The sequence below is a fragment of the Saccharothrix xinjiangensis genome, assembly GCF_039527585.1.
GTDB lineage: Bacteria > Actinomycetota > Actinomycetes > Mycobacteriales > Pseudonocardiaceae > Actinosynnema > Actinosynnema xinjiangensis.
This window is the reverse complement of sequence record NZ_BAAAKE010000015.1, coordinates 1-57,671: the sequence shown is the minus strand read 5'-3', so window position 1 is coordinate 57,671 and position 57,671 is coordinate 1. Positions and strand designations below refer to the sequence as shown.

The 57,671-nt window shown below is 73.0% G+C and carries 47 protein-coding genes and 1 pseudogene (1 of these 48 running past the window's edge); 14 read left to right on the top strand and 34 right to left on the bottom strand.

The window, feature by feature from the left end:
* A protein-coding gene (locus ABD223_RS26385) for a TIR domain-containing protein (RefSeq protein ID WP_344039208.1) crosses the window boundary here: on the top strand, nt 1–866 show its end. 2,014 nt of this gene lie to the left of the window's left edge; only the last 866 of its 2,880 coding nucleotides appear in the window; its start codon lies beyond the left edge, outside the window; the stop codon is at nt 864–866.
* On the opposite strand, the gene ABD223_RS26380 is transcribed toward ABD223_RS26385, so the two are convergent.
* The 3 genes and pseudogenes from ABD223_RS26380 to ABD223_RS26370 form a co-directional block, all read right to left on the bottom strand.
* The gene (locus ABD223_RS26380) at nt 863–1,663 is read right to left on the bottom strand and encodes an alpha/beta fold hydrolase (protein ID WP_344039207.1); all 801 of its coding nucleotides are present in this window, start codon (nt 1,661–1,663) and stop codon (nt 863–865) included. The genes ABD223_RS26385 and ABD223_RS26380 overlap by 4 nt on opposite strands.
* A gap of 62 nt (nt 1,664–1,725) precedes the next feature.
* On the bottom strand, nt 1,726–1,977 hold the full coding sequence (locus tag ABD223_RS26375) for a hypothetical protein (protein ID WP_344039206.1): 252 nt from the start codon (nt 1,975–1,977) through the stop codon (nt 1,726–1,728).
* Between the two features lie 107 nt (nt 1,978–2,084).
* Nucleotides 2,085–2,426, bottom strand: a pseudogene (locus tag ABD223_RS26370) (transposase); the annotation flags it as partial.
* A gap of 415 nt (nt 2,427–2,841) precedes the next feature.
* On the opposite strand from ABD223_RS26370, the gene ABD223_RS26365 reads away from it, so the two are divergent.
* From ABD223_RS26365 to ABD223_RS26355, 3 genes are read left to right on the top strand one after another with little or no spacing between them, the layout of a single operon-like run.
* Nucleotides 2,842–3,687, top strand: coding sequence for a metallophosphoesterase family protein (locus tag ABD223_RS26365; RefSeq protein WP_344039205.1), 846 nt, complete (start codon nt 2,842–2,844; stop codon nt 3,685–3,687).
* The gene (locus ABD223_RS26360) at nt 3,684–4,343 is read left to right on the top strand and encodes a 4'-phosphopantetheinyl transferase family protein (RefSeq protein WP_344039204.1); all 660 of its coding nucleotides are present in this window, start codon (nt 3,684–3,686) and stop codon (nt 4,341–4,343) included. The genes ABD223_RS26365 and ABD223_RS26360 overlap by 4 nt, the downstream gene beginning before the upstream one ends.
* 22 nt (nt 4,344–4,365) lie before the next feature.
* Nucleotides 4,366–5,844, top strand: a complete 1,479-nt coding sequence (locus ABD223_RS26355; protein WP_344039203.1) for a glutamate-cysteine ligase family protein — start codon at nt 4,366–4,368, stop codon at nt 5,842–5,844.
* Between the two features lie 63 nt (nt 5,845–5,907).
* On the opposite strand, the gene ABD223_RS26350 is transcribed toward ABD223_RS26355, so the two are convergent.
* The 3 genes from ABD223_RS26350 to ABD223_RS26340 all read right to left on the bottom strand — a co-directional run bounded on the left by ABD223_RS26350 (nt 5,908) and on the right by ABD223_RS26340 (nt 8,491).
* Complete coding sequence (locus tag ABD223_RS26350) at nt 5,908–7,374, bottom strand: cellulase family glycosylhydrolase (protein ID WP_344039202.1); 1,467 nt, start codon at nt 7,372–7,374, stop codon at nt 5,908–5,910.
* A 156-nt stretch (nt 7,375–7,530) separates the two neighbouring features.
* The gene (locus tag ABD223_RS26345; RefSeq protein ID WP_344039200.1) at nt 7,531–7,938 is read right to left on the bottom strand and encodes a hypothetical protein; all 408 of its coding nucleotides are present in this window, start codon (nt 7,936–7,938) and stop codon (nt 7,531–7,533) included.
* Between the two features lie 4 nt (nt 7,939–7,942).
* Nucleotides 7,943–8,491 (bottom strand): TetR/AcrR family transcriptional regulator, encoded by a 549-nt coding sequence (locus ABD223_RS26340; protein WP_344039199.1) that lies wholly within the window; start codon nt 8,489–8,491, stop codon nt 7,943–7,945.
* 46 nt (nt 8,492–8,537) lie between these two features.
* Here ABD223_RS26340 and ABD223_RS26335 point away from each other — a divergent pair, with 46 nt between their 5' ends.
* Nucleotides 8,538–10,151, top strand: a complete 1,614-nt coding sequence (locus tag ABD223_RS26335; protein WP_344039198.1) for an AMP-dependent synthetase/ligase — start codon at nt 8,538–8,540, stop codon at nt 10,149–10,151.
* Here ABD223_RS26335 and ABD223_RS26330 read toward each other — a convergent pair.
* From ABD223_RS26330 to ABD223_RS26295, 8 genes are all read right to left on the bottom strand, one after another.
* Nucleotides 10,115–10,849, bottom strand: coding sequence for a DUF998 domain-containing protein (locus ABD223_RS26330; RefSeq protein ID WP_344039197.1), 735 nt, complete (start codon nt 10,847–10,849; stop codon nt 10,115–10,117). The genes ABD223_RS26335 and ABD223_RS26330 overlap by 37 nt on opposite strands.
* Before the next feature lie 40 nt (nt 10,850–10,889).
* The gene (locus ABD223_RS26325; protein WP_344039196.1) at nt 10,890–11,477 is read right to left on the bottom strand and encodes a DUF305 domain-containing protein; all 588 of its coding nucleotides are present in this window, start codon (nt 11,475–11,477) and stop codon (nt 10,890–10,892) included.
* Nucleotides 11,478–11,511: 34 nt separating this feature from the next.
* The gene (locus ABD223_RS26320; protein WP_344039195.1) at nt 11,512–12,525 is read right to left on the bottom strand and encodes a LacI family DNA-binding transcriptional regulator; all 1,014 of its coding nucleotides are present in this window, start codon (nt 12,523–12,525) and stop codon (nt 11,512–11,514) included.
* Between the two features lie 56 nt (nt 12,526–12,581).
* Nucleotides 12,582–14,279 (bottom strand): discoidin domain-containing protein, encoded by a 1,698-nt coding sequence (locus ABD223_RS26315; RefSeq protein ID WP_344039194.1) that lies wholly within the window; start codon nt 14,277–14,279, stop codon nt 12,582–12,584.
* Nucleotides 14,276–15,169, bottom strand: a complete 894-nt coding sequence (locus tag ABD223_RS26310; RefSeq protein WP_344039193.1) for a DUF1996 domain-containing protein — start codon at nt 15,167–15,169, stop codon at nt 14,276–14,278. The genes ABD223_RS26315 and ABD223_RS26310 overlap by 4 nt, the downstream gene beginning before the upstream one ends.
* A gap of 400 nt (nt 15,170–15,569) precedes the next feature.
* Nucleotides 15,570–16,145: an isopentenyl-diphosphate Delta-isomerase gene (gene idi / locus ABD223_RS26305; protein WP_344039192.1), complete on the bottom strand. Its 576-nt coding sequence runs from the start codon at nt 16,143–16,145 to the stop codon at nt 15,570–15,572.
* A gap of 105 nt (nt 16,146–16,250) precedes the next feature.
* A complete protein-coding gene (locus tag ABD223_RS26300) occupies nt 16,251–17,324 on the bottom strand; it encodes a 3-dehydroquinate synthase II family protein (RefSeq protein ID WP_344039191.1) in 1,074 nt (357 codons plus the stop codon).
* A gap of 37 nt (nt 17,325–17,361) precedes the next feature.
* Nucleotides 17,362–18,159, bottom strand: coding sequence for a 2-amino-3,7-dideoxy-D-threo-hept-6-ulosonate synthase (locus tag ABD223_RS26295; RefSeq protein WP_344039190.1), 798 nt, complete (start codon nt 18,157–18,159; stop codon nt 17,362–17,364).
* 212 nt (nt 18,160–18,371) lie between these two features.
* Between ABD223_RS26295 and ABD223_RS26290 the strand changes: the two genes are divergently transcribed.
* Entirely contained in the window at nt 18,372–19,325 is a 954-nt protein-coding gene (locus ABD223_RS26290; protein ID WP_344039353.1) for a LysR family transcriptional regulator, read from the top strand.
* A gap of 108 nt (nt 19,326–19,433) precedes the next feature.
* Here ABD223_RS26290 and ABD223_RS26285 read toward each other — a convergent pair whose 3' ends face one another.
* Nucleotides 19,434–19,847: a hypothetical protein gene (locus ABD223_RS26285; RefSeq protein ID WP_344039188.1), complete on the bottom strand. Its 414-nt coding sequence runs from the start codon at nt 19,845–19,847 to the stop codon at nt 19,434–19,436.
* On the bottom strand, nt 19,844–21,328 hold the full coding sequence (locus ABD223_RS26280) for a hypothetical protein (RefSeq protein WP_344039187.1): 1,485 nt from the start codon (nt 21,326–21,328) through the stop codon (nt 19,844–19,846). Before ABD223_RS26280 ends, ABD223_RS26285 begins: the two co-directional genes overlap by 4 nt.
* 76 nt (nt 21,329–21,404) lie before the next feature.
* Here ABD223_RS26280 and ABD223_RS26275 point away from each other — a divergent pair, with 76 nt between their 5' ends.
* The 3 genes from ABD223_RS26275 (at nt 21,405) to ABD223_RS26265 (ending at nt 26,333) form a co-directional block, all read left to right on the top strand.
* A complete protein-coding gene (locus ABD223_RS26275; protein WP_344039186.1) occupies nt 21,405–22,814 on the top strand; it encodes an SDR family NAD(P)-dependent oxidoreductase in 1,410 nt (469 codons plus the stop codon).
* 262 nt (nt 22,815–23,076) lie between these two features.
* Entirely contained in the window at nt 23,077–24,075 is a 999-nt protein-coding gene (locus tag ABD223_RS26270) for a hypothetical protein (RefSeq protein WP_344039185.1), read from the top strand.
* Nucleotides 24,072–26,333, top strand: coding sequence for a hypothetical protein (locus ABD223_RS26265; protein WP_344039184.1), 2,262 nt, complete (start codon nt 24,072–24,074; stop codon nt 26,331–26,333). The genes ABD223_RS26270 and ABD223_RS26265 overlap by 4 nt, the downstream gene beginning before the upstream one ends.
* Before the next feature lie 99 nt (nt 26,334–26,432).
* Here the strand turns inward: ABD223_RS26265 and ABD223_RS26260 are convergent, their stop codons facing one another.
* The 3 genes from ABD223_RS26260 to fxsA form a co-directional block, all read right to left on the bottom strand.
* On the bottom strand, nt 26,433–27,395 hold the full coding sequence (locus tag ABD223_RS26260; protein WP_344039183.1) for a hypothetical protein: 963 nt from the start codon (nt 27,393–27,395) through the stop codon (nt 26,433–26,435).
* Nucleotides 27,396–27,414: 19 nt separating this feature from the next.
* Complete coding sequence (fxsT, locus tag ABD223_RS26255; protein WP_344039182.1) at nt 27,415–31,146, bottom strand: FxSxx-COOH system tetratricopeptide repeat protein; 3,732 nt, start codon at nt 31,144–31,146, stop codon at nt 27,415–27,417.
* A gap of 143 nt (nt 31,147–31,289) precedes the next feature.
* Entirely contained in the window at nt 31,290–31,457 is a 168-nt protein-coding gene (gene fxsA, locus ABD223_RS26250; protein WP_344039181.1) for an FxSxx-COOH cyclophane-containing RiPP peptide, read from the bottom strand.
* Between the two features lie 189 nt (nt 31,458–31,646).
* Between fxsA and ABD223_RS26245 the strand changes: the two genes are divergently transcribed.
* The 3 genes from ABD223_RS26245 (at nt 31,647) to ABD223_RS26235 (ending at nt 37,709) form a co-directional block, all read left to right on the top strand.
* A complete protein-coding gene (locus tag ABD223_RS26245) occupies nt 31,647–32,768 on the top strand; it encodes an FxsB family cyclophane-forming radical SAM/SPASM peptide maturase (RefSeq protein WP_344039180.1) in 1,122 nt (373 codons plus the stop codon).
* Nucleotides 32,765–33,988, top strand: a complete 1,224-nt coding sequence (locus ABD223_RS26240) for an aKG-HExxH-type peptide beta-hydroxylase (RefSeq protein WP_344039179.1) — start codon at nt 32,765–32,767, stop codon at nt 33,986–33,988. Before ABD223_RS26245 ends, ABD223_RS26240 begins: the two co-directional genes overlap by 4 nt.
* A 274-nt stretch (nt 33,989–34,262) precedes the next feature.
* Entirely contained in the window at nt 34,263–37,709 is a 3,447-nt protein-coding gene (locus ABD223_RS26235) for a TM0106 family RecB-like putative nuclease (RefSeq protein ID WP_344039178.1), read from the top strand.
* Between the two features lie 19 nt (nt 37,710–37,728).
* On the opposite strand, the gene ABD223_RS26230 is transcribed toward ABD223_RS26235, so the two are convergent.
* The 5 genes from ABD223_RS26230 to ABD223_RS26210 form a co-directional block, all read right to left on the bottom strand.
* Nucleotides 37,729–37,971: a hypothetical protein gene (locus ABD223_RS26230; protein ID WP_344039177.1), complete on the bottom strand. Its 243-nt coding sequence runs from the start codon at nt 37,969–37,971 to the stop codon at nt 37,729–37,731.
* A gap of 1,813 nt (nt 37,972–39,784) precedes the next feature.
* A complete protein-coding gene (locus tag ABD223_RS26225) occupies nt 39,785–41,254 on the bottom strand; it encodes an HD domain-containing protein (RefSeq protein ID WP_344039176.1) in 1,470 nt (489 codons plus the stop codon).
* A complete protein-coding gene (locus ABD223_RS26220; RefSeq protein ID WP_344039175.1) occupies nt 41,188–42,141 on the bottom strand; it encodes an ABC transporter substrate-binding protein in 954 nt (317 codons plus the stop codon). Before ABD223_RS26220 ends, ABD223_RS26225 begins: the two co-directional genes overlap by 67 nt.
* 12 nt (nt 42,142–42,153) lie before the next feature.
* Complete coding sequence (locus tag ABD223_RS26215) at nt 42,154–42,918, bottom strand: amino acid ABC transporter ATP-binding protein (RefSeq protein ID WP_344039174.1); 765 nt, start codon at nt 42,916–42,918, stop codon at nt 42,154–42,156.
* On the bottom strand, nt 42,906–43,802 hold the full coding sequence (locus ABD223_RS26210; protein WP_344039173.1) for an amino acid ABC transporter permease: 897 nt from the start codon (nt 43,800–43,802) through the stop codon (nt 42,906–42,908). Before ABD223_RS26210 ends, ABD223_RS26215 begins: the two co-directional genes overlap by 13 nt.
* Nucleotides 43,803–44,470: 668 nt before the next feature.
* Here ABD223_RS26210 and ABD223_RS26205 point away from each other — a divergent pair.
* A complete protein-coding gene (locus ABD223_RS26205) occupies nt 44,471–45,136 on the top strand; it encodes an LPXTG cell wall anchor domain-containing protein (RefSeq protein ID WP_344039172.1) in 666 nt (221 codons plus the stop codon).
* Nucleotides 45,137–45,250: 114 nt separating this feature from the next.
* Here ABD223_RS26205 and ABD223_RS26200 read toward each other — a convergent pair whose 3' ends face one another.
* The 6 genes from ABD223_RS26200 to ABD223_RS26175 all read right to left on the bottom strand — a co-directional run bounded on the left by ABD223_RS26200 (nt 45,251) and on the right by ABD223_RS26175 (nt 51,535).
* Entirely contained in the window at nt 45,251–46,240 is a 990-nt protein-coding gene (locus tag ABD223_RS26200; RefSeq protein ID WP_344039171.1) for a zinc-dependent alcohol dehydrogenase family protein, read from the bottom strand.
* Nucleotides 46,237–47,037, bottom strand: coding sequence for a carbohydrate ABC transporter permease (locus ABD223_RS26195; RefSeq protein WP_344039170.1), 801 nt, complete (start codon nt 47,035–47,037; stop codon nt 46,237–46,239). The genes ABD223_RS26200 and ABD223_RS26195 overlap by 4 nt, the downstream gene beginning before the upstream one ends.
* Nucleotides 47,034–47,918: a carbohydrate ABC transporter permease gene (locus ABD223_RS26190; protein WP_344039169.1), complete on the bottom strand. Its 885-nt coding sequence runs from the start codon at nt 47,916–47,918 to the stop codon at nt 47,034–47,036. Before ABD223_RS26190 ends, ABD223_RS26195 begins: the two co-directional genes overlap by 4 nt.
* Nucleotides 47,919–47,964: 46 nt before the next feature.
* Nucleotides 47,965–49,308, bottom strand: coding sequence for an ABC transporter substrate-binding protein (locus ABD223_RS26185; RefSeq protein WP_344039168.1), 1,344 nt, complete (start codon nt 49,306–49,308; stop codon nt 47,965–47,967).
* A 76-nt stretch (nt 49,309–49,384) separates the two neighbouring features.
* Nucleotides 49,385–50,146, bottom strand: a complete 762-nt coding sequence (locus ABD223_RS26180; RefSeq protein ID WP_344039167.1) for a DeoR/GlpR family DNA-binding transcription regulator — start codon at nt 50,144–50,146, stop codon at nt 49,385–49,387.
* 318 nt (nt 50,147–50,464) lie between these two features.
* The gene (locus ABD223_RS26175; RefSeq protein WP_344039166.1) at nt 50,465–51,535 is read right to left on the bottom strand and encodes an alkene reductase; all 1,071 of its coding nucleotides are present in this window, start codon (nt 51,533–51,535) and stop codon (nt 50,465–50,467) included.
* 112 nt (nt 51,536–51,647) lie between these two features.
* Here ABD223_RS26175 and ABD223_RS26170 point away from each other — a divergent pair, with 112 nt between their 5' ends.
* On the top strand, nt 51,648–52,166 hold the full coding sequence (locus ABD223_RS26170; protein WP_344039165.1) for a MarR family winged helix-turn-helix transcriptional regulator: 519 nt from the start codon (nt 51,648–51,650) through the stop codon (nt 52,164–52,166).
* Nucleotides 52,167–52,413: 247 nt separating this feature from the next.
* Here the strand turns inward: ABD223_RS26170 and ABD223_RS26165 are convergent, their stop codons facing one another.
* The 4 genes from ABD223_RS26165 to ABD223_RS26150 form a co-directional block, all read right to left on the bottom strand.
* Entirely contained in the window at nt 52,414–53,937 is a 1,524-nt protein-coding gene (locus ABD223_RS26165; protein ID WP_344039164.1) for a glycoside hydrolase family 13 protein, read from the bottom strand.
* A gap of 126 nt (nt 53,938–54,063) precedes the next feature.
* The gene (locus ABD223_RS26160) at nt 54,064–54,903 is read right to left on the bottom strand and encodes a carbohydrate ABC transporter permease (protein WP_344039163.1); all 840 of its coding nucleotides are present in this window, start codon (nt 54,901–54,903) and stop codon (nt 54,064–54,066) included.
* Nucleotides 54,900–55,769 carry a carbohydrate ABC transporter permease gene (locus tag ABD223_RS26155; RefSeq protein WP_344039162.1) on the bottom strand — a complete coding sequence of 290 codons (870 nt, stop codon included), beginning with the start codon at nt 55,767–55,769 and terminating at the stop codon, nt 54,900–54,902. The genes ABD223_RS26160 and ABD223_RS26155 overlap by 4 nt, the downstream gene beginning before the upstream one ends.
* Nucleotides 55,769–57,136, bottom strand: a complete 1,368-nt coding sequence (locus ABD223_RS26150; protein WP_344039161.1) for an ABC transporter substrate-binding protein — start codon at nt 57,134–57,136, stop codon at nt 55,769–55,771. The genes ABD223_RS26155 and ABD223_RS26150 overlap by 1 nt, the downstream gene beginning before the upstream one ends.
* Between the last annotated feature and the right edge of the window lie 535 nt (nt 57,137–57,671).

Sequence of the window (57,671 nt, the reverse complement as noted above, 5' to 3'; positions counted from 1 at the left end):
AGGCCGAGATCTCCCGCACCGCGGCGGGGAGCCTGCTCACCGCCCAGATGCTGTGCTGGCAGATCGCGCTGACGGCCGGTGTCCGCCACACCGAGCCGAGCCGCCGGGTGATCCACACCGAACTGGGGCACGCGCGGTCCAAGGTGACCGAGCGGTTGGAGCCCAAGTACCACGACGTGGTGCTCGACTTCATCACCAGGGACCGGGCGGACGAGGCCGTGTGCGTCGACCTGCTGCTGGAGCTGGCCAAGACCCAGGACGGCATCCTCAAGCTCGACGGGCGGCGCACCGAGCTGTTCGAGGACCACCACGACGACCACCTGTTCCACGACCCGCGTTCGCGGCGGCTGGTGGTCGACGACCCGCAGTTCCTGTTCTACCTGCGGCAGCTGCGCCGCGACGAGCTGCTGGACCTGGCCGGCAAGCGGCTGCCGGCACCGCGCGACCAGGTTTTCGTCTGCTACAGCCACCGGGACGCCCACTGGCTCCAGCGGCTCCAGGTGCACCTCAAGCCGCTGGAACTGGACCTGTGGTCGGACCGCCGGATCGAACTGGGCGACCGGTGGCAGCGGGAGATCACCAAGGCGCTCGCCCGCGCCAAGGCGGCGCTGGTGCTGGTCAGCGCCGACTCGCTGGCCTCGGACTACATCAACTCGGTCGAGCTGCCCGCCCTGCTGGCCGCCGCCGAGACCGGCGGGTGCCGGGTCGTCCCGGTCCTGGTCGGGCCGAGCACGTTCCACCGCACCCCGGCGCTGAGCCGGTTCCAGGGCGTGCCCGCGACCACCACGTTGACCGAGCTGCCGGCGCACGACGCCGAGCGCGTGCTGGCCGAGCTGGCGGGCGACCTCGCCGAGTTGTTCGCTTAACGCTCGGCGTCCGCCCGCGCCCACAACGCCTCCAGCGCCGCGTTCACCTCGTCCGCCCGCTGCACGTGCGGGTAGTAGCCGGGCACGGTGAGCAGCTCCGCGCCCACCCGCCGGGCGATCTCGCGGCCGGCGGCGATCAGGGGCTCACCGGCCAGCCGCCGGTACTGCTCGGGCGCGCCGGCCCAGTCGCCCAGCACCACCAGGACCGGCCACCCGGCGGCGGCCAGCGGCCCCAGGGGCACGTCGGCGTCCCAGCACGGCCGTTCGCCCATGGTGGTGCGGGCCGCGCGCAAGCGCTCCGGCGTGGGTTCGGGCGCGGCCAGGCCCACGGCGCCGGTGGACAGGCGCAGGTAGTCCTCGGGGCTCAGGTCGGGCGCGGCGGCGGTGGCCGCGCGGGCGCGGGCCAGGGCTTCGGCGACCACCGGGTGGTCCTCGGCGGGGCGCAGCGCGCCGGGCTGGACCAGGCACAGCGAGCGGACCAGGTCGGGGCGGGCGGCGGCGGCGAGCATCGCGGCCACCGCGCCGTAGGAGTGCCCGACGAGGTGGGCGCCGTCGCCCAGCAGGGGGATGACGTCCTCCGCGTCCACGGCGTAGTCGCTGCGGTGGGGGCCGTCGAGGTCCGGGCTCTCGCCGTAGCCGCGGCGGTCCACCAGGAGCAGCCGCCTGCCGGCCGCCAGGGGCCGCTGGTTGCCGAAGCCGTAGTCCTCGTCGTCGCCCCAGCTGAGCACGCCGTGCAGGAACACGGCGGGCGGTGCGTCGGCGGGGCCTTCCACGACGGTCGCGCGCACGGGGGTCATGCGCCCAGTCAAGCGGATCCCGGGCCGCGACGGGCGCGAACCCGACAGGTCCCGGGCCGACCTCAGGCCGCGATGAGGCCCGAACCCAGCGCCACCGCGCCCGCCTCGGTGAGGCACGCCGCGGCCCACTGCCCCGGCTCCACCGGCACGACCGGCTGGATCAGGCCCGCGTGCACCAGCGCACGGGCGGTGACCGGGTCGCAGAACGGCAGGGCGTCGACCCGCACGTCGGGCTCGGCGTTCCCGGTCAGCTCGACCCGGTTGGCGGCGGTCGCGCGCAGCAGGGCGACCTCGCGCCCGGACAACTCCGGCATCTTCGACACCTCCGTGGGGAACGACGGCCGCGCGGGCGTCCGCGGTTCACACCTGGGACGCCCCCGTCCCGGCCGCCGTTCCCCTTCGCCTCGTCTTACCCCGCGGCTCTCGCGCCGCGCCGTTCCGCCGCGTCCAGGACCAGCCTGAGCCACTCGGCCTCGTCCACCGCGCCGTCCGCCGCCACCCGCCGCAGCCGCATCCACAGGCCCGCCTCGGTCCACTCCTGGAACCGCCGGTGCACGGTGGGCACGGTCACGCCGAACGTGGCCGGCAGGTGCCGCCACGCGCAGCCGCTGGTCAGCACGAACACGATCGCGGTGAAGATCGCCCGGTCCGACACCCGGCCCCGGCCGCCGCCCTGCCTGCGCACCTTCGCCGGCGGGATGAGCGGTTCGACCGCCGCCCACAGCGACGGCGGCACCAGGCGCACGGCCAACTGCTCGATCACGTCGGCGTGCGGGGGTCGGGGCGGCGCTTCAGGCGCCCGGCGCACCCACGGCTCCTGCCTCTGGGCGTCGCCGCGCTGGCGGGCGCGCAGCAACGTGGCCAGGGCGGCGTCGTCGGCGCGCCGCGGCGCGACCGCCGGGTACGCGTGTTGTTGCACCTGCCGGGCGATCTCCGCCCCGACCGTTCGGCCGAACGGCTGCACGGGTCGTACGTGGTTGGTCATCGGGTCCTCCGCCCAGGACGTCGTGATGCCAATCACGCTAGGAACAGCGGCGCCCCCTGGTAAGACGACGCGCGACGAACGGGAGCGGTGCAGCGTCACGCGGCCACCCGGGCGCCGCCGAACGGCCCGCGGCGAGCGACGAGCGGATGAGCGGTCACTCCCCGAGCCGCCGCGCCGGCGATACCCTCGACAGGTGACCACCCCGCCACGCCTGCTCGCCACCAGCGACCTGCACGTCACCTACCAGCAGAACCGGCAGTTCGTCGACGCGATCCACCCGCGCTCACCGGACGACTGGCTCATCGTCGCCGGCGACGTGGCGGAGAGGTTCGACGACGTGGAGTGGGCGCTGGGCCTCCTGCGCGCCCGGTTCGCCCGGGTGATCTGGTCGCCGGGCAACCACGAACTGTGGACGACGAAGGACGACGCGGTGCAGGCGCGCGGCGAGGTGCGCTACAAGCAGCTGGTCGAGCTGTGCCGCAGCATCGACGTGCTCACGCCCGAGGACGAGTTCGCGGTGTTCGAGGGCGCGGGCGGGCCGGTCGCGGTGGCGCCGCTGTTCACGCTCTACGACTACACCTTCCGGCCCGCCGGGACGACGGACAAGGCGTCGGCGCTGGCCGCGGCCCAGGAGGCCGGTGTCGTCTGCACCGACGAGTACTTCCTGCACCCGGACCCGTACCCGAGCCGGGAGGCGTGGTGCGCGGCGCGGGTCGCGGAGACCGAGCGGCGGCTGGGCGCCGTCGACCCGTCGCTGCGGACGGTGCTGATCAACCACTGGCCGCTCGTCCGGGACCCCACGTTCGTGCTGCGCTACCCCGAGTTCGCCCTGTGGTGCGGCACGGAGCGCACCGCGGACTGGCACCTGCGGTTCCGGGCGGCCGTCGCGGTCTACGGCCACCTGCACATCCCGCGCACCATCCGCAAGGACGGCGTGCGCTTCGACGAGGTGTCGCTGGGCTACCCGAGGGAGTGGCAACCCCGGGGCTGGACCGCGGCGCCGCTGCTGGACGTGCTGCGCGAGGGGGACTCCCGGTGATCACGGACCTGCTGCCGCCGCCGATCTCGGCGTTCGACGTCTTCGGCGACCCCGACGGGGTGGTGCTGTTCCCCGAGGAGGAGGAGCACGTGGCCAAGGCGGTGGACAAGCGCCGCCGCGAGTTCGCCACCGGTCGGCACTGCGCGCGCGCCGCGTTGGGGGCCCTCGGCTTCCCGCCCTCGCCGCTGCTGCCCGGCCCCAAGCGCGAGCCCACGTGGCCCGCGGGCGTGGTCGGCAGCATCACGCACTGCAACGGCTACCGGGCGGCGGCCGTCGCCCGGGCCGACCAGGTGCGCGCGATCGGGATCGACGCCGAGCCGAACGAGCCGACGCCGGACGGGGTGCTGGGCGCCATCGCGCTGCCCGCCGAGCTGGCGCAGGTGGACCGGCTGCGGGGGTCCGGCGACAAGGTCGCGTGGGACCGGCTGCTGTTCAGCGCGAAGGAGACGGTCTACAAGGCGTGGTTCCCGCTGACGCGGCGGTGGCTGGGTTTCGAGGACGCGGAGCTGACCATCAACCCGGACGACGGCACGTTCATCGCCCGGATCCTGGTGGAGACCCCGGTCGTGGACGGTGTCGCCGTAACGGGTTTCACCGGGCGCTGGCTGGCCCGCGAGGGGTTTGTGGTCACCGCGATCGCGGTACCCGCGCGCTGATCCACCGGCTTGGAGGCGGGCAATGGGCGACGACGTCGGGCGGCACGAGTTCACCCGCGAGGACCGAACGCGCTACCGGACGAAGGTGCGCCGCTGCCTCGACGTGTTCGCCCGGATGCTGGGCGAGTCCCGGTTCGAGTTCAACCGGCCCATGACCGGGCTGGAGATCGAGCTGAACCTCGTGGACGACGCCGGTGACCCGGCGATGCGCAACGCCGCGGCGCTGGAGGCCATCGCCGACCCCGACTTCGTCACCGAGCTCGGCCAGTGGAACCTGGAGATCAACGTCGCGCCGCGGCAGCTGACCGGGGGCGGGATCACCGAGTTCGAGTCGGTGGTGCGGGACTCGCTCAACGAGGCCGACCGCAAGGCGCGCGACGTGGACGCGCACATGGTGATGATCGGCATCCTGCCGACGCTCCAGGCCAAGCACATGGCCGTGGAGGCGCTGTCGGGCAACCCCCGGTACGCGCTGCTCAACGAGCAGGTGCTGGCGGCGCGCGGCGAGGACCTCCAGATCTCCGTCGAGGGCGTCGAGCGGTTGCAGATGACGGCCGACTCGATCGTGCCCGAGGCGGCGTGCACGTCCACCCAGTTCCACCTCCAGGTGTCGCCGGACTCGTTCGCGTCGTACTGGAACGCGGCGCAGGCGATCGCCGGCGTGCAGGTGGCGGTGGGCGCGAACTCGCCGTTCCTGCTCGGCAAGGAACTGTGGCGGGAGACGCGGATCGCGTTGTTCCAGCAGGCCACCGACACGCGCAGCGACGAGCTGAAGGAGCAGGGCGTCCGGCCGCGGGTGTGGTTCGGCGAGCGGTGGATCACGTCCATCTTCGACCTGTTCGAGGAGAACGTGCGCTACTTCCCGGCGCTGCTGCCGATCTGCGACCCCGAGGACCCGGTGCAGGTGCTGGAGCGGGGCGACACGCCGTCGCTGGCCGAGCTGCGGCTGCACAACGGCACGATCTACCGCTGGAACCGCCCGGTGTACGACGTGGTGCGGGACAAGCCGCACCTGCGGGTCGAGAACCGGACCCTGCCCGCCGGGCCGACGGTCGTGGACACCCTGGCGAACGGCGCGTTCTACTACGGCCTGGTCAAGGCGCTGGCCGAGGAGGAGCGGCCGCTGTGGTCGCAGATGTCGTTCAGCGCGGCGGAGGAGAACTTCACCGCCGGTGCGCGCAACGGCATCGACGCGCAGGTCTACTGGCCGGGGCTGGGCACGGTGCCGGTGGTCGAGCTGGTGCTGCGCCGGCTGCTGCCGATGGCGCACGAGGGCCTGGTGCGGCTGAAGGTGGAGGCCGCCGACCGCGACCGCCTGCTGGGGATCATCGAGCAGCGGTGCCTGAGCGGGGTGAACGGCGCGACGTGGCAGGCGCGGGCGTTCCACCGGCACTACGACCACACGGCGCTGGACCGGCCGGAGGCGCTGCGGCGGATGCTGCGGACCTACCGGGACCTGATGCACTCGAACGAACCGGTGCACACCTGGCCGGTGAACTGAGCGGGGGGAGCGGCGGGGACGGGTCCCCGCCGCTCCCCCGTCCGGAGGTCGGCTGGTCGGAGGTCAGCTCGTCGGGAAGTCGTCCGGCGTGCGCATCCGCTCGCGGATCCACTGGCCCGCGGGCTTCAGCACCGACGTGCCGGCGAACGAGTTGCCGGCGCACGTGCCCTCCTTGAACACCGCGCCCGACCGGAAGTCGTCGGAGAAGTTCCAGTTCGTCCAGCCGATCTTGTTGGCCGCCAGGAAGTCCAGGTACTTCTGGCTGTACGCGAAGTCGTTGGCCCCGTCGCCGGTGTAGGTCTGGGTGCCGAACTCGGTCACGAAGATCGGCAGCCGGGCCGCCGCGCGGGTCAGGGCGTTGAAGTACTCGTCCTGGTGCGACGCCGCGTAGAAGTGGAACGTGTACATGAAGTTCGTGGCGTTGATCGGGTTGTTGACGATGTCCTGCTCGGACCGGCCGTCGGAGATGCCGAGCGAGCCCCAGCCGTGGGTGCCGACGAAGACCACGCCGTCCGGGTCCTGGGCGCGGATGACCGGGATCATCTGCTCCGCGTAGGACTTGATGGCCGACCACGCCACGCCGTTGGGCTCGTTGGCGATGTCGTAGATGATGTTGGTCTTGTCGCGGTGCCGCGAGGCGACCTCGGTGAAGAACGTGCGGGCCAGGGCGAGGTTGGCGTTCGGGTCGCCCGGCGACAGCTGGTGCCAGTCCACCAGCGCGTACAGGCCGCGGCGGGTGGCCTCCTCGATGTAGCCGTGCACCAGGTCGGTGAACCTGCGGGGGTCGGTCTCGTAGCCGCCCTCCTGCACGTACATCGAGATCCGCAGGACGTCCGCGCCCCAGTCGGTGGCCAGGGCGTCCAGGGACGCGGGCTTGACGCACTGCGCGTACCACTGGATGCCGTGCGTGCTCATGCCGCGCAGCTGGATCGGCTTGCCGTGCTTGTTGCACAGCTTGGTGCCGCACACGCGCAGCTGCCCGTTCACGTCGGCGGGGCGGCCGGGCGGCGGGCTGCCGGCGGTGACGTCGAGCCGGTCGAGGTTGGGGCCGCCCGCGGCGGTGGTGGCGGCGACGCGGACGCGGTTCACGCCCGCCGCCAGGGTGACGTTCGCGGTGGCGGTGCGCCAGGTGCTCCACGCGCCGGTGCCGGCGAACGCGACGCCGCTCGCCTGGGCGGTCCCGTTGACCGAGATGGTCATCGGGCGGTTGGTGGTGGTGCCGTTGGCGTACCGGAGGGCCAGGGTGGCGGGCCCGGCCTGCGCGGTGACGGTGAACTCGACGTGGCTGCCGGGCGCGTTGTCGTAGTTGACGAAACCGCCGCCGGTGTAGCCGGCGTGGTTGGACTCGACCACGCCGCCGGAGACCGACGCGCCTTCGGCCTGGTGCTCGGTGGTGGCCAGGGCGGTCGGGGTCGAAGCGGCCGGTGCGGCCGGTGCGGTCTCGGCCGGAGCGGCCTGCGCCCAGGGCGCGGGCGCGGCCAGCAGGGCGGACGCGGCGACGGCCGCGAGCCATCGGGGACGGGGTGCCACGGAGGTGCCTCCCACGGGTCTCGGGGGTGAACACGGCGGCGGCCGATCAGTTAGGAAAGTTTCCTATCTGTTGTCGGGGATCACAGCATCCCCGCGCGCCCCCTGTCAACGGTCCGCCCGGTGGCGTCCCCGAACCGGTCGGTACCGGTACCGGCGTCAGTAGTCGTCGCCCCCGAAGAAGGTCTCCTCCATCCGGTCCGCCGTGCCCGCGAGCAGCGCCAGGGGCTCGGTGAACTCGTGGATGTCCAGGTGCGAGAGCGGCAGCGAGTGCCGCAGCACGACGTGGTCGCCCATGACCGCCGCGCCGCAGGCGATGGTCGAGTTGCCGACCTCGGTGAGGAACGCCCTCAGGTCCACGTTGGCGGCCAGGCCGATCGGCGAGGCGATCTGCACCCACTCGTGCTGCCGGTCGAGCACCTCGCGGACCAGGATGATCACCTGGGTGCGCTCGTCGTCCTCGTCGAACTGCTCGAAGTTGAACAGGATGCGGATCTCGTCCTCGTTCTCCGAGATCACGTCGTAGGTGTCGTGGACGTACGCGGCGAGGTCGCCCCAAGTGGCCATGTGATCACCCTACGGGCGCGACGGCCGCCCACACCGCGTCGGCGACGAGACGCGTCGAGGACTCCAGGTCGAAGCCGTGCGCCAGGTACCGCCGGGCGCACTCGTGCGCGGGCCCCATCACCACCGGGTCCAGCGCCCACAGCGGCACGGCGCGCAACTCGCCCGCCGCCATCCGGGCCGCGAACCAGCGCGCCACCGGTTCGAACGCCCCGAGCTTCACCGCGGGGTCGGCGGAGTGCGGTGCGGCGTAGAGGAACCGGGCCCGACCCGGATTCCCGACCACCCACTCCAGGTACCGCGCCACGACGGCGCGCACCGCGCCCTCCGCGCCCTCGACCTCCAGCGCGGGCGTCAGCGCGGCCATGCAGTGCGCGAAGCTCTCCCCGTACAGCACCGCGAACAGGCCCGCCCGGCTGCCGAAGTGGTGGTAGACGCTGCCGTTCGACACCCCGGAGCGGGCGGTGAGGGCGCTGATCGTGACCGCTTCCGGCCCTCCCCCGGCGACCAGCGCGAGGGCCGCGTCGAGCACGGCCCGCCGACTAGTCGATCTCACACGGGCTAGAGTACCGCTCTAGAGCGCCGCTCCAGAGGAGGACACCGTGGCCCGCTCCATCCCCGACCTGCTGCGCGAACGGGTGCGAGCCACCCCCGACCGGGAGGCCCTGCGCCGGCGCGACGGCGACGCGTGGACGTCGATGACGTGGGCCGAGGTCGGCGAGGAGGTGCGCCGGCGCGCCCTGGGCTTCCGGCAGCTCGGCGTGCGTGACGAGGCCCGGGTGGCGATCATGGCCGGGACCAGCGTCGACTGGGTCCTGACCGACCTGGCCGTGCTCGCGGCGGGCGGCGTGACGACCACCATCTACCCGAGCAGCACGCGGGAGGTCGTCGCCCACATCGTCCGCGACTCCGGCAGCGTCCTCGTGGTGGCCGACCCCGGGCTGGCCGACCGGGTCGACGCGGAGGTCGTCCCGATCGACCGGGTCCCCGACGGGGAACCGGGGGGCGACTACGACGCCATGGTCGACGAGCTGACCCCGGAGCGGCTGGCCACGCTCATCTACACCTCCGGCACCACCGGCACGCCCAAGGGCGTGGAGCTGACCCACGACAACTGGCTGCACACCGCCGAGGCCATCGACGAGCTGGGCGTCCTCGGCCCCGAGGAGCTGCACTTCCTGTGGCTGCCGATGTCCCACGCGTTCGGCAAGGTCCTCCAGGTCGGCATGATCGCCACCGGCACGCCCACCGCCGTCGACGGCGAGGTGGACCGGATCGCGGCCAACCTCGCCGAGCTGCGCCCGACCGTGGTGGCCGCCGCGCCGCGCATCTTCGAGAAGATCCACCAGAAGGTGGTCGCCTCGATGCGCGAGGCGGGCGGCGTGAAGGCGAAGCTGTTCGAGTGGGCGCTCGACGTCGCCGAGCACCCGTCGTGGTCGCTGCGCAACAAGATCGCCGACAAGCTGGTGTTCGGCAAGCTGCGGGACCGCGTCGGCGGCCGGATCAAGTACTTCATCTCCGGCTCCGCGCCGCTGTCCCTGCCGGTCGCGGAGTTCTTCGCGAAGGCGGGCATCACGATCCTGGAGGGCTACGGCCTCACCGAGTCCTCCGCCGCGTCGTTCGTCAACCGGCCGGGGTCGAACAAGCTCGGCACGGTCGGCCGCCCCCTCGCGGGCACCGAGGTGCGCATCGCCGAGGACGGCGAGGTGCTCATCGGCGGGCGCGGGATCATGCGCGGCTACCACAACCTGCCCGAGGAGACCGCCGAGGCGCTGGACGGCGGCTGGCTGCGCACCGGTGACGTCGGCGAGCTGGACGGGGAGGGCAGGCTCCGGCTCACCGACCGCAAGAAGGAGCTGATCAAGACCTCCGGCGGCAAGTACGTGGCACCGCAGGCGGTCGAGGGCCTGATCAAGTCCCACAGCCCGTACATCGGCAACGTGCTGGTGCACGGCGACCAGCGCAACTACTGCGTCGCGCTGGTCACCATCGACCCCGAGACCGCGCCCGCCGACCTGGACGCGGACGCCGAGGTCGGCCGCGCCGTCGAGGCCGCGAACGCCGGGCTGGCCCGGCACGAGACGATCAAGCGGTTCGCCGTGCTGCCGGAGGACTTCAGCGTCGAGGACGGCACCCTCACCGCGAGCCTGAAGATGCGGCGCAAGGAGATCGAGAACCGCTACCGGGACGTCCTGGACGGGCTGTACCCGGGCTGAGGCGCGGGCGCGGGCGGCGCCACCCTGGTCGCCGCCGCGCCGCACGCGATCGCCCACACCCCGGCCACCAGCACCGCGACCACCTCGGTGAGCACCAGCACGCGCTCGACGTAGCCGAGGGGGAACACGCGCCACCACGACCTGCCGGTGACGGCGTTGACCAGGATGGCGTACAGCAGCGGGGTGAAGGTGAGCGCGGAGAGCAGGCCGAACCGGAACGTCCAGCGCGCGTAGGCGCCCCACGCGGCGTCGCGCACCCAGGGCCGGGCCAGCAGCACCATCGCGATCGGCAGGCTGATGAACGCCAGCAGGCTGCCGAAGCGGTGGATGCTGCCGCTCAGGCTCGGGCCGATCGACCAGTCGTTCTTGGGGAAGACCACGACCAGGGCCAAGCCGACCGACCACGCGGCGAACGCCAGCGCGCCCGCCGAGTGCCACCGGGCCATCCCCCTCCTGACCAGCACCGCGAGGATCGTCAGCGAGCCGAGCACCAGCAGCACCACCCCGGTGTCGAACACCCGGCGGTGCGGCCCGAGGGCGTACTCGCTGATGGTGCGGCGCAGGTGGTGGGTGGACTCGGTCAGCCGGAGCAGGTCGAGGCCGCCGATCAGGACCACGGTCAGCACGACGGCGGCAGCGCCGGCGAGGGCGGCGTAGCGGGCCGGGGAACGGGTCGGCGCGAGTTGAGCGGTCAGCACACCGGACGAAACGGACCGTGACCGGCGGGAGTTCCGGTGTTCAGCGAATCGACAGCTTCGACAGGTAGTCGCCGCGCGACTCCTCGATGTCGCGGGTCAGCGCCAGCAGCTCGGCGTCCGCGCCCGCGCCCAGCTCCGCCCTGGCCACGGCGGCGGACTCCTCGAAGTGCTTCCGCAGCAGCACGCGGGCCTCGGCGTCGAACTCCGCGCCGGTCAGCCGGTCGGCCGCCTGGAACTCGTCCCGCGTGATCATGCCGGGCATGTCGTGGCCCTCGTGCTCGCCGAGGTAGCTCAAGCCGGCCCTGGTCAGCACGCCGTGCAGCCGGGTCAGCTCGCCGCGGTGCCCGACGCCCGCGCGGGCGGCCAGCTCGGCCAGCGCCGGGTCGCCCGAGCGCGCCCGCACCGCGTCCAGCAGCGGCAGGGCCGACTCGGCCTGCGGGATGGCCAGCTGCGCGTAGGCGGCGTCGGTGGGGCTCAGGCCGCCGGTCGTCGACGGCATGGTCGGCGTCGTCGTGGCAGGTGGCTGGGCAGCGGGTGGCGAGACGGTCGTCGGCGCCGGTTCGGCTCCGCACGCGCCCAGCACGACCATCGCGCCGACCAGGGAAAACAGGACCGTCAACCAACGCACGAGCACTCCCGGGGACCGTGAGCGCGTGGACGGGCTAGCCGGACTGGCGGACCACGAGGGTCGGGGCGAACACGACGGAGCTGATCGGGCGGTCCGGTCGCTCGACGCGCTCCACGAGCAACCGGGCCATCTCGGCCGCCATGTCCTCCACTGGTTGCCGCACCGTGGTCAGGGGCGGGTCGCACTCGACCGCGGGGCTGCTGTCGTCGAACCCGACCACCTTCACGTCCTCCGGCACCCGCAGGCCCCGGTGGCGCAGCACCGGCAGCGCGCCCGTGGCCATCAGGTCGGAGGCGACGAACAGGCCGTCGAACCCCTCGCCCAGCGGCCCGCGGCCCGCCACCAGCCGGCGGGCCGCCGCGGCGCCGCCCTCGCGGGAGAAGTCGCCCTCGACGACCAGGGGCTCGGGCAGGCCGTGCCGGGCCACCGCCTCGCGGAAGCCGCGCAGCCGGTCCTGGCCGGCGGGCGCCTCCAGCGGGCCGGTGACGGTGGCCACCCGGCGGCACCCGCGCGCCACCAGGTGGTCGACGGCCAGCCCCGCGCCCGCGGCCTGGTCGACGTCGACGTAGGTGATCGACATCGGCCGGACCGGGCGCGCGGCCAGCACGACCGGCAGGTTCGACTCGGTCAGCAGGCGCGGCAGCGGGTCCGCGTCGTGCGTGTGGATCAGGATCACGCCGTCCAGCCTGCGCTGCCGGACGTCGTCGACCACCTCCTGGTGGCCGCCGGGATCGGTGGTGGTCAGCACCAGCTGCACGCCCAGCGGCCGGATCACCGGCAGCACACCGCTGACCACCCGACCGAAGTACGGGTCGTGCAGCGTGCGCCCCTCGTCCGGCAGGACGAGCCCGATCGCACCCGCCCGCCGGGTGACGAGCGAGCGCGCCGCGCGGTTGGGGGCGTACCCGGTGGTGGAGATCGCCTTCTCCACCACCTGGCGCAGCTCCCGGTCCACCGTGGCGACCCCGTTGACGACCCGGGACACCGTGGCCCGGGAAACACCCGCGACCCGCGCGACCTCTTCCAACGTGACTGGTCTGCGGTCCACGTCCGCCTTTATACCGGGCGGTGCGGCCCCACCTCCGTGGAACCGCACCCCCGGCGTCACTGGTAGACGCGGACGTAGTCGACCAGCATGCGCTGCGGGAAGACCGTGGTGGCGTCCGGCGGACCGGGCCACTCACCGCCCACCGCGTTGTTGAGCAGGATGAAGAAGGGCTTGTCGAACACCCACGGCCCGCGGGTCGCCTCCACCGTCGCCTTGTCGATGGTGAGGACCGTCACGCCGTCGATGCTGAACGTGATGCCCCGGCTGTTCCAGTCGGCCCGGAACAGGTGGAACGCGTTCGCGTAGTCCTGGCCGATGTCGCGGACCTGGCCGATACCGCCCCCGCCGAAGTAGGCCGGGCCGTGGATGGTCTGGTACGCGGTGTTCGGCTCGCGGCCGAGGTGCTCCATGATGTCGATCTCACCGCTCGCGGGCCACGGCGTGCCCTTGAAGATGTCGGTGCCGAGCATCCAGAACGCGGGCCACAGGCCCTTGGTGCCGGACACCTTGATCGACGCCTCGAAGCGCCCGTAGGTCCAGGACGCCTTGCCCTCGGTGATGATGCGCGCCGAGGTGTACTGGCACGTGCCGCTGCCGCTGACCGGGTCGACCGGGCACGCCGAACCCGGCGTGACCTCCCGCCTGGCCTCCAGCACCATGTTGCCGTTGCCGTCGGTGGCGGCGTTGCGGTTGTCGGTGTAGTACTGGAGCTCCGCGTTCTGCCCCGTGCCGACCTCCGGGCGCCACTTGCTCGCGTCCGGCCGCGTGCCCGCGGGGGCGTTGAACTCGTCGCTCCACACCAGGCGCAGCGGGTTGCCCGGGTCCGGGGCCTGCGGCGGTGGCGGCGTGGGGCTGCCGCCGGTGCCGTAGACCTGGAACTCCCACAGCGAGTACCCGTACGGACCGCTGCGCTTGGTCAGGTTCACCCGGACGTAGCGACCGGTGCCCGCGACGTCCAGGGTCTGCTTGAAACCCGTGCCCGTCGTGGTGGTGTGGACCGTCGTCCAGCCCGACCCGTTCTCCGAGGTCTGGACCTGGAACCCGGTGGCGTGCGCCGGGTCCCACTGGAGCACGACCCTGGTGATGCGGGCGGTCGCGCCCAGGTCGACCTGGATCCAGCCCGGGTCGACCCAGCCGGTGGTGGGGCTGGTGGCCCACCGGGTGGCCGGGTTGAAGTCCGTGACCTTGGCCGGCGTGCAACCCGGGCACGCGCCGTCGTCCTGGAACGACGAGGCGGTCGCGGGCTTGTTGTACGACAGCAGCTGCTCCTGGCCGCCGGGGGACCCGCCGCTGGTGTCGACGCGGACGGCGAACTCCCACAGCGACACGCCGTACTGCGTGGCGCGCGCCGTGGTGTTCAGGCGGAGGTAGCGGCCGGTGCCGGTGAAGGCGAGGTTCTGCACGCCCCCCGCCCCGGTGGTGGTGGAGAACACCGTGGTCCAGGCGTTGCCGTCGGCGGAGACCTGGACTTGGTAGGCCGTCGCGTAGGCGGCCTCCCAGTTCAGCGTCGCGCCGCAGACCTGGCGGGTGACGCCCAGGTCCACCCTCAGCCACTGCGGGTCGGCGAACGCGCTGGACCAGCGGGTGCCCGGGTTCCCGTCGACCGCGGAGGCCGCGACGAACGGGCCCTCCACCGACGACGCCGCCACCGGTGCGTTGAGCGCCGCGTTGGCCGTGCCGCACTCGGCCGCCTGCGCGGTGACCGGGACGAGCAGCGGCAGGACCAGCGCGGCCACGGCGATCAGTCGCTTCACGACGGGCGGCCGTCCGCGCCGCACTTGATGATCGGGTTGATGCAGTCGCGCACCCGGCGGGCCAGCTCGGCCTCCGGCCACGCGTTGAAGAAGTCGCCGTGCATGGTGTAGCCGGGTCCCGAGGCCAGCCGGAAGCCGGCCGGGTTGCCGCTCGCCGGGTAGCGCAGCACCTGGCGGAGCTTCGGCACCGGCACCGGGTGGGACGACGGGCAGTTGCCGGCGACCGGGTACGACATGTGGGACTTGTGGTCGGCGGAGTCCAGGTCACGGCCGTTCCAGCACTGCGGGAAGTCCAGGTAGGACTCCAGCATCGTGCCGGACGGGCAGTTGACGAAGTCCTTGGACGAGCCTACGTGGCCCGCGTGCAGGCAGGACCACCGGGCGTTGGAGCTGGGGTCGTTCACGCCGGTGGCCTTGGCGTTGCCGGCGATCATGCGCAGGCCCAGCGGGAACGGCTGGATGCGCGCGGTGACGTCCGGGTTCACGCCCTCGCCGAGGTAGTAGAACGTGGTGCCGGTCGGCTCCACGGGCTGGTTGTTCACGTACAGGGTGGGCACCCAGTACGAGGACAGGTCGATGCCGGGGTTGCAGCTGCTCGTGCCCGCGAGCAGGGACTGGGTGGTGCTGCGGGCGTTGGTGCTCCGGTTGCCGAAGAAGCTGTGCATGTGGGAGGCGCCGGGCAGGTTGGGGAAGACGATCGGGTCGTCGGGCAGGCGGTGGGTGTACGGGCACTCCGCGAGGAACTCGGCGACCCGGACGACGTTGGCCCCGACCTCCCCTTGCGGTGCGGCGGATCCGGGCACGGTGACGAGGGCGAGACCGCACACGGCCGCTGCTGCGGAGGCGATGACCGTGACCATGCGACGCCATCGGCGAATGGTGGGGATCACGACTCCCCTTTCGTAGAGTTACGAGTGGGTTTCGGGAGAGCGCTCTCACAACGGAACGTAAGCTCACCCCCTGTATCAGTCAAGGAAAGAACCCAGTTCCGGTCAGACCGTAACCACTCCCCAGAGAGCGCTCTCTGACCCGAACGCAGAACTCACCGCCCCTGACCGTTCGACACGGTAACCCTGGACGTACGACACGGTCGCCTCGAACGTACGACTCGCGCGTCTCGAACGTACGACTCGCGATGCCTGACCGGAGGACACGCGATGCCTGACCGGAGGACACGCCGGGTGGGAGCGCTTTCACCCGGCGTGTCCTCCGGTCGGACATCACGAGTCGTCCACTCAGGTCGCGCGAGTCGTACGTTCGGGACCGGTGAGTTCTTCACTCGGGAGTAGGTCAGAGGGCGAGGGCGGCGGGGAGGCCGGTGGGCGAGGCGGTCGGCCAGGCCAGGGGGTCGGGGCCCAGGGTCGCCAGTTCGGCCACCTGGAGGGTGCACCAGGGGGAGATCGGGCGGACGCCCGCGAGGACGGCCGGGGCGAAGTCCGACCAGGGGACCCACTCGAAGGAGTCGACCTCGTCCGGGTTGGGCGCCGGGTCGGTGGTGACCCGGCCGCGCAGGACCGGGCACATCTCGTTCTCGACGACGCCGTTGTCCATCTCGGCCCGGTAGCGGAACGCGGGCAGCACCAGGTCCAGCGAGACGTCCGCCAGGCCCAGTTCGTCGTGCAGGCGGCGGGAGGCGGCGGGCAGCAGCGCCTCGCCCGGCGCCGGGTGGCCGCAGCACGAGTTGGTCCACACGCCGGGCCACGTCTTCTTGTGCAGCGCGCGCCTGGTCAGCAGCAGTCGGCCGGCGTCGTCGAACAGGTAGGACGAGAACGCCAGGTGCAGCGGGGTGGACGCGTGGTGCACGGAGGCCTTGTCGGCGACGCCGATCCCGGCCCCCTGCTCGTCCAGGAGCACGACTTGTTCCACGCGCCCACCCTGCCACACGGGCGATCACCCCGCGCTCGCGAGCACCCCGAGGACGACCCGAGGGCACCCCGGGGCACGGTCGGGGCCCCTCGCGAGAACGGGGGGTCAGGACTCCTTGCAGAACTCGCCGATGGGGATGCCCACGTGCCGCTGCTCGGTCGCGATGTAGCCGAGCAACTCGTCGCCGCGCTGGAGCTCGGTGACGTTGCGGACCTTGCCGCCGGGGCCGAGCACGCGCACGTGCCAGTCGTCCTGCACGGTCAGGCTCACCTCGACGCCCTCGGGCGAGTGCGCGGTGATGGTCAGGATCGGGCGGGATTCGAGCTTGGCCCGGCCGACGGTGAGCTTGCGCGTGCGGCCCTCGGAGTTCACGGCGAGCACCGTGCTGCCCGAGCGCAGCTCGGACAGGTAGTTGGTGCGGTTGTCGGGGCCGAGCACGTAGGAGTGCAGGGCGCCCGCGTTGACCCGGAACGGCCGGGTCGGCATGTAAGGCAGCGGGTGGGTCTCGCTGCAGCAGAGGATGAACCCGGAGGAGAACGAGCCGACGAGGATGCCCTCGTCCTCCTGGAAGTGGGACGCGGTGTCCACGCACACCCGGTCGCCCAGGCCGTTGTGGGCGATGCCCTCGACGGTGAGGGTGGTCAGGGTCAGCGGCGGCGTGGTCGCCTCCAGGAGCCTGGCCAGCTGGAACACCTCGGTGGCGTCGCGCGGCGCCATGAGCACGCCGTCCGAGCCGTGTTCCAGCACGTCGAGCACGATGGCCGCCTCCTCCAGGTCGGCGACGACCGTGACCAGCTTGCCGGGCGCGCCGTCGGCGGCGGCGATGACGATCTCCAGCGGGATCTTCGTCGGGTCGGTGAACCCCACGATCGTGTGACCGAGCTTGACCGCCGCGTGGCACGCGAGCTTGAGCGTGCGGTCGTCGCGCACCTGCACGAACGCCGCGTCGACGGTGAGCCGGTCGAGCCGGTCCTGGTCGTCGACGACCACGGCGACCAGGTGCGGGCCCTCCACCGGCGCCTCGGTGACGAGGACCTTGTCGATCGTCGGGGGCAGGGTGTCCAGCAGGGCCGGGTCGTCGGACACGACGCCGGCGAGGCGGGCGTGGACGGCGGCGTCGACGACTGCTTCGCGCTGCGCCTCGGGCACGGCGCGCAGGTCGATCCAGGCGAACTTCAACGGTGCTCCAAGGGGTGTCGGACCCGGGCGGCGGGGGTCAGGACGAGGCCACGACGCCCGTCACGGCGCGGACCAGGTCCGCTCCGGGGTCCTCGTGGACGATCGACGCCAGTTCCGCGACCAGCGTCATCGGCGTGGGCGAGGTGAACACGCGGCGGCCGACGGCCAGTCCCGCGCAGCCCACCGCCATCGCGGTGCGGGCGTGGGCGACCGGGCTGCCCCCGGTCGCCGGGCCGCCCGCCACGATCACGGGGATCGGGCAGCTCGCCACGACCTCGGCCATCCGCTCGGCGGGCAGCGCGAGGTTGGTCTTGACGATGTCGGCGCCCAGGTCGACCGCGATGTTGACCACGTGCGCGAGCAGCGCGGGGGCGTTCGGGTCGACGATGCGCGGCCCGCGCGGGTAGACCATGGCGATCAGCGGCAGGTTCCAGTAGTCGCACGCCTTGGCGACCACGCCGAAGTCGGTGAGCTGCCGCCCCTCGGTGTCGGAACCGATGTTGACGTGCACGCTGACCGCGTCCGCGCCCAGCCGGACCGCCTCCTCCACGTCGCCGACGAGCACCTTGGCGTTGGTGTCGGCCATGTGCGCGGTGCCCGCGCTCAGGTGGACGACCAGGGCGCACCCGCCCAGCGCGGCCGGGTCGATGGTGCGCACACGTCCTTTGTGGACGATGATGCCGTCCGCGCCGCCCACGACGACGGCGTCGACCAGGCCGTTCCACCGGTCGCGCGGCACCACCGGGCCGTCGGAGACGCTGTGGTCGAGCGGGACGAAGAGGTACTTGTCGTCGCGCGGGCGGGAAAGCCGTCGCAGTCGCAACGCTTTCCTCATGTCGCTCACACCTCCCGATTATTGCGGCGATGGCCATGCAGCAGGGTGGTGTAGCCGGCGAGCGCGGCGGGAGGTGTGAACTGGCGATAACTCCTCAGTTATGCACCTGTTGGAGCAACGCCGTTCGGTCATCCTGAACAGAGCGTCATGCTCCGACACCCGCGCGGTCGGTGTTTGCCGTCATCCGATTGCCCTAGGCTGCGTCGGTGCACATGGAGATCAGGCACCTCCACGTCGTGCTGACCGTCGCGGAAGCGGGGAGCATCAGCCGGGCCGCTTCGCTGCTCAAGATCGCGCAGGCGGGCCTGACCGCCCAGCTGCGCCGCATCGAGCGCGGGTTCGGTGGTCCGCTGTTCCTCCGCCGCACCGACGGGGTCGAGCTGACCGAGCTGGGCCGGCACGTCGTGCTGCGGTCACGCGACCTGGTGGAGCGCTTCGACGACCTGCTCGTCACGTCGCGCAAGCTGGCCGCGGAGCACGCCGGCACGGGCATCCGGCTCGGCGGGGTGGCAGGTTCGCTGACCCCGCTGCTGGTCGGCGTGGTGCGGTCGCTGTTGCCCACGCACCCGCAGACCACGCACATCGAGCGCAGCGGTGACGCGGTGCTGGAGCTGGTGCGCACGGCCAAGCTGGACCTGGCGCTGGTGACCGAGTTCCCCCAGAGCCCTCTGCGGATTCCCGAAGAGGTGGACTACCGCGCGGTGGTCACCGAACCGATGCTGGTCGGGATCGCGAGCGGGCACCGGCTGTCCGGGCGGGGCGAGGTGCGGTTGTCCGAACTGGCCGACGAGGAGTGGGCCGTGCTCGACGAGTGCTACGGCGGCGGGCGGCTGAACCTCCAGCTCGCGTGCGAGGCCGCCGGGTTCACGCCGCGCTGCGCGCACTTCGGGCTGGACCCGGTGTCGGCCGCGGAGCTGGTGCGGTCCGCGCACACCGTGGCGTGCTTCTTCCCCACCGGCCACGACCTGCCCGGGGTGGTGCTGAAGCCGATCGTGGGCAACCCCGTGCACCGGTGCGTCATGCTGGTGTGGCAGCGGGACTGCGAGGCGGCCGAGTACGTCGAGGACGTCCACGCGGCGCTGCTGCGCGCCTACCACGAGCGGACCTGGGGTCACGGGCGGTCGGCGAAGCTGGCCGCCACCGGGCTGACCGTGGCCGCCAGCTGAGGCCCTTCCCGGGAACCGCGGGGCCGAACGGCCGCGGAACGGGCCGGGAGGGGCGGGAATTGCGTTGCGGGAATCCGCAAGGCGGAACCCGGCGATTTCCTCCGGGTTTCAGCCCGAATGCCGCAGGACGCTTTCCACTTCGGCGCGAAAAGCCTCGACCCCGTCCTTCCCCCGGGGTGCGCCGTGGGCCTGGAGCAAGTGGAGCAGCGCGACACCGTTGGCGGAACGCCGCGACAGCGCGCCGAAGGAGAACGCGGCTTCGCAAGCGGCGACCGCGGTGGCCAGCGCCGCCGCGGCGGTGGCCAGGAAGGCCCACTGCGCGCGCCGGGGCCCGTCCGCCACCGCGACCGCGCCCAGCGCGGCGGCCGCCGTGAACAGCAGCACGGTGACGGCGGTGGTCCAGCGGCGGGCGGTCGTGTAGCGGGCGCGATCCCGCTCGAAGGTGGCGAGCCGGTCCCCCACGCGGTGACGCAGGTAGGCGCGCAGGAACTGCTCCCGGTGGTCGTCGGGGGTGGTCGTCATGCCCGGTTCACCGGTTCGTGTCGGTAGCGCGCCACGGCCGCCGCCAGCTCGCGGGCGCGGTCCTCGCGCTCGGCGTCGTCGGCGGCGGGCGGTGCGGCCAGGTGGTCGAAGTACAGGGCGCGCAGCCGCTCGGCGCGCACGCGGGCGTCGGGGTCCTCGCCGCTGCGGGCGAGGACGGTCAGGACCGCCGCCACCGCGCCCGAGGCGGCCAGCAGCACCCCGGGCCACGGCACGTGCCGCAACCAGAGCTGGAGGGCGGCGAGCACGGTGGTGGCGAAGCCCGCCGCGAGGGCGAGGGCGACCAGGAGGCGGGCGCGCTCGCGGGCCCGGAGGGCGGCGACCTCGCACTCGTGCAGGGCCGGGGCGACCAGCTGGTCGGCGTCGTGGATCGCGTCGGCGAGCAGGGGGTAGTCGAGCACGCAGCCGGGGTCGACCACGGGGTGCGGCTCGGGCGGGCGGAAGCGCGGTCGCGGCCACACCGGCGCGGGCGGCGCGGTGACGCGCACCTCGGCGCCCGGTCGACCGGCCAGCACCCGGAGCAGGACGGCGACCACCTTGTCCGGGCCCTCGTCCACGTGGACCGCGGCCACGTGCCCGCTGCGGACCAGGACGGCCAGGTCATCGGACCTGTCGGACCTGTCGGACCCGTCGGAGCTGTTCGGCCTGGTCGCGGCGGCCCGGTCCTCGGTGGCGGGCGCGTCGGCGACCCGGTCTTCCTCCGCCGGCGCACCGGTGGCCGCCTCCGGGAGTTCGATCTCCGGGTGTTCGGCCTCCGGGTGTTCAGCCTCCGGGCGTTCGGCCTCCGGGCGTTCGGCCTCCGGGCGTTCGGCCTCCGGGTGTTCAGCCTCCGGGCGTTCGGCCTCCGGGTGTTCTCCACCACTCGCGACGAGGTGACCGCGCACGATCTCGTCCGCCAGGCCGCCCGTGCCCGCGAGCACCAGCAGCGGCCGGTCCCGGCCCAGGTGCTCCACCAGCGCGGCGCGCGCCCGCTCGTCCCCGCCGACCAGCAGCGCGAGCGCCGGGCGCTTCGTGCCCGTGACGGCGTCCACCACCCGGAACAGCGCGGGCAGCTCCTCGCCCCACCGCGAGCCCGGCGCCAGCACGGCCGTGTCGTGGTTGGCGTTCAGCCGGACCTCGTCGCCGGTCGGCTCGGCGTCCTCGGCCGCCACCCGGCCGGACGGCGCGACGCCGACCAGCCGCGGCCACCGGCCGTCCAGCGCCTCGGCGGCCAGGCCGACCAGGTGCGCCACCCCGGTGTCCGCGCCCGCCGTCACCACGACGGCGTCGGCCCGGACCGCGGCGGCGAGGACCGATCTCAGCACCGGCAGCACGGTCGCGGCGAGCCCGGTCCCCGGGTCGTCCCCGGCGCCGAGCACCACCAGCACGGGGCGGGCGCGGGGCAGTCCCAGGGCCCGCGCCCGGATGTCGGCGTCGGGGTGCGCCAGGCGCCGCACCCGCGGACCAGCACCCGCTGTAGACATGCCGGGCACCATAGCGCTGCTTCACGCGAAACTCACCCGTACAGGTGGGATTTTTCGCGCGGGTAGAGTGCAGTGCGTGTCGATTGACCCCGCTGAGCTGGAGATCGCCCTGAAGGTGCTCGCCCAGGTGGACGAACTGGACACCGAGCACCCCGACGCGGTCACCGTCCGCCGGGCCACTGCCGGCATCTGGAAGAGCCTCCGCAAGCGCCGCAAGGCCGAGCGCCGAGCGTCCGTCACCGCCGCCGACCGCGCGGTGACCGAGGCCACCGCGACCGGCTCGCCGTCCCGCATCGACGACGAGACCCGGGGCATCCTGCTCACCGAGCCCGAACCCGGCGCGCGGGCGGGCACCCTGCTGCGCGCCCGCTCCTGCTACACGTGCAAGGGCCGCTACACCGAGGTGGACGCGTTCTACCACCAGCTGTGCCCGGACTGCGCGGCGCTCAACCGCGCCAAGCGCGACCAGCGCGCGGACCTGAGCGGCAAGCGCGCCCTGCTCACCGGCGGCCGGGCCAAGATCGGCATGTACATCGCGCTGCGGCTGCTCCGCGACGGCGCGCACACCACCGTGACCACGCGGTTCCCGCACGACGCGGCGCGCCGGTTCGCGTCCATGCCCGACAGCGCCGACTGGCTGCACCGGCTGCGCGTGGTGGGCATCGACCTGCGCGACCCCGGCCAGGTGGTCCGGCTCGCCGACTCGGTGGCCGCCGCCGGGCCGCTGGACATCCTGGTCAACAACGCCGCGCAGACCGTGCGCCGGTCGCCGGGCGCCTACGCGCCGCTGGCCGCCGCCGAGTCCGCGCCCCTGCCCGCCGGGCCGCTGCCCGAGCTGATCTCGTTCGGCCGCACCGCCGAGGCGCACCCGGTGGCGATCACCGCAGGCCTCCCCGCCGGCCTCTCCGACGAGGTCGGGGCCACGCCCGCGGTGACGGCGCTGGCCCTGGTCGCCGGGTCGAAGGAGATCGACGCGGGCGGGCTCGTCCCGGACCAGGCGTCGGTCAACAGCTGGGTGCAGCGGGTCGAGGAGGTCGACCCGGTCGAACTGCTGGAGGTGCAGCTCTGCAACAGCACCGCGCCGTTCATCCTCATCTCCCGCCTGCGCGCGGCGATGGCCGCCTCGACCTCGCGGCGCAAGTACGTGGTGAACGTGTCCGCGATGGAGGGCCAGTTCAGCCGCGCGTACAAGGGGCCCGGCCACCCGCACACGAACATGGCCAAGGCCGCGCTGAACATGCTCACCCGCACCAGCGCCGCCGAGATGCTGGAGGTCGACGGCATCCTGATGACCGCCGTGGACACCGGCTGGATCACCGACGAGCGGCCGCACCCCACCAAGCTGCGCCTGGCCGCCGAGGGCTTCCACGCGCCGCTGGACCTGGTCGACGGCGCGGCCCGGGTGTACGACCCGATCGTGCGCGGCGAGCTGGGCGAGGACCTGCACGGGTGCTTCCTGAAGGATTACGCGCCCGCCCCGTGGTGACGCTGAGGCAGTGATCGGCCCCACGGTCACTCATCCCACTTCCGGCAGTAGCAACGCCGATACGCCGTTCAGGTAGCGCGGTCGGCGAACGTGGCACGGTGTGCGACCGTCCGTCGGTATGGTGAAACTTTCGGCGGACCGCCGCGAGGGCGACGGGGGTGGGCATGGACGGCGATCAAGCCGGTCGAGCCTGCGCGCCGCCGGGACGCGCGAAGTGCTCCTGGGCACGCGCGGGGCGCTTATGGGAGCACGCGAAACGCTCGTGCGAACACGCGAGGTGCTCCTGGGCACGCGCGGGGCGCTCGTGGTGACCGAGCACCGCCGACAGGTCAACCCGTTCCCCCTGCCCGGTTGGGAGCACACGCCGATGCGGCCGCTGCGGCCGTTCGACCGGGAGGTCCACCGCGGCTACTACGTGCCCGTGGACGGCAGCGAGCAGGCGTTCGAGGAGTTCCAGCACGAGATGGGCGACCTCACCGGCCTGCTGGAGGACGGCCGGCTGGTGCTCGTCACCGGCGAGTCGGGCTGCGGCAAGACCGCGCTGGTCAACCGGTGCGCGGACTGGGTGGTGCGGCGGCTGGCCGCGCAGGGGCTGCGCGGCGTCGTGCTGGACGTGACCGGCTGCCTGCCCACCGACCAGGAGCTGTCCATCGACCAGCGCATCACCGAGGTCTGCGACCAGCTGTTCGACCTGCTGGTGGACCACGCCGCGCTGCGCCCGGAGGCGGAGGACCAGCTGCGGGACGTCCGGGACGTGCCGCGTCGCGTCTTCCCCCGGCTCGGCCGGGCGCTGCGGGAGGACACCTCGCTGGTCGTGCTCCTGCCGAGCCCGAACGAGCTGGTCGACGAGGTGATCCGCTACGCGCGCGTGCTGCGCAGCGCCAAGGTGCTGTTCCTGACCGAGTCCGCCTTCCTGGGCCCGGACGACGTGGCCGACGTGGTGCGCCGGCTGGAGACCTGGGTGCCGCCGGTGGCGCTGCGCGTCGGCCTCCTCGACGAGGGTGACGCGCGGCGGTTCGCGGCGGACCGGCTCGACCGCCACGCGGAAGCGGGGAGTTATCCGCGGATGAGTGATGAAGCGGTCGAATTGGTGGCGAAGCTCTGCCAATCGGTCGCCATGCTCCAAAGATTTTTACACGGCACCTACGAGCACAAACTCGAATCGGGGCTAAGCTACACCGAAGCCGACCTGGTCTCCGTCGAGGACATCAGGGCGTTCTTCAACACGAGGTCCCGGAATGGACTGGGGATTGGGCCATGAGCGGCAGCAGCGAACTCCCGCCCCCGCGGAAGAACCCCTTCTCGCCGATGGCGGTCGCCCGGATCACCGAGTTCGACGCGACCCCCGACGCGATCGACGTGGCCATCACGACCGACGCGACCAGGCAGGCGCTCGCGCACCTCACCTCCTACCTCGACGAACGTCCCGCGCGCGGCGGTGACCGCACCGGCACCGTGGTGGCCGTGCTCGGCGACTACGGCACCGGCAAGACCCACCTCGCGGTCCGGCTGGTCCGGCACGCCCGGCAGGTGCTGGCCGACCCGACCCACGCCCTGTACCTCGACGCGACCGCGGACAGCTTCGTCGAGCTGTACCGCCGGTTCATGCGCAAGCTCGGGCGCGAGGGCGTGCGGGCGCAGGTCAGCGAGTACTACGCGGACATCGTCGCCGACTCGCTCCAGTCCTCCGGCCTGACCAGCGACATGCTGGACTGGCTCGGCAGCAGGCAGCTGGAGCCGCAGGAGGTCGTGGAGCGGCTGGGCCTGATGGAGAGCGCGTTGCTGCGCAAGGTCCAGGACACGCTGCGCGAGGTCACCGACAACAAGGACTTCGGCACCGCGCTCACCCTGCTGCTGCGGCCCGGTTTCGAGCACTCGGTGTGGTCGTGGCTGCTCGGCGGCCCGCCGGACCAGGTGCTGGTGGAGCGCGGCATCACCACGCCCGTCGACGACGAGGTCGCGGCGCTGGAGGCCATGGGCGTGTTCGCCCTGCTGTTCGGCGGCAGGCAGCGGCGGTTCGTGCTGGCGGTCGACGAGCTGGACAAGATCTTCTCCGCGGACAGCAGGCCGCAGAAGAGGACCATGGCGGCGTTCCAGACGCTGTTGCAGGTGTTCGCCAAGGCCGGCGCGTGCCTGGTGCTGTGCGGGCTGCCGGACTTCAAGTCGGTGCTGCCGCCCGCCGTGCGGCAGCGCATCCCGTGCACCGTGGTGATGACCGGGCTGAGCCAGGCGGAGGTGCGGGAGTTCGTCGAGCTGGCGCAGGAGCCGCTGTCGGGGCGGCAGCTCGCGCCGTTCACCGCGCACTCGATCCGCTACCTGCGCGACATCGCCCGCGGCAACGCGCGCAACGTGATCCGGCTGTGCCACCGGGTGTTCCGGGCGGCCGACGACGCCGAGCGCGCGGGCGGCGAGTTCCTGGTCACCGAGGACGCGGTGCGGCAGGCGGCGCGCGAGCTGTTCGGGTCGCTGAGCGCGGACGACGTCGAGGGCGTGGTGCGGCGGCTGCTGGACGCCAACGGGTTCGACTACCTGCACCGGCGCCTGCTGGGCGTCGGCGAGGAGTCGCTGGCCGACTTCTGGGTCACCTTCCCCGACCGCACCGGCGGGTGCGCCGTGCTGCTGACCAGGTCGCTGCTGGACAACGCCGACCTGGACGCGGTGATGCGGCGGATCACCGCGGTGCGCGAGGCCGCCCCGGACGCCGAGCTGGTGCTGCTGGTCAACGGCGTGGTGGCGGACGTGGTGGCGATGCAGCTGCGCGAGCCGCTGGGCCGCGAGCCGCTGGTGTACGTGGACCGGACGTTCGCGGACGACTTCAAGGCGCTGATCGGCGCGGCGGGCAAGCGGCTGGGTGGCGAGGACGACCCGCTGACCGCGCTGCGGGTGCAGATGGAGCGGCTGACGCGGCAGCAGTCGAGCATCTACGGGTTCATCGAGCAGCTGGCCGAGCACGTGGACGGCGTGCGCACGTCGTCGGACCGGCAGCTCGGCGCGATCCAGCGGCAGCTGGGCGCGCTGGCGGGCGACGCGCCGCCCCGTGCCGCGGGTGACCGGCTGCCCGGCGAGGTGGAGCGGCTGTTCCGGGACGCGGTGGACGCGCTGGAGGACCTGACGCAGGTCGACGCGATGTTCGCGGAGGCGTTCGACCGCGCGCCGACCGCGACGCAGGAGGCGGTGCACCGGCGGCTGCGGATGCCGGAGTTCACCAGGGCGGCGGCGCAGGTGCTGGTGATGCAGCGGGCGGTGCAGGCGTTCCGGGCGGCGGTGTCGCAGTGGTACCGGTCGGCGGGCGACCCGGACGCGGAGGACCGGCTGGAGGCGCTGTGCCTGATCTACGACGACATCGCCGAGTTCCTGCCGCTGTTCACCCTGGAACCCCTGTTCAGCCTGCCGCCGTGGTCGGCGCGCGCGGGCAACCTCGTGACCGAGGTCAACCAGGGCGCCCGACGCACCCGCGTGCACCACGCCCTGCGCAACCTGAGCCCACGCGTCCGCCGCGCCGTGGACCGCTCCACCTGACCCGAACGTAGAACTCGGGGGTCCTGGGCGTTCGACGCGGTGGACCTGAACGTTCGACTCGCGCAGGGGAAGCGGTCGGGTGGAGGGGCAGGGGCGCTTTCAGGGGCCGGGCGGGGTGAGTTCCGCGCTCAGCGCCGACATCCGGCTTTCGGCCGGACCGACCCGCGACTGGTCGATCGTCACGCCCACCAGGTACTCGCCGGCGCGCTGCCGGTAGTAGTAGACCGCGCCCATCTCGACGTCGAGCACGAGTCGCACCAGCCGCCCGCCGACCACCGGGGCCACGGCCCGGTTCAGCTTGGTCGCCAGCGCGCCCAGCTCGGGCACGAAACCCTGGTAGAACCGCTGCCGCGCCTCGACCGTGACCTGCTTGAAGAACGGCGCCAGCGACGGGTCGCCCAGGCAGTCGACCATGGCCCGCACCTCGCCGTCGACCACGTGCGCCACCACGTGCAGGTCCCGCGCCCGCACCGCCGACAGGCACGGCGTCAGCGCGCCCTCCCCGACCGACACGTGCGGCTCCACGTCGCTCTCCGCGGGCAGCGCCGCCGCGCGGTCCGCGGTCTCCCACCCGCCGGGGTTGAGCGAGCCCAGGCTCAGCTCGGCGCGCAACCGGGTGGCGAGCCCGGCCACGGCCCGGTCCGCCTCGTCCACCGCCGGGTGCCCGAGCAGCGGTCCCGCGCCCGCGTGGTCGAGCACCAGGCCGACCACGTGCTGCGTCGGCACGACGGAGTCGCAGAACAGCGCGCCCTCCTCGGTGTGCAGCACGACGCGGATCAGCCGGCCGGTGCGCGCCTCCTGCAACGACCGGTCGAGCGCGGCGACCTGGAACGTCAGGTGCCTGCCGAGCCGCTTCAGCTCCTCGCGGCGGGTGCCGCCGGGCAACGCGCCGGGCGGCGGGGGCGGGTCGCCGAGCACGTCGACGCCGAAGTCGAACACCCCGCTGCTGTAGTGGGCGAGGTGGTGCAGCGCGGGGCTGGTGAGGATCGCCGTCCGGCAGGCGTGCCTGGTCGTGTCGAACTCGGGGCCGAGGTGCTCGGCCTCCTCCTCGTACAGCTCCACGCTGCCTCCTCCGGCGGGCTCAGGTGTGCGGGACGTCGACATCGCACTCCCGCCAGTCCTGGTCGGCGGGGTGCGCGGCCAGCCGCAGGTTGTGCGCCGCGACGGCGGTGTGCGGGTGGTCGGGGCCCAGGAACTCGACGCAGTCGGCGTGCGCCTCGGCGATCAGCCCGGCCGCCCGGTCCACCTCGCCCGCCGACAGCAGCACCCGCGCCTCGTCCACGGCCGCCGCCAGCGTCCACGGGTGCGTGTCGCCGAGCCGGTCCCGCAGGGTCGACACGGCGGACCCGACGTGGGCCACCGCGCCCGCCGGGTCGCCCGCCGCGCGCAGCGCCAGGCCGAGGCCCAGCTCGCACAGCGCCACGAACGGGTGGTTCTCGCGCAGTCCCACGTGCCGCAGGAAGCCGTCCAGCGCGGTCCGCGCCAGCTCCACGGCCAGCTCCGGGTCGCCGCCGACGCGCCGGTGGTCGGCGGCGAAGCTCAGCGCGCACCCCAGCGTGTAGGGGTGGTGCGGTCCGATGACCTCGCGGTAGTCCCGCAACGCCTTGCCGGTGCGCTCCTTGGCGGCCCTGGTCCGGCCGACCAGGCGCAGCGCGACGGCGTAGTTCCGGTGCACGCCGATCTGGACCTGGTTCAGCTCCGGCCGCAGCGCCTGGAGCTGCTGGGAGGCGGTGAGCAGCGAGTCCAGCGCCTCCGGGTAGCGGCCCAGCTCCCGCTGGTAGAGGCCGAGCTGGGCGAGCGTGGTCCAGGTCCGCGAGTCGTTCGGCCCGAACAGCCGCCGCCGGCGGCGGTAGTTGTCCTCCTCCACGGCGAGCGCGCCCGCCGCGTCGCCGGACAGGAACATCGAGGCCGCCAGGTTGTTCGCCGCCAGGCGGGTGTCGGGGTGGTCGTCGCCGAGCACCGTGCGCAGGCCCTCCCAGGTGGCCTGGTCCTCGGCCAGCGCCTCGGCGAACAGGCCGAGGCCGCGCAGGTCGCCCGCGCGGCCCCGGGCGGTGATCAGCGGCTGCGGGTGGGTGAGGTCGAGCGCGCGCCGCTGCTGGGCCAGCGCCAGGTCGTCGAGGCGCAGCGACTCGACCGGTTCGCCGAGCACGCGGTGGACGTTGGCGAGCTGCGCGGCCAGCCGGTTGCGCAGCGGGTCGGCCGCGCCGAACCGCCCGGTCCACGAGTCCAGCAGCGCGCGGCCGGGTCCCAGCGCCGCGCGCCGCACGCCCGCGCCGCCGTCGGTGAACAGGAACCGCACCTGGTTGACCAGCCAGCGGCGCACCGCCGGGTCGTCGCTGCCCAGCGCGCCGGACGGGAAGACGTGCCGCTGGAGCTCGGTGAACCGGGCGCGGCGGGTGGGCGAGTTGTCCTCCACCTCGGTCGGGGCGAGCGCGGCCAGCGCCCGGAGCACGTCGGCCTGCCGCGCGTCGCGGTCGGCGGGCGGCATCGCCTCGCGCAGCGCGCGCTGCACCACGCGGTGCATCCGCAGCGTGTACTGGTCGCCCCAGTCGACGCGGAACAGGCCGTGCCGGGCACCGTGCCACAGCACGCGGTCGACCTCGCCCGCGTCCAGCTCCAGCGGTTCGGCGTCCACCCCGCCCGCCGCGACCAGCCGGTCGAGGAACGCGCGCGAGCGCACCAGCCCGAGGTCCGCGCCCTCGGTCGAGAGGAACGCGCACAGCTGCGCGACCAGCACGGCGAGGCGTCCGGTCGCGGTGTCCCGCAGCGAGTCGACCACGACGCCGACGACCCGCGCCACACCGTCCGCCTCGGACCGGTCGAGGTGCTCGAACAGGGTGCGGGTGGCCCACGCGGCGGCGTCCGCGTCGCGGGAGCCCGCGCCCAGCTCGGCCCGCGCCGTCTCGCCCAGCCACGACGACACCACGTCCAGCGACAGCGGCAGGTGGTCGACGGCGTCGGCGACGCGCCGCGCGTCCTCGACGGTCAGGCCGGGCACCCGGTCGAGCAGCAGCCGCGCGCTGTCGTCGGCGCGCATCCGCGCCAGCTCCAGCTCGGCGCCGCGGTTCGCCGTCGAGGTGATCAGCACGTGCCCGGTGACGCCGTCCGGCAGCAGGTCGGAGATCAGGTCGAGGTCGTCGGCGTTGTCGTAGACCAGCAGGAACCTGGCGTAGGCGGGGTCGCCGGCGAGCCGCTCCAGCGCGGCCAGCGTGCCGTAGTCGGTCGACCCGGGCTGGCGGAGCCGCGCCGCCAGCTCGGCCAGCGCGCCCAGCAGGACCTGCCGGTCGTGCGCGGGCAGCCACCACACCGCCGAGTAGTCCGAGGAGAACCGGTAGGCGTACTCCAGCGCCAGCTCGCTCTTGCCGACGCCGGACACGCCGTTGACCGCCAGCACGGCGCGCTCGTCGCCCGCCTCCAGCAGCCGGTCGCGCAGCTCCTCCAGGTCCTCGTCGCGGCCGACGAACGCGGGGTGGCGCGGCGGCAGCCCGAGCACGTGGGGGTGCGAGCCGGGCGTCCTCATGCCGGGTTCGTGCTCCGCGCCGGGCCGGTCGATCAGGCCGAAGTGGCCGAGCAGCCGGGCGCTCAGCGCCTCCGGGGCGTGCTCGTGCACGGACAGGCCGTCGTCGAGCGGGTCGTCCTCGGCCAGCGCCAGCCGCAGCACGGTCAGCGGCCGGTCGGGCAGCGCCACCGGCCCCGAGTGCGGCGAGGACAGCACCACCACGCCCGGCGGCTCCTCGTCCGCCAACCAGGACCGCGCGTCGGCCAGCGAGCGGACCCGCGCGCCCGCGCGCTCCAACTGGCCGCGCACCCAGTCGAACCACGGTCGGTCGCGCGGCGCGTACGCCACCACCACCCGGTCCGGTTCGGTGTTCGACGCCAGGCCGAACACCCGCCGGTAGCGGGCGCGCAGCACCGGCGGCACCGGCGGCGGCTCGGTGACCGCGCCACCGGTCACGGCCGCCGCGAGCCTGCCGTACTGGGTCTCCAGCACGCCGCTGCCCGACTCCTCGACCAGGATCGCCAGCAGCGGGTCGAACGCGTCGTACGGCCGGTAGGGGATCTCGACCGCGCCGCCGTCGGGCACCCGCTTCGGCTGCCCGGCCAGCAGCTCGGCGAACGCGGCGTGGATGGCCGAGCGGATGCGCCGGGCGCGGGACTGCTCGTCCGCGTCGTCGAACAGCGTCGCCACCGGCACCACGTCGATCCGGATCGGGGCGCGCTTGCGCAGCCGGGCCGCCAGGTCCGCCGCGTCGGCGATGGCCCGCGGCCGGGGCCGGAAGCACACCACGGCCAGCTCGCACAGCGTGGCGACGAGGGTCAGGGACTCCTCGCCCGCGCCGGTCGGCGCGTCGATCAGCACCTGGTCGTAGTCCGACTCGGCCAGCCGGGCGCGCAGCTCGGCGATCACGCCGGGGTCGCCGTGGCCGGCGCCCGGGCGCGGCCTGCCCGCCGGGTCGGTCGGCACCGGCGACACCACGTCGACGTGCCCGGCGGCCCCGGTCCCGCCGGCGGGCGGCGCGAACCGCTCCACCGCGGGCAGCGGGTCCTCGTCACCGGCGGGTTCCGCCCGGTACGCGGCGACCAGGCCGCGCCCCAGGGCGTCGGGCAAGCCGTGGCGGGACACCAGGAACGGCTCCAGGTACTCGCGGACGCGCGGCACCTCCGAGCCCCAGTCGACCACCAGCACCCGGCGGCCCGCGGTGGCCAGCACCCAGGCCAGGTTGGCCACCGCGCTGGTGCGCCCCGTGCCGCCGGTCGCCGACAGGAAGGCGGTGACCGCGGTGTGGTGCGGGGTGGTGCGCGGGCTGCTCATGCGTTGCTCCAGGGCGGCGGAGGACTTGGGTAACGGGATCGCGGGCGCCGCGCCCGCCTTTCAGCCGCGGTTCACCCGAACGGCCGTGCGCACGGTTGTCGTCGTCACCGCTGTGGTCACGGCGGGTGTCACGGCGGGTGTTTTCACAGTGAGCTCTCGAAAGCGGCGAACCTGGTGGGCAGTTCGGCGTTCTCCGCGAGGATCCGGTGCAGCGCGGCGCGCAGCGCGGTGTCCGGCAGGTCGGCCAGTCGGCCCAGGTCCAGGCCCGTGACGTCCAGGAGCTCGGACTCCAGCACGGGTTCTTCTGCCATCTCCGGCACACCCCCTCACCGCAGTGCTGCGGGTTTGCCCGCCGCTCGCCCGATTGCCGGTTCGACCAACGGGCGCGGTTCCATCTTAGTGAAGTGCGGGGGAAAGCGGCGTGAATCCTCCGATTGGCGGAAGTAGCGGGCGGTGAGCTGTGTTTGATTGCTCTCGGGGAGGGCGGAATCGGGGGGTTGATGAAAGCGCTGCCGTTCCACCAGTTCGTGGTGAAGGTGCACGGCCGGTGCAACCTGGCGTGCGACTACTGCTACGTCTACGAACTGGCCGACCAGAGGTGGCGGTCGCGCCCGCGGGCGATGTCGCCGGAAGTCGTCGCGCACACCGCCGAACGGGTGGCGGAGCACGTGCGGGCGCACGGCCTGACCGAGGTGGAAGTCGTGCTGCACGGCGGGGAACCACTGCTCGCGGGCCGTGCCGCGATCGCCGCGCTGGTGGCGCGGTTCCGCGCCGAGGTGCCCGCGGAGGTGCGGTTCACCGCGCAGACGAACGGCACCTTGCTGGACCGGGAATTCGCGCTGTTGTTCGACTCGCTGGGCGTTCGGGTCGGGGTGAGCGTGGACGGCCCGCCGGAAGCGCACGACCGGCACCGCACGCGGCCGGACGGCGGCGGCAGTTGGGCGGCGGTGCGTTCGGCGCTGGAGTTGCTGCGCGGGTTTCCAGGGGTGTACGGCGGTCTGCTGTGCGTGGTGGACGTGCGCAACGACCCGGTGCGCACCTACGAGTCGCTGGTGGAATTCTCGCCGCCCGCCGTCGATTTCCTGCTGCCGCACGGCAACTGGTCCGTTCCGCCGCCGGGACGCGCGGCCGGCGCGCCCGGGACGCCTTATGCGGAGTGGCTGATCGCGGTGTTCGACCGCTGGTACGAGCGGCCGGTGACGGGGGTGCGGCTGTTCGAGGAGCTGCTGAACGTGCTGCTGGGCGGCGGGTCCGGGGTGGAGGGCATCGGGCTGAGCCCGTCCGCGCAGGTGGTGGTCGAGACCGACGGCTCGATCGAGGCCTCGGACATCCTGGCGTCCTCCTCGCCCGCCGCGGCGGCGACCGGGTTGAACGTGGCGCGGGACCCGTTCGACGCGGCGGCGGACCTGCCGCCGGTGCGGGCCGCGCGGGAGGGGTTGGCGGGGTTGTCGGGGGTGTGCCGGCGGTGCCCGGTGGTGCGCGCGTGCGGTGGTGGGCTGCGGGCGCACCGGTACCTGGAGGGCGCGGGGTTCGACCGGCCTTCGGTGTACTGCCCGGACCTGGCGCGGTTGATCGGGCACGTGCGGTCGCGGGTGGCGACGGACCTGGCGGAGCTGGCGTGACGGGCGGGAGGCCGGGCCCGGGGTCGCGGGGTGGCGGCTCGGCCGGGAGTGGCCCGGCAGGCGGCGGCCCGACGAGCGGCAGCCCCGCGAGCAGCGGCTCCCCCGCCGTCGCGCCCTTCCGGTTGTCGGAGGCCGACTTCGTCGCGCTCGCCAGGGGCGGTGGCGGCGCGGCGGTCCGGGTGTTGCGACTGGCCCGGCGCAGCCGGACCCTGCTGATGATCAGGTCGATCGCGTCCGACCCGGAGGCGCGCCCCGCCTACGAGCTGCTGCGCGAGGCGCGCCGGGTGGCTCCCGGCGCGGTGGACCGGGTGCTCGACCACCCGTCGGTCGGGGCGTGGGCGACGCGGACCGCGGCGGGGCGCGGTCGGCCCGGTGAGCTGGCGTTCACGGCAGCCGCGGCGGCGGTGCGCGCGGGGGTGCCGGTGGACCTGGCGTTCCCGCCGGCCGAGGTGGTCGCGCTGCCGTCGTTGGGGGTCGTGGTCGGGCCGGGGTCGGGGTACGAGCCGTTGCCCGAGGTCGCGATGGGGCCTGCCGTGCTCCAGGTGGACCTGTGGGCGGGTGGCGGGGTGCCCGACGAGCTGCCCGTGGACACCGCGCCGGACCTGCCGCGGCTGCGGAAGCAGGTCGGGGCGGCGTGGGAGCTGCTGGCGCGGGACCACCCGGCGGTCGCCGCGGAGGTGGCCGAGGTCGTGAGGGTGCTGACGCCGATGCCGTCGTCCGCCTCGGGGACGAGCAGCGCGACCCTGGCGGACGCCTACGGCTGCGTGTTCCTGTCGCCCGCACCGGACGCGGAGGCGGTGGCGGTGACGTTGGCGCACGAGGCCCAGCACAACAAGCTGGCGGCGCTGATGGACCTGTTCGCGCTGGTCGAGCCCGACCGGCGGGCGTTGTTCTACGCGCCGTGGCGGGAGGACCCGCGGCCCGCGACCGGGCTGCTGCACGGGACGTACGCGCACCTGGGCGTGGCGGGCTTCTGGCGGGACCGGCCTGGTGCGGCGGCGCGCGCGGAGTACGCGCGGTGGCGGTCGGCCGCGCTGGCCACCGCGGAGGCGCTGCTGGACAGCGGCGCGCTGACGCCGACCGGCGCGCGGTTCACGGCGGAGATGGCGGCCGTGCTGCGGGCGTGGTGCGCCGAACCGCTGCCCGCCGACGCGCTGGCCGAGGCGGAGGCGGAGGCCGCCGCCCACCGGGCCCGCTGGCAGGCCGCCCACTCCGGCTGACGGAACCGGCACGACCCGCGGGCGACACGACCTCCGAGCCGCACCGGCACGCTCCCACCCAGGCCCGACCTCCATCGGTCACGCTCCCCACCGGGCCCGATCCCCACCGGCAGGACCCCACCGGGCAACCCCCGCCCGAGCGCCGCCCGCCCCGCAACGCCGGCCGCCCCGGCGACCCAGGTGACCCGTGGGACCCCAGTGGCGCTCACCGCACTCCGCGACGCGCCGGGCGTGATCCCCGGCCTCCGGGCGCCCGGCGGCGATACTGCGCGCCATGCTCAACGCCGACGGCCACCTGGTGCACTCCCCGTCGGACCTGGTGGACCTGTTGGAGTGCGAGCACCGCAGCCGGCTGTCCCTGGCCCTCGCGCGCGGCGTGCCCGGCGTCCCCGCGCCCGAGGAGCAGCGGAACACCCTGGCCACCCGGCACGGACTGGCGCACGAGCAGGCCGTGCTGGAGCGGTTCCGGGCGCGGACCGAGGTGGTCGAGATCCCCCAGCCCGCGCCCACCCACGAGGCGCTGACCGCCGCCGCCGCGCTGACCGCCGCCGCCCTCGCCGACCGGGCGCCGGTGGTCTACCAGGCCGTCTTCTACGCCGACGGCTTCCACGGGCGCGCCGACTTCCTCGTCGCCGGCGAGCACGGCTACGAGCCGCACGACGCCAAGCTCGCCCGCCACGCCACCCCGGCCGCCGTGGTGCAGTCGACCGCCTACGCGAACGCCCTGGGGTCGCTCGCCGGTCCCCGGATGCACCTGCTGCTCGGTGACGGCACCGCCCGCGCGTTCCGGGTGGCCGACTTCCTGCCGCTGGTCCGGGACCTCACCGACCGGCTCCGGGTCCGCGTGGCGGGGCCCGCGACCCTGCCCGCCCGGTTGTGGGACGACGAGCGGCCCGCCTGCGCGACGTGCCGGTTCGCCCGCCACTGCGCCACCGGGCGCGAGCGGGACCGGGACCTGTCGCTGGTCGCGGGCATCCGCGCCGACCAGCGCCGCAAGCTCGCCGCGGCCGGGCTCGGCACGATCGACGCCCTCGCGGGCGCCGCGCAGGCCGACCGGCCCGCCACCATGTCGGCCGCGACCTTCGCCGGGTTGCGCGCGCAGGCCGCGCTCCAGGTGGTCCAGGACCGCTCCCGCACCGAGGCGGACCCGACCGGCGAGGTGGCCTTCGAGGTGGTCGCGCCCGAGGCCCTGGCCGCGCTGCCCGTGCCCGACCCCGGCGACCTGTTCTTCGACATGGAGGGCGACCCGTTCGCGCTCGACGGCGAAGGGCTGGAGTACCTGTTCGGCGTGGTCGACGCCGAGGGGGCGTTCACGCCGTTCTGGGCGCACAGCCGCCGGCGGGAGAAGCTCGCGTTCGAGCGGTTCGTCGACTTCGTGGTGGAGCGGCTGGAGGCCAACCCCGGCGCGCACGTCTACCACTACGCGCCCTACGAGGTGAACGCCCTCAAGAAGCTGGCCGCGCTGCACGGCACCCGCGAGGAGGCCGTCGACCACCTGCTGCGCTCCGACGCGCTGGTGGACCTGTACTCGGTGGTGCGCAAGGCGTTGCGGGTGTCGCAGCGGTCGTACTCGATCAAGTACCTGGAACCGCTCTACATGCCCGCGCGGACCGGCGAGGTCACCAACGCCGTCTCCAGCATCGAGGCCTACGAGGAGTACCTGGCGCTGCGCGGCGCGGACCCGGCGCGCGCCGAGGAGGTCCTGGCCGGCATCGCCGACTACAACGCCGCCGACTGCGTCTCCACGCTGCGGCTCTACCGGTTCCTGCTGGGCGTCCGCGACGAGGCCGGCGTCCAGCCGCACGTGCCGGAGCCGTCGTTCACCCAGGAGATCGAGGACGAGTTGGCCGCGCAGCGCCGGGCCGAGCGGGCGGCGCGGCTGGCCGCCGTGGTCGACCCGCTGGTGGAAGGGCTGCCGGACAACCCGGCCGAGGCGACGGACGACCAGCGGGCGCGGGCGCTGCTGGCCGCCGCGGTCGGCTACCACCGGCGCGAGACCAACCCGGCGTGGTGGGACTTCTTCCGGCAGATGGGCGCGCCGCTGTCCGAGCTGGAGTCCGACAGCGCGTGCGCGGTGCCGGTGTCGGTGCGCGCCGAGGACTGGGTGATGCCGTCCGGGCGGGTGCGCAAGGCCAAGCGCGAGGTGCGCGCGTGGTGCGACCCGGAGCGCCCGCACCCGTTCGCGGCGGGCGACCAGGTGCGGCTGCTCTACAAGGGCGCGCCCAACCGCAGCCGGGACGCCGTCGTGCTCGCCGAGTCGGCCGAGGACGTCGTGCTCCAGGAGAGCACCTCGCCGGACGACGTGGACGGCGAGGTGCCGATCGCGGTGCTGCCCGGCAGCCCGGTGCGGCCGACGCCCAAGGACGAGGCGGTCTACGACCTGGCCGCGATGGTCGTGGACGCCCTGCCCGAGCTGCCGCCGCACCCCGGCGTCGACCTGGTGCGGCGCACGCCGCCGCGGCTGCGCACGGGGGCGCTGCCGCGCTCCGACGACCTGATCGCCGACGTGATCGCGGCCGTGGACGCGCTGGACGGCTCCGCGCTGGCCGTGCAGGGCCCGCCGGGCGCGGGCAAGACGTACCTGGCGGGCAGGCTGATCGCGCACCTCATCCGGGGCGGGCGCAGCGTCGGCGTGACGTCGACCAGCCACAAGGCCGTGGAGAACGTGCTCTCGGCGGCTCGGGCGGCGGGCCGCGAGCTGGGCGTGCCGATCCCGACGGCGAAGCGGGCGAAGGGCGCGCCGGCGAAGGACTGCGCGTGGGAGCAGCCCCGGGACAACGGGGCGCTGGTGCGGTGGCGCGACGACCAGGGCGGTGGCCACCTGGTCGGCGGCACGGCGTGGACGTTCGCCAACACCGCGCTGCGCGAGCGGCCGTTCGACGTGCTGATCGTGGACGAGGCCGGGCAGTTCGCGCTGGCCGACGCGCTGGCCGTGTCGACGTGCGCGCGCAACCTGGTGCTGCTGGGCGACCCGCAGCAGCTGCCGCAGGTCGTGCAGGGCACGCACCCGGCGGGCGCGGAGGCGTCGGCGCTGGGGCACCTGATCGGCGACGCCGACGTGATCCCGCCCGAGCTGGGCTACTTCCTGGACCAGACGCGGCGGCTGCACCCGGCGGTGTGCGAGCCGGTGTCGAACCTGTCCTACGCCGGGCTGCTGCGGTCGCACCCCAGCGCGGCGGGACGCGGTGTCGCGGGCGTGCGGCCGGGCGTCTACCTGCGCTCGGTCGAGCACTCGGGCAACACCACGTCGTCGGTGGAGGAGGCGGCGGCCGTGGTGGGCGTGGTGCGGTCGCTGATGGGCCGGCTGTGGACCGACGGGCCGGGCGCGCGGGCGCTGGACGAGGACGACTTCCTGGTGGTGGCGCCGTACAACATGCAGGTGCGGCTGGTGCGGCGCGAGCTGGAGAAGCACGGGTACGGGCTCGTGCGGGTCGGCACGGTGGACCGGTTCCAGGGCCAGGAGGCGCCGGTGGTGGTCACCACCATGACGTCGTCGGCGGCCGTGGACCTGCCTCGCGGCCTGGACTTCCTGCTGTCGCGCAACAGGGTGAACGTGGCGCTGTCGCGGGCGCAGGCCGTGGCGGTGGTGGTGTGCTCGCCGAGGCTGGTGGAGGCCGACGTGCGCGACGTCGACCAACTCCGGCTGGTGTCGGGCATGGTGGGCCTGATGGCCGACGCCGAGCCGTGGGACGTGGAGGACCACGCGCCCGTGGACGTGTGACACCTGCCCGGTTCGGGGATCACCACTCGAAAGGCGGGTCCTCACCCGGTTGCTCGACCGGCACCCGGGTCGGGAGTTCTGCGATTCCCTCGCCCACGTGCTCGACCTGGAGGTCGAGGTCGAGCATCTGGTCGACGATCCGGTCCACCGGCTCGCCGCGGAGCAGGGCGTGCCCCAGGACCTGCCTGACCGGCACCGGCTGGTCGACCTCGAACCACTTCTTGCCGGTCTCGAAATCCTTGACCAGGGAAAATCGGTCCACGCGTACTCGTCGACTTCCGGCTCCACGGACACCAGGCCCAGCTCCCACGCCCGTATGGCGATCTCGTGCACCTCCTCGTCGTACGTGGACCACCCGAAGGAGTCGAGGCCGTACGGGAAGTGCAGCGGCAGCGGTTTGCCCGACGCGACGAGGGAGCAGACGCGCGCGTCGGAGAGGAGCGCCAGGTCCACGTCGTCGGGCACGCCGACCGGTGGGACCCGGGCCGGCACCTCCGCCCCTCGCTCACGGGCCCGTTCGATCACCTCGGTCACCTTCACCCTGAGGTGGTACGCGACCCGCACCGCGACTTCGAGGGTGAGGTCGGCGGACCAGGTCGCTGACGGCAATCCTTCACCGTCCTCCAGGAACCCCCGGCCCAACGGGTCGAGGCAGGGGTCGTCGAGCCGCTGTTCCGGCACCTCGTAGCCCAAGCGCGACAACCGGCGCGCCGCATCGTCCTGGGTGCACCCGGCACGTGCCGCGCAGAGGCTCAGGGCTCGTGCCGAGAGGGCGCCGGACCACGGGGCGGATCGACGGACGAGGTGATCGTCCTGGTCGTCGAGCACGTCCGGGAGGTCGTCCGCCTCGGGGACGGCGTACCCCCAGCGGCGGAGGACCTCCCCCACGGCCTTCGGCCCCGGACCGGACTTCACCGAGAGCTCTACCAGCCGGTACAGGCTCACCGCTCCGAGCGGGCCGTCGACGGGGAACGAGTAGCGCGCCAAGCGCCTCGTGATCTCCGCCGACGGCAGCCTGGTGCGGCGCTGGGCGGCGATCACGTGGCCCCTCGGGACGGGGCGCCCCGGTTCGAGCCACGGCGCACGGCCGGTGAGCTCGCGGCTGAGCAACGGGTGGTCGTGCGCCTGGCGCTCTTCCCGGTCGGGGAGGTCGTCGAGCCCGTCGGTCCGATACCCCAGCCTCCGCAACCTGGCGACGATCGCACGAGGCCCTCGGCCCAGCAGGTACGCCAACTCGGCCACGGCGCCGGTCGGGACCGGGCCGTCCTGCTCCTTGCCGAGGTGTGCCGCCAGGACGGCGTCCGAGGGCAAGGCCGACAGCACCCTGATCCCCCGGGGAACGAGGCCGTTCGGGAGCAGTGCCGGATCACGGGCGATCAACCGCCACAGCAGGATCCACGACGGCAACGACCTGTGCCCGGCGCCCAGCGGCCGGTTGCCAAGGGGAGGCGTCGGACTGCGATCCGCGGGGAAGCAGTCGGACGCGGTGGCATCCGCTCGCACGCCGGCGTCACTCAGTCGCTTCCCGGCCCTGATCACGGCCGGCGTGACGATGTCCGCCACCCCCGGACTGACCTCGGCGACGTTGGCGATCCACTCCCAGGACAGGAACGCCGGGTCACGGGCGACGAGTTCCGGAGCCGCTGCCGCCAGCAGCCGCTCCACGTGCACCGAGACGTCGTCCAGCACTTGCGTCCGGTCGACCGTGAGGCGGGGCACCCGGTGGCGGGTGAGGTTGACGACCGCACCACGCAGGTCGTCACCGCCGCCCGAGTGCTTGAGCAGGCCCCTCTGCTCCGCGGGGACGACGTACAGGCCGTCAGCCAGCAGCCCTCCGCCCTGCGCGCACCAGACGACCTGTCCCTCGGGTGAGCGGGACGCGGGCAGCACCTCTTTCGCCACGTGGATGCCGTAGGACTCCCCCGGCTGCCTCGACCGGGCCTTGAAGACGAACGGCTCCCACTTCGCGACCAAGCCGTCGTGCTCGGCCCCGGTGGCGAACTCCGCGATGCCCAGCGACCGCTCCAGCACCTCCACGCACGACGGCGCGTCCTCCCCGTCGCGCAGGTGGAGCGTCACGGTCGTGCCGGGCTGCGAGCCGCTGTCGGCGACCTGCCGGATGCGGAACAGGTGGCCGGGGCCGACGATCCGCACCCGCCACTCCGGCCCGGGCGGCCGTCGTGGCGGTCCATGCGGCAGGTGGTCACCTCGATCTCGTCGGCCGGCATGAAGTAGCTCATGACGCCGATGCCGAACCTGCTGTTCGGGTAGAGGTGGACGCCGCGCTCGGCCCACTGGGCCTGCTCCTCCAGGAACTCCGACCGGTCGGCGAAGCGGACGCCCGCCTGCGAGAAGACCTCGCGCAGCTCCTGCGCGCCCATGCCGATGCCGTTGTCGGTGCACCGCAGGTAGTGCCGGCCCTGGTCGTCGACGCCCTGGTCGAACCCGATGCGCCCGGTCCAGCCGCCCGGCAGCCCCAGCGCGATCCGGTAGTCCTGGCGCGCCTGGCGGTAGCGGCACGCGTCGAGGGCGTTCTGGTACAGCTCGCGGATGGCCAGCGACCTGTCGCCGTAGAGCTGCTCCCCCATCAGCAGCTCGCGCACCCTGGTCTGCTCCAGGCGGAAGCGGGTGACCGGCACGGCGAAGATCGGGTGGCCGTCGTGCGCGGCCGGTTCGACCCGGTCGGCCGACGCCCGTGCCGGCAGGTGGCGGAGGGGTTGGAGGTGGACGTCGTCCTCGGCCACCGAGTGGACCGCGCCGAGCACGGCGTCGACCCGGGCCACGTGCTCGCGCAACGCCTCCGGGACCGCCTCGTGCCGGCACTCGGCGACCAGGCCCAGGCCGATCCGGATCGGCTCCCAGGTGGCTTCGCCCAGCGTCGTGCGCAACTCGGCCAGGTCGACGGGGTTCGGCACGCCCAGGTGCTCGACCACCACCGGTGACAGGGCGATCGGCTCGACCGCGAGGGTGTGGCCGACCACCAGCAGGAGGCCGAGCAGGCGTTCGCGCACCTCCACGCCACCGAGGTGGGTGGTCCGGGACTTCAGGTCCAGGCGCTGCGGGACGCCCAGGTCGCCCGGCGGGAGGCGGAACAGGCGGGTGAGGCGGTCGAGGACGTCGACCAGGACCTTCCGCGTCGGGCGGTCGTCGACGGGGATCGCCTCCAGGACGGCGGGCTGGTCCTCCCTGGTCGCCACCCAGCGGTGGAACAGCCACCAGGCGATCTCCTCGGACGCGGCGCTGCGGTCGGACAGGTCGCGTTGGGCCGCGCGGGCGACCAGGCGGCGTTCCAGAGGGCCCGCGAGGTGGCGCTCGTAGGACTCCCGGTCCTCGTCGCCGCCGGTGACCAGCAGGTCGAGGGGGCCGACGTGGGCGGCGGACGCGGCGGCGCGGGCCGTGCGGGCCCGGGCTGACCCGTCCGCAGGAATGCGGAAAGGCCCGCACCGGACGCCCGGTGCGGGCCTTTCGTCGAGCGCGCTCAGGACCTCGGCAACCCCGGCGGGTTGATCTCGGACTTCTCCACCGCCTCGTCCGCCAGCCCCCACCGGTCCAGCACCTCGGCGTACTTGCCGGTCTCGATCAGGTGGTCGATGGCCTCCGCGACCGGCTCCACCAGGCCGCTGCCCTTCTTCGTGGTCGCCGCGATCTTGCCCTGGAGGTCGCCGCCGCCGGAGAAGGTGCCGATCACCTCCGTCGTGCCGGAGACGGCCACGTGGTACGCCGAGGTCGGGTTCGGGCCCAGGTAGGCGTCGAGCCGGCCGGACTCCAGGGCCAGGTAGTAGTCGGAGGCGTTCTGGTAGTACTTGATGTCCGTGGCGGGCAGGCCCTTGGCCTCGTTGGCCTTGCTCCAGTCGACCAGGATCTTCTCCTGGTTGGTGCCGGACCCGACCGCGATGACCTTCCCGGCCACGTCCTCCGGCCCCTCCACCCGCCACGAGCCGCCCTTCTTGGCCTCGAACGCGAGCGTGTCCAGCCGGTAGGTGGCGAAGTCGTACTTCTCCTTGCGCTCCTCGGTGACGGTGATGTTCGACAGGCCCAGCGGGTACTGGCCGCTGTCCAGGCCGACGAACAGGTTCTCCCAGGACGAGACCTCCAGCTGCGGTTCCAGGCCGAGCACGCCGGCGATGAGCACGGCGATGTCGGTCTCCACGCCGATGGGCGTCTTGTCGTCGGTGGCGTAGAAGCGCAGCGGCGGGTTGGTGCCCGCCGAGCCGCCGATGGCGATCCGGCCCTCCTTCCGGAACCGCTCGGGCACCTTCGCGGCGATCGAGTCGACCTTCTCGGCGGTGACGCGGTCCTGGTCGGGACCGAGGTTGACGACCTTGCCGTTGCTGACGACCTGGTCCTCGATCGCCGCGCCGTCGGCGCCCGCGCAGGCGGTCAGCGCCAGGGCGGCGACGGTGAGGAGGGCGGCGGTTCCGGAGCGCGACAACGGGATCCCCTTTCAGAGCACTTTGGACAGGAACGCGCGGGTGCGCGGGTGTTGCGGGTCGTCGAGGACCCGGGAGGGCGGGCCCTGCTCGACGACGACGCCGCCGTCCAGGAACACGACGGTGTCGGCGACCTCCCGGGCGAAGCCGACCTCGTGCGTGACGACGACCATCGTGGTGCCGGAGCGCGCGAGGTCCTTGATCACGTCCAGCACCTCGCCGACCAGCTCGGGGTCGAGCGCCGACGTGGGTTCGTCGAACAGCAGCACCTTGGGGTCCAGCGCGAGGGCGCGGGCGATGGCGACGCGCTGCTGCTGGCCGCCGGACAGGTGCCTCGGGTACGCGGACTCCTTCTCCGACAGGCCGACGCGGGCCAGCAGCGCCCGCGCCCGCTCGCGCGCCTGGTCGAGCGGCCGGCGCTGCGCGGACACCGGGGCCTCGACGACGTTCTCCAGCACGGTCAGGTGCGGGAACAGGTTGAAGTTCTGGAACACGAAGCCGATGTGCGTGCGCTGCCGCAGCACCTCGCGCTCCCTCAGCTCGTGCAGCCGGTCGCCGCGGCGGCGGTAGCCGATCAGCTCGCCGTCGACGGAGACCAGCCCGGCGTCCACCTTCTCCAGGTGGTTGATCGTGCGCAGCAGCGTCGACTTGCCGGACCCGGACGGCCCGAGCACCACGACGACCTCGCCGGCGCGGACCTCCAGGTCCACGCCGCGCAGCACCTCGTTGTCCCCGAAACTCTTGCGGACACCCTGGAGGTGCACCATCACCTCGCCCATTTCCAGCCCTCCCGGTCGCGGGTCGCGCCCTTGGCGTAGTGCTTCTCGACGTAGTGCTGCGCGATCGACAGCAGGGTGGTCAGCGCGATGTACCAGGCGGTGGCGACCATGAGCAGGGCGACGACCCTCGCGTTGCGCCCGTAGATCACCTGCACCTGGTAGAACAGCTCGCCGATGGCCACCACGGACACCACCGAGGTGCCCTTGAAGAGGCTGATGACCTCGTTGGTCGCGTTGGGCAGGATCGAGCGCATGGCCTGCGGCAGGATGATCCGCCGGAACTGGCGGGCCCGCGGCACGCCCAGCGCCGCGGCGGCCTCCAGCTGGCCGTGGTCGACCGAGATGATGCCCGAGCGCACGATCTCCGCCGCGTACGCCGCCTGGTGCAGGGCGAGGCCGAGCACCGCCGCGCCCATGGGGCTGATCAGGTCCTTGGTGTCGAAGCCGACGAACGTCGGTCCGAACGGGATGCCCAGGCGCAGCTCCTGGTACAGGTAGGAGATGTTGAACCAGAACAGCAGCTGCACGATCAGCGGGATGGACCGGAACGCCCAGGTGTAGGTCCAGCTCACGGCCGCCAGGAACCGGCTGCGGGACAGCCTCATGAGGGCGAGCACGATGCCCAGCGCGAAGCCGATCGCGGTGCCGTAGAGGGTCAGCTCCAGGGTGACCAGCACCGCCCTGAGCACGGACTCCGCGGTGATGAACCGGGCGAACGTGGCCCAGTCCCAACCGGGGTTGGTGACCAGGCCGTTGACGAACTGGGCGGCGAGCACCAGCACGGCGACGATGCCGACCCACCGCCACGGGTGGCGGGCGGGCACGACCTTGAGGACGGGTGGGTCTTCGGGCGCGTGCAGGCGCGGTTGGGCGGACACGCTCATGGTGGGTCCTTCGAGGGGAAGGTGAGGGCCCGCGGCGGGGGCGCCCGCGGGTGCGGCGGAGGGTGGTCCACGTGGGTGGCGCGAAAGTAGCCACTTCGCCGCGGCCCGAACAAGGGAGACCACCTGCTGAACGACCGGTGCCGACTGTTGACAAGCAGGGGTCCCACCCGGAACGGGCAGCGCCCGGGGTGACCGCCGGGCCGTGCCGACCGCCGAGCCGAGCCGGTGCGACGGCAGGCGGTCCACAGAGGACGCCCGGTTCCGCCGGTCGTTCCGGCGGACCTGCGGCGGGCCCGGCACCGCGCCGGCGACGACGCCGGTAACGATCCCGCCAAAAAAAGAAGACCCGGTCATCACGACTTCGACCACTGTGGAAATGCCCGCGGCCACCACTCCGCCGGCGATCTTCCGCCTACCGCCCACCACGGCGAAAGCCCTGGTCAGAGTCGCCGAACAGGCCGAACTGGAGCAACCGGGAGCGCGGGTGGGCCTCCCCTCGGGACTCGGCGTCCTGGTGCACGTGGGCGGCACGGCCGTGCTGGTCATCCTCAGGAGACGGTTGCGGCGGCAGATGCGGAAAGTAATTACCGATCCCCCAGTCGAGTGGTTGACGTTCCCCGTATAAGGTGACCGCCGTCTCTCCTAAGCCCTCCCTCAGGAGCCCTCACATGAAGCTCGCCAGAGCTGGCGCCTTTCTCGGCGCGCTCACCGCTACCTTCGCTACGTCCGCGATCCTCGCGACGCCTGCCTCGGCGCACAACTGGAAGGTGACCCCCGACTGCAAGGACGGTCAGGCGAGCGTCCAGGTGCAGTTGATCCACTACGCCCCCGAGTCCAGGGACAAGGCGAACCGGATCAAGGTCACGGTCAACGGTGAGACCATCGCGGACAAGGACTTCGGCGCCAACCTGGACGAGAAGTTCACCGCGCCCGCCGACGTCGAGCGCGAGTTCGTCGTCAAGGTGACCGCGCACGACGGCAACCAGCACTCGTTCACCCAGAAGAAGACCGTGCAGCCGTGCCCCGTGCAGCCGCCGGCCGAGCAGCCGCCCGCCGAGCAGCCGCCCGCCGAGGAGCCCCCCGCCGAGCAGCCGCCGGCCGAGGAGCCCCCCGCCGAGCAGCCGCCGGCCGAGCAGCCCCCGGCCGAGTCCAGCGTGCCCGTGTCGCCGACCGCTTCGGTCGCCCCGACCTCGGTCGTGCCGATCGCCGCCGAGGAGACCCCGCTGGCCAACACCGGCGCCAGCATCGCGATCCCGCTGGTCATCGGCGTGGTCCTGCTGGGCGGCGGCGCCGCCCTGCTGATCATGCAGCGCAAGCGGGCCGCTCGCGACTGACCGCGTGCCGAAGGCCCGGCCACCCCGCTGCCGCCGGGGTGACCGGGCCTTCGCCGTACCCGGGGTCCGAACCCGGGCGAGGCACCCGGGCGCGTGCCCGGGCGCCGCGCCCGCCTAGGGCAGGACCTGGATCTTGCGCCCCTGTCCCGCCTGGAACCTCTCCAGCGCCGACGCGTAGTCGGCCAGCGGCAGGCGGTCGCTGATGAACACCTCCGGGTCGAGTACCCCGGTGGCGAACAGGTCCGCCGCCCGCTCGAACGAGTGCAGCACCGCCATCGACCCGGTGATGGTGATCTCCTGGTTGTAGATCCGGTACGGCTCGATGGTCACCCGCGCCGAGTAGTCGGAGACGCCGAACTGGAGGAACGTGCCGCCCTTCGCGACCCGGCCGAGGCCGTCCTGGATGGCCTTCTCGTTGCCGGTGGCGTCGATGACCACGTCCCAGCCGCCCGGCCGGTCCAGCTCGTCGGGGTTCGCGGCGGTGGCCGTGACGCCCAGCAGCTCGGCCGTCGCCAGGCGGTCCGGGTTGAGGTCGACGACCTCGACGGACACCGCGCCGGTGAGCTTGCCCAGCTGGAGCATCATCAGCCCCATCGTGCCCGAGCCGTAGATGAGCACCCGGCTGCCCATCCGCGACCGCAGCACGTCGTAGCCGCGCACCGCGCACGACAGCGGCTCGATCAGCGCGGCGTCCTCGGTCCGCACGTGGTCGGGCAGCTTCACGCAGTTCGCCACCGGCGCCACCGCGTACTCCGCCGCGCCGCCGCCGGTGGTGACGCCGATCGCCGCCCACCGCTCGCACAGGTTGGCGCGCCCGGCCCGGCACATGCGGCACTCGTGGCAGTACAGCGACGGGTCCACCGCGACCCGGTCGCCGACCCGGACCTCGGTCACGTCCGCGCCGACCTCGACGACCACGCCGGCGAACTCGTGACCCGGCACCACCGGCAGGGTCGGCGCGAACTCGCCCTGGAGGATGTGCAGGTCGGTGCCGCACAGGCCGCACGCCGCGACGTCCACGACGACCTGCCGCGGGCCCGGCTCCGGGTCGGGCACCTCGGCCACCTCGACCCGGCCGACCCCGGTGATCACGGCTGCTCTCACTTGACTGCTCCCAGAGAAAGGCCCTGGACCAGCTTGTCCTGGGCGGCGAACCCGGCGACGAGCACCGGCAGGGACACCACCGTGGCGGCGGCGCACACCTTGGCCAGGAACAGGCCCTGGCTGGTGACGAACCCGGTGAGGTAGACCGGCGCGGTGCCGGCCACCACGCCGGTCAGCACGCGGGCGAACAGCAGCTCGTTCCAGCTGAAGATGAAGCAGATCAGCGAGGTCGCCGCGATGCCCGGCATGGCGACCGGCGCGACGACCCGCCGCAGCGTGGTGACCAGGCCCGCGCCGTCGAGCGCGGCGGCCTCCAGGATCTCACCCGGCACCTCGGCCAGGAACGACCGCATCAGCCACACCGCGATCGGCAGGTTCATCGACGTGTAGAGCACGACCAGGAACGAGATGTTGTCCAGCAGCCCGGTGTGCTGCGCGACCAGGTAGATCGGCAGCAGCCCGGCCACCACCGGCAGCATCTTGGTGGACAGGAAGAAGAAGAGCACGTCCGACCACTTCTCGACCTTCTTGATCGAGAGCGCGTACGCCGCCGGGATCGCCAGCAGCAGCACGAGCAGCGTGGAGCCGATCGACGCGCTCATCGAGTTGATCAGCGGCGGCCACGGGTTCGAGTCGAAGAACTCGCGGTAGCCGTCGAAGGTCAGCGGCGCGGCGAGCGACGGCGGGTTGGTCGCCGCGTCCGGCTCGCTGTGCAGCGAGGTCAGCACCATCCACGCCACCGGCGCGAAGAACAGCAGCCCGGAGAACCAGGCCAGCACGCCCCAGATCCGCTTCACGCGCGCACCTCCTCGCGCAGCAGGGACGACACCACGCGCAGCGCGAACGTGGCGATGACGATCGACCCGAGCACCACGACGACGCCGGCCGCGGACGCCTGGCCGTAGTCGTGGGCCTGGTAGAAGGTCTGGTAGATCGTGTAGGGCAGGTTGGCCGTGCCCAGGCCGCCCGAGGTGATGGTGAAGACGGCGTCGAAGTTCTGCACGACGTAGATCGACCCGAGCAGCGCGCCCAGCTCCAGGTACTGCCGCAGGTGCGGCAGGGTCAGGTAGCGGAACACCTGCCACGGCGAGGCGCCGTCGATGCGCGCGGCCTCGACCGCGTCGTGCGGGCGGCTCTGGAGGCCCGCCAGCAGGATGAGCATCATGAACGGCGTCCACTGCCACACCAGCGACGCCTGCACGGCCGTCAGCGGCATCCCGCTGATCCACTCCGGCTGCGGGGCGTCCGCGCCGAACAGCCACGTGAGCACGCCGTTGAACAGGCCGTACTCCGGGTTGTAGAGCGCGTGCTTCCACAGCAGGGCGGCGGCGACCGGCACCACCAGGAACGGCGCGATGAGCATCGTGCGCACGATCCCGCGCCCGACGAACCTCCGGTCCAGCAGCAGCGCCAGGCCCAGCCCGAGCAGCAGGCTGACCAGCACCACCACGGCGGTCAGCACGACCGTGACGCCGATGGCCGAGCGCAGGTCCGGGTCGGTGAACACGGCGACGTAGTTGTCGAGCCCGGCGAACCCGCGGTTGGCCGGGTCCAGCGAGTTCCACCGCATCAGCGAGATCACCAGCGTCGCGACGAACGGCAGCTGGGTGACCGCGATGGTGAAGATCAGCGCGGGCAGGAGGGGCGCGCGCCGCGCCCAGCGGGCCGCCGCCGTCACGAAGCCCTCCCGACCGGCGTCGGGTTCGGCACCAGGGGGTCGCCCATCAGTTGCCCCGGTGCTTCTTCGCGACGGCCTCGGCCAGCTCCTGGCCCTCGTCGAGCGCGGCGTCCACGGACGTGGACCCGGCGATCGCGGCGCTGATCCTCTGCGACACCTGGGTGCCGAGGTCGGTGAACTCGGGGATGCCGACGAACTGGATGCCGCTCGCGGGCCGCGGCTGCACGCCCGGGTCGGTCGGCTTGGCGCCCGCGATGGCCGCCTCGGCCTGCGCGGCGAACGAGCCGCTCGCGGCCAGGTACTCGGGGCGCTCGTAGGTCGAGGCGCGCTTGCCGTCGGGGACCCTCGACCAGCCGAGGCTCTTGCCGACCAGCTCCTCGTAGCCCTTGCCGGACGCCCAGGAGATGAACTTCCACGCGTTGTCGGCCTTCTTGCTGGCCTTCTGGACGCCGAACGCCCAGGTGTAGAGCCACGCGGACGACTCGGTCCGCACCACCGGGGCCTGGGCGAAGCCCAGCTTGCCCTTGACCGGCGAGTCGGCGGCTTCGAGGAGGCCGGCGGCGACCGTGGCGTCGTACCACATGGCGACCTTGCCCTGGGTCATGTTGTTCAGGCACTCGGCGAACCCGGCCTGCGGCGCGCCCGCCTCGCCGTGCGCGCGGACCAGGTCCACGTAGAACTTCGTGGCCTCCTTGAACTCCGGCGCGTTGACCCGCGCCTGCCAGTCCTCGGTGAACCAGGTGCCGCCGAAGGTGTTGACCACGGTGGTCAGCGGCGCCATGAGCTGGCCCCAGCCGGGCTGGCCGCGCAGGCAGATGCCCTTCATGCCGGGCTCCGCGCCGTCGACCCGGGCGGCGATGTCCGCGACCTGCTGCCACGTCGGCTTCTCGGGCATGGTGACGCCCTTGGCGTCCAGCACGTCCTTGCGGTACATGAGGAACGACGACTCGCCGTAGAACGGCTGGGCGTAGACCTTGCCGTCGGCGGCGGTGAGCGACTGGCGGATCGGCTCCAGGACGTCGCCCTGGTCGAAGCCGGCGTCCTTCGCCACGAAGTCGTCCAGCGGGGTGAGCCAGCCGTTCTTGGCGTAGATGGGCGTCTCGTAGTTGCTGATCGTGGCCACGTCGTACTGGCCCGCCTGGCTGGAGAAGTCCTGGCTGATCTTGTCGCGGACGTCGTTCTCGGGCAGGACGGTGAAGTTGACCGTGATGCCGGTGTCCTTGGTGAAGTTGTCCGCGGTCAGCTCCTGGAGGTCCTGCATCTGCGGGTTGTTGACCATGAGGACGTTGATCGAGTTCTCGGCGCTGCCACCACCGCCGCCCGCGCCGGCGCACGCGGTCGTGGCCAGGAGCACCGCGGCCAGCAGGCCGCCATACCGGAGTGACTTCATCGTCTGCCTTCCTCGGGGCGTGCGTTACCGGACCCGCGGCCGCGCCGGGGTCCCGTGGGGTTTCGGTGTCGTGTGCCTAGGCCCGGAAGACCTTCGGGCCGAGCAGGGAGTAGCGGTGCGCCTCGCCCGCGGGCAGCACCGAGTCGGTGATGATCGCCTCCAGGTCCGCGACGCTCGCGAACCGGTGGAAGCTCGACACCCCGAACTTGGTGTGCACGCCGACGAAGACCCGCCTGCGCGCCGACGCCAGCGCCTGCGCCTTGACCGCGCCCACCGCCGGGTCGGGCGTGGTGAGGCCGTGCTCGCGCGAGATGCCGTTCGCCCCGATGTAGGCGAGGTCGATCACCATGTCCGCGAGCATCCGGGTGGCCCAGTGGTCCACGGTGGCCAGGGTGCGGCCCCGCACCCGGCCGCCGAGCAGCAGGACCGTGGTGGAGGGCGCCTCGGAGAGGGCCGCCGCGGTGGGCAGCGACGCGGTGACCACTGTCAGCGGCCTGCCGGTCGGCAGGCTCTCGGCGACGAGCTGGGGGGTGTAGCCCTCGTCGATGAAGACCGTTTCCGCGTCGCCGAGCCGGTCCGCGGCGGCCCGCGCGATCCGCCTCTTCTCCGGCACCATCGAGTGGGACCGGAACTTCAGGCCGGTCTCGTAGCCCGCGCTCTCCACCGGGAACGCGCCGCCGTGCGTGCGGCGGACCAGGCCGTGCTCGTCGAGCACCCGCAGGTCGCGGCGGACGGTCTCCTGCGCCACCCGCAGCTCCACCGCGATCTCCGCGACGTCGACCCGGCCGTCCGCGCGCGCTCGGGCCAGGATGCGGCGCTTGCGCTCATCGGCTCGCACGTCCCACCTCCCGTTGCCCGGTCGGGCCACCACTGCCCGGTCGGGCTGCGCATAAGGTCTAACACCGCCGTGAGAGCGTGACCAGCACCACAGGGTGACGGGCGGTGCCCGGGTTTCGCCCGGTTTTCGAGACCGAACCCACAGGAACGGGCGGATTCCTGCCCGATTCGGGGCCGTTTCGTGCCCGTTCCGGGCCCTGGAAAAAGGTGAGGCCCGCTCACCGGGCGAAGGTGAGCGAGCCTCGGAACTTCGGGATTCGGGGTGTTCGGGTTCGGGCCGAGGTCCGGAGGCGGACCGGGGGCCGGGGTTCGGGGGTCGTCAACCGGTGGTCGCCAGCGCCGGGTAGTCGGTGTAGCCCTTCTCGGTGCCGCCGAAGAAGGTCGTCGGGTCCGGGCTGGTGAACGGGCCGCCGCTCGCCAGGCGCGCGGGCAGGTCCGGGTTGGCCAGGAACAGGGCGCCGAACGCCAGGGCGTCCGCCGTGCCGTCCTCCAGCAGGCCCAGGTCGTCCGCGCCGGTCACGCGGTCCGGGGTGTGCGGGTTGAGGATCAGCGCGCCGGCGAAGCGCTTGCGCAGCTCCAGGGTCAGCGGGCGCTGGTCCTGCTCGGCGATGTGCAGGTAGGCGAGGCCCAGCGGGTTGATCGCGTCGACCAGCGCCGGGTAGAGCTGCTCGTGGTCGTCCTCGGCGATGTCGTTGTACCGGTTCGCCGGGGAGATGCGCAGGCCGACGCGGTGCGCGCCGATCGCGTCGGCGGTCGCGCGGGCCACCTCGACGACGAAGCGGATCCGGTTCTCCACCGGGCCGCCCCACTCGTCGGTGCGCAGGTTGCTGTTGCCGGCCAGGAACTGGTGCAGCAGGTAGCCGTTCGCGCCGTGCAGCTCGACGCCGTCGAACCCGGCCGCCACGGCGTTGCGGGCGGCGGCGGCGAAGTCGGCGATGGTGGCCTCGACCTCGGCGCCGGTCAGCTCGACCGGCGTGGGGAACTCCTCCAGGCCCGTGCCGGTGAACAGCTTGCCCGCGGGCCGCACGGCGGAGGCGCCCACCGGGCGCAGGCCGCCGGGCAGCACGCTCGGGTGGCCGATGCGCCCCGCGTGCATGAGCTGGGCGAAGATCCGGCCGCCCGCCTCGTGCACCGCGTCGGTGACGACCCGCCAGGCCGCCACCTGCTCGTCGCTGTGCAGGCCCGGCGTGTCCGGGTAGCCCTGGCCCACCGCCGACGGCTGGATCCCCTCGGTGACGATCAGCCCGGCGCTCGCGCGCTGCGCGTAGTACTCGGCGGTGGCGGCGGTCGGCAGGGTGCCGCGCGCACGGCTGCGGGTCATCGGCGCCATCACGACGCGGTTGGGGAGCGTGGTGCCGGCCAGGTCCAGCTGTTCGAACGCGGTGCTCATCGCGGTCCCTCCGGGTATCCGATTTACCTGTTCGAACAGCTAAATACCCGAGAAGTATTCCCCACTACGTCATGTGACGGTGGTCACGAGAAGACCGGAGTATCCTGGCCGCATGGCTGGGAACGAGAAAACCCGCACTTCGATCCCCGTGCCGGAAACGGCGGACGGCGGCCGGATCAGCCATGCGATCTTCCGCGTGGCCCGCCTGCACCGCATGCTCGCGGGTCAGCTGTTCAGGCAGGCGGGACTACACCCGGGGCAGGAGCTGGTGATGATGCACCTGTGGGACTTCGGCCCGCGGCGGCAGTCCGACCTGTGCCACGTGCTGGACGCCGACTCCGCCACCATGACCCGGACCGTGCAGCGGCTGGAGCGGGCCGGGTTCGTGCGCCGCACCCCCGACCCGAACGACGGCCGCGCCACGATCGTGGAGCCCACGGTGGCGAGCCAGGCGCTGCGCCGCGAGGTCGAGCGCCTGTGGCGGGAGCTGGAGGAGGCGACCGTCGACGGCATGGACGAGCGGGAGCTGGCCGAGGCGGCGCGGGTGCTCGGCCGGGTCGAGTGCAACCTGGCGAGGAGGACCGGGAAGGCCGGTCCGGGGACGGACGTCCCCGGACCGGCCCCCGGCTGAGGGACCTCGCCGCCGGGTCCGCTCAGCCCGCTGTACCCGGCCCGACCCGCTCGGCTCGGCCCGCTGTACCCGGCCCAGCCCGCCCGGCCCGACCCGCTCGGCTCGGCCCGCTGTACCCGGCCCAGCCCGCCCGGCTCGGTCCGCTCGGCTCGGCGCGAGCCGCGCCGAGCGGGCTGCCCAGCCCGAACCGGCCGGCTCGGGCGGCGCGGCGCGAGCCGCACAGCCCGAACCGGTCAACCCGAACCGGTCAGCCCGGAAGGCGCAGCCAGGCCGCGGTGTCCGGCGGCAGGGCCCCGTCGGCGAGCGGCCCGCTGGTCAGCAGCACCCCGTCGTGCTCCGGCAGGGCCACCGGCTCGGCGGACAGGTTCAGCACGCAGGCGAAATCGTCGCCCCGGCTGAACGCGACCACCCCCGGCCCGAGGTCGAGCCACCCCATCGGCCCGTCGCCCAGCGACCGCTCCGACCGCCGCAGCCCCAGCACGTTCCGGTAGTGCGCGAGCATCGAGACCGGGTCGCCGGTCTGCGCCGCCACCGACAGCGACGCCCAGCGCGCCGGCCTCGGCAGCCACGCCGGCCCCTCGTCGCCCCACGGGATCGGCACGCGGCAGCCGTCCCGACCGCGGTCGGTGTGGCCGGAGCGCTCCCACACCGGGTCCTGCCTCAGCTCGTCCGGCAGGTCGTCGACCTCCTCCAGGCCCAGTTCCTCGCCCTGGTAGACGTAGACGCAGCCGGGCAGGGCGGTGGTGAGCATGATCGCCGCCCGCGCCCGCTTCCCGCCCAGCTCCAGGTCGGTCGGGGTGAGGTGCTGGCGCCGGCCGAAGTCGAACGAGGTGTCCGCGCGGCCCATCCGCGACACGTGGCGGGTCACGTCGTGGTTCGACAGCACCCACGTGGGCGGCGCGCCGACCGGGGCGTGCGCGGCCAGCGTCGCGTCGATCACCCGGCGCAGCTCGGCCGGGTCCCACGGGCAGCACAGGAAGTCGAAGTTGAACGCCGAGTGCAGCTCGTCCGGGCGCAGGTAGAGCGCGAACCGCGCCGGGTCGGGCAACCACATCTCCCCCACGAACACCCGCTCGTCCGGGTACTCGTCCAGCACCCGCCGCCACGAGCGGTAGATCTCGTGCACGCCGTCCTGGTCCGAGTAGGGCGTGTCGGCGTCCGGCCGGGAGAAGTCCTTGACCAGGCCGTCGGCCACGTCGATGCGGAAGCCGTCGATGCCGCGGTCCAGCCAGAACCGCAGGATCGACTCGAACTCGGCCCGGACCTCCGGGTTGGTCCAGTTCAGGTCGGGCTGCTCCGGGCTGTAGAGGTGGAGGTACCAGCTCTTGCCGTCCGGGGTGCGGCTCCACGCGGGACCGCCGAAACGGGACCGCCAGTCGTTCGGCGGCTCGTCGCCGTCGTGGAACCAGAACCGGTCCCGGCCGCGGCCCGCCAGGGCCTCCTGGAACCACGGGTGCCGGTCGGAGCAGTGGTTGGGGACGATGTCGATGATCACCCGCAGCCCCACGGCGTGCGCCTCGCCGATCAGCTTCTCCGCCTCGACGAGCGTGCCGAACGCCGGCTCGATGTCGCGGTAGTCGGCGACGTCGTAGCCGCCGTCGGCCATCGGGGAGGGGTACCACGGGCTGAGCCAGATCGCGTTGACCCCCAGCTCGGCCAGGTAAGGCAGCTTTTGACGCAGCCCCGCGAGGTCGCCGACCCCGTCCCCGTTCCCGTCGGCGAAGCTGCGCGGGTACACCTGGTAGATGGCCGCACCGCGCCACCAGTTCATGTGGATCCTCCCTCGTGTTGGGCCCCGGGTCACGGGTCCCTCGGTACTGGCGGGCCCTGCGGCGCCGGTCACCCGTGCGGGCGCCGGCCGCCCGCACGGGCGCCACCGGTCTCGCCGGGTGTCGGGTCAGCCCTTCACGCTGCCCGCGGTGAGGCCCGCGAGCACGTGCCGCTGGAACACCAGGAACAGGCCGATCATCGGCAGGCTGGAGAGCACGAGGCCCGCGAGCAGCAGGTTGACCGGGGTGTCGGGGGCGAAGCGCTGGAGCGCCACGCTGAGCGTCTGCCGCGCCGGGTCGGAGAACACCAGCAGCGGCCAGATGAAGTCCTTCCACGCGGCCACCACGGCGAAGATCGACACGACCGCCAGGATCGGCCTGGACAGCGGCAGCACGACCCGCCACAGCATGGTGACCTGGTTCGCGCCGTCGATCCGGGCCGCCTCCAGCACCTCCACCGGCAGCTGGTCGAAGAACCGCTTCAGCAGGAACACCGTGAAGGCGTTCGCCGCGCCGAGCAGCCACAGCGCGGCCGGGTTGTTCAGCAGGCCCAGGTCGGCGATGGTCATGTAGGTGGGGACCAGCAGCACCGCGGCGGGCATCATCAGGGTCACCAGCATCGCGCCGAGGATCGCCTTGCCCAGCACCGGCCTGAGCCGGGACAGCGCGTAGGCGGCGGGCACGTCCACCGCGAGCTGCACCGCCCACACCCCGACCGCGACCACGATCGTGTTCCAGAAGTAGGAGCCGAGGTCCATGAGGTCCCACGCCTCGGCGTAGGTGCCCGGCGTCCACGTCTCCGGCAGCACGGTCGGCGGCACGCGGGCCAGCTCGGGGGCCGGTTTCATCGCGGAGACGACGACCCAGAGCAGCGGCACGACGAAGATCGCGGTGAGCACGACCGTGGTGACGACGAGCGCGATGGTGTAGCCGGTGCGGGACCGCCCCGGCGCGATGAGCGTCCTCACGCGTCCGCCTTCCGCGTCACGCGCAGGTACAGGGCGGTGAACGCGCCGAGCACCAGCAGCAGCAACAGGCTCAGGGCACTCGCGGTGCCGAAGTCGTTGTAGTAGAAGGCGTAGCGGTAGAGGAGGAGCAGGACCGTGACGGTGGAGTCCTCGGGGCCGCCGCTGGTCATCACGTAGGGCTCGGTGAACACCTGCATGGTGGCGACGACCTGGAGCAGGAGCAGGACCAGCAGCACGAAGCGGGTCTGCGGGACGGTGACGTGCCACAGCCTGCGCAGCACGCCCGCGCCGTCCAGCTCGGCCGCCTCGTACAGGTCGCCGGGGATGCCCTGGAGCGCCGCCAGGTAGACGAGCGTGGCGGTGCCCAGGTTCGCCCAGGTCGCGACGAGGACGAGGGACAGCATCGAGGTGTCGGAGCTGTCCAGCCACGACAGGCCCTCCAGCCCGAGCCCGCGCAACGCGGTGTTGAGCAGGCCCGGACCGGGGTCGTACATCCACTTCCAGATCAGCGCGGCCACCACGGGCGGCAGCATCACCGGCAGGTACACGACCAGCCGGAAGTACGCCTTGAAGTGCCGCAGCTCGTTGAGCACCACCGCGAGCAGGAACGGCACGACGAAGCCGAAGACCAGCGCCAGCGCGGTGAACAGCAGGGTGTTGCGCCACGCCGTGGCGAACAGGGGGTCGGCGAAGAGGCGTTCGAAGTTCTCCCAGCCGACCCACGCGGGGTCGTTGACGAAGTCGACCTGCTGGAAGCCCAGCACGGCCCCGCGCGCGATCGGGTACCAGGAGAACACCGCGAAGCAGACCAGGGCGGCGGACAGGAACCCGTACGCGGTCAGGTTCTCCGCGACGCGGCGGCGCATCACTTGACCTGCGCGAGGACGTTGTTCACCTTGACCTCGGCGTCGGCCAGCAGCTGGTTGACGTCCGCGTCGGGCTTGGTGAGCACGGCCTGCATGACGTTGTCGAGGACCGCGTAGACCTGCTGGGCGTTCGGCGGCTCGATGCGCCCCTCCGGCTTGGTGTCCACGTAGGACTGGAAGTTCGCGACCGGCACGGTGGCGAGGCTCTTCTTGAGCTGGTCCTGCTTGGCGGCGATGTCGCCGGTCCAGATGTCGGCGGCGGGCGGCACCGGCAGGCCGATGGGCTGGCCCCGGTCCTTATAGCGCTGGAGGTTCTTCTCGATGCGGTCCGGGTTGAGGTACTTCCAGGAGACCCACTTGAGGCCGGCGCGGATCTTCTCCGGCGACGCCTTGGGGTTGACCATGTAGCCCTCGCCGCCGATGAGCGTGCCCTCGGCGTCGGGGATGGGCGCGAGGCCGTAGTCGGCGTAGTCGCCGTCGAACTGGTTGACCAGCGTGGGGATGTTGTCCGGCGCGGCCAGGTACATGCCGAGCTGGCCCGCGCCCATCATCTGCTGGACGTCCTCGATGACGAGCAGCTGCTTCTCGCCCATGCTGTTGTCGGTCCAGCGCATGTCCTTGAGGTGGTTCAGGACCTCCTCGCCGCTGTCGTCGTTGAAGTCGGCGACCCACTTGTCGCCCTCCTGACGGGCGATCCCGCCGCCGACGGAGTACATCCAGGCGGTGAAGTGCCAGCCGCCCTGGTTGTCGCGGCTGTACTCGGCGAAGCCGACCTCGTTGCCCGGCAGGTCGGCGATCTTCTTGGCGGCCGCGCGGACGTCGTCCCAGGTCTTGGGCGGCTGGTCGGGGTCGAGCCCGGCCCGGGTGAACAGCTCGCGGTTGTAGACCAGGCCCATGGAGTAGTTGGCGGTGGGGATGCCGTAGACCTTGCCGCCGGAGCTGAACACGTCGCGCAGCTCCTGGCGGATCGCGCCGTAGTTCGGCAGGTCCTCGACGTACTCGGTGATGTCGGCGGCCTGGCGGCGGGCGATGAGGTTCGCCGGGTCCGTGAAGTAGGCGTAGTAGACGTCTTCGAGCTGACCGCCCGCGAGCTTGGCGGAGAACGTCTGGGGGTCCATGAACCCCTCGCGCGGCTCGATGTCGATGTCGGGGTTGGCCGCCTCGAACTCCGCGACGTCCTCGTCGAAGATCTTGCGGTCGAACTCCTGGGTCTGCGGCGGCTGACCGTTGACGACGAGCGTGACCTTGCCGTTGGAGGCTCCCGCGTCGCCCTGGTCTTGGTTCGCGGAGCAGGCCGTGGCGGCGGTGAGGCTCAGGCTGCCTGCCAGCAGCAACCCCGCCGCTCTGCGGAGGTTGGGTGAGTTCATGGTGGCGGACCCTCCTCGGGTGTGGTGTGGCGCACACGGTAGGTCTACCCGACATGTATCCGCAAGATGTCTACGACATTCCGCAACTTCGTGACACCATTTTGTAAGCCGGTCGGCCCTTCACTGACAACCCACCTCAAACGAGAGCGCTCCCACGGCTGTACTCGCGCGTGTCGTCCACTGGGACATCGCGAGTCGTCCACTGGGGTATCGCGAGTCGTCCACTGGGGTATCGCGAGTCGTCCACTGGGGTATCGCGTGTCATCCGGTGGGACATCGCGTGTTGTCCGGTGCGGTCGGGCGTGTCGTACGTCTGGGGCGCGCGAGTCGAACGTTCAGGACCATCGTGTCGAACGTTCAGGACCGGTGAGTTCTACGTTCGTGATGCGTGTGTTGTGCGTTGGGGAAGTACCGAGGTGGCCGGTGGTTGCGAAGGGTCTCGATTTGACATGGGGCCCTTACGAGTACCGGAGGCAGGCCGCAGCCGGCAGGCACGGCGGGGAAGAGCGTCCCGCCGAGCCTGCCGGCTCCGACC

What these genes read in the sequence shown, in the direction of transcription:
- ABD223_RS26380 (WP_344039207.1), bottom strand. Translation starts at nt 1,663, where the DNA reads ATGACCCCCGTGCGCGCGACCGTCGTGGAAGGCCCCGCCGACGCACCG.
- ABD223_RS26375 (WP_344039206.1), bottom strand. Translation starts at nt 1,977, where the DNA reads ATGCCGGAGTTGTCCGGGCGCGAGGTCGCCCTGCTGCGCGCGACCGCC.
- ABD223_RS26355 (WP_344039203.1), top strand. Translation starts at nt 4,366, where the DNA reads ATGGGCGACGACGTCGGGCGGCACGAGTTCACCCGCGAGGACCGAACG.
- ABD223_RS26345 (WP_344039200.1), bottom strand. Translation starts at nt 7,938, where the DNA reads ATGGCCACTTGGGGCGACCTCGCCGCGTACGTCCACGACACCTACGAC.
- ABD223_RS26295 (WP_344039190.1), bottom strand. Translation starts at nt 18,159, where the DNA reads ATGAGGAAAGCGTTGCGACTGCGACGGCTTTCCCGCCCGCGCGACGAC.
- ABD223_RS26290 (WP_344039353.1), top strand. Translation starts at nt 18,372, where the DNA reads ATGGAGATCAGGCACCTCCACGTCGTGCTGACCGTCGCGGAAGCGGGG.
- ABD223_RS26285 (WP_344039188.1), bottom strand. Translation starts at nt 19,847, where the DNA reads ATGACGACCACCCCCGACGACCACCGGGAGCAGTTCCTGCGCGCCTAC.
- ABD223_RS26280 (WP_344039187.1), bottom strand. Translation starts at nt 21,328, where the DNA reads ATGTCTACAGCGGGTGCTGGTCCGCGGGTGCGGCGCCTGGCGCACCCC.
- ABD223_RS26265 (WP_344039184.1), top strand. Translation starts at nt 24,072, where the DNA reads ATGAGCGGCAGCAGCGAACTCCCGCCCCCGCGGAAGAACCCCTTCTCG.
- fxsT (WP_344039182.1), bottom strand. Translation starts at nt 31,146, where the DNA reads ATGAGCAGCCCGCGCACCACCCCGCACCACACCGCGGTCACCGCCTTC.
- fxsA (WP_344039181.1), bottom strand. Translation starts at nt 31,457, where the DNA reads ATGGCAGAAGAACCCGTGCTGGAGTCCGAGCTCCTGGACGTCACGGGC.
- ABD223_RS26245 (WP_344039180.1), top strand. Translation starts at nt 31,647, where the DNA reads ATGAAAGCGCTGCCGTTCCACCAGTTCGTGGTGAAGGTGCACGGCCGG.
- ABD223_RS26235 (WP_344039178.1), top strand. Translation starts at nt 34,263, where the DNA reads ATGCTCAACGCCGACGGCCACCTGGTGCACTCCCCGTCGGACCTGGTG.
- ABD223_RS26215 (WP_344039174.1), bottom strand. Translation starts at nt 42,918, where the DNA reads ATGGGCGAGGTGATGGTGCACCTCCAGGGTGTCCGCAAGAGTTTCGGG.
- ABD223_RS26210 (WP_344039173.1), bottom strand. Translation starts at nt 43,802, where the DNA reads ATGAGCGTGTCCGCCCAACCGCGCCTGCACGCGCCCGAAGACCCACCC.
- ABD223_RS26205 (WP_344039172.1), top strand. Translation starts at nt 44,471, where the DNA reads ATGAAGCTCGCCAGAGCTGGCGCCTTTCTCGGCGCGCTCACCGCTACC.
- ABD223_RS26185 (WP_344039168.1), bottom strand. Translation starts at nt 49,308, where the DNA reads ATGAAGTCACTCCGGTATGGCGGCCTGCTGGCCGCGGTGCTCCTGGCC.
- ABD223_RS26175 (WP_344039166.1), bottom strand. Translation starts at nt 51,535, where the DNA reads ATGAGCACCGCGTTCGAACAGCTGGACCTGGCCGGCACCACGCTCCCC.
- ABD223_RS26170 (WP_344039165.1), top strand. Translation starts at nt 51,648, where the DNA reads ATGGCTGGGAACGAGAAAACCCGCACTTCGATCCCCGTGCCGGAAACG.
- ABD223_RS26165 (WP_344039164.1), bottom strand. Translation starts at nt 53,937, where the DNA reads ATGAACTGGTGGCGCGGTGCGGCCATCTACCAGGTGTACCCGCGCAGC.
- ABD223_RS26155 (WP_344039162.1), bottom strand. Translation starts at nt 55,769, where the DNA reads ATGCGCCGCCGCGTCGCGGAGAACCTGACCGCGTACGGGTTCCTGTCC.
- ABD223_RS26150 (WP_344039161.1), bottom strand. Translation starts at nt 57,136, where the DNA reads ATGAACTCACCCAACCTCCGCAGAGCGGCGGGGTTGCTGCTGGCAGGC.